The sequence below is a fragment of the Salinimonas profundi genome, assembly GCF_014750655.1.
In the GTDB taxonomy this organism is placed as follows: Bacteria; Pseudomonadota; Gammaproteobacteria; order Enterobacterales; family Alteromonadaceae; genus Alteromonas; species Alteromonas profundi_A.
Genome location: NZ_JABBXD010000009.1, coordinates 1 through 57671 on the forward strand (window position 1 = coordinate 1; position 57671 = coordinate 57671).

At 46.7% G+C, this 57671-nt stretch carries 45 protein-coding genes and 1 pseudogene (1 of these 46 running past the window's edge); 20 read left to right on the forward strand and 26 right to left on the reverse strand.

What is annotated here, in order from left to right:
* Positions 1–407: 407 nt before the first annotated feature.
* Positions 408–872 carry an RNA recognition motif domain-containing protein gene (locus tag HHX48_RS14130; RefSeq protein ID WP_191026086.1) on the forward strand — a complete coding sequence of 155 codons (465 nt, stop codon included), beginning with the start codon at positions 408–410 and terminating at the stop codon, positions 870–872.
* Positions 873–1048: 176 nt separating this feature from the next.
* Complete coding sequence (gene trmA / locus HHX48_RS14135; protein ID WP_191026087.1) at positions 1049–2152, forward strand: tRNA (uridine(54)-C5)-methyltransferase TrmA; 1104 nt, start codon at positions 1049–1051, stop codon at positions 2150–2152.
* Positions 2153–2164: 12 nt separating this feature from the next.
* Here trmA and fabR read toward each other — a convergent pair whose 3' ends face one another.
* On the reverse strand, positions 2165–2764 hold the full coding sequence (gene fabR / locus HHX48_RS14140) for an HTH-type transcriptional repressor FabR (RefSeq protein WP_191026088.1): 600 nt from the start codon (positions 2762–2764) through the stop codon (positions 2165–2167).
* 207 nt (positions 2765–2971) lie between these two features.
* Here fabR and HHX48_RS14145 point away from each other — a divergent pair, with 207 nt between their 5' ends.
* The 5 genes from HHX48_RS14145 (at position 2972) to sthA (ending at position 9946) form a co-directional block, all read left to right on the forward strand.
* Positions 2972–4099: an acyl-CoA desaturase gene (locus tag HHX48_RS14145; RefSeq protein ID WP_191026089.1), complete on the forward strand. Its 1128-nt coding sequence runs from the start codon at positions 2972–2974 to the stop codon at positions 4097–4099.
* A gap of 229 nt (positions 4100–4328) precedes the next feature.
* Positions 4329–4802 carry a hypothetical protein gene (locus HHX48_RS14150; protein WP_191026090.1) on the forward strand — a complete coding sequence of 158 codons (474 nt, stop codon included), beginning with the start codon at positions 4329–4331 and terminating at the stop codon, positions 4800–4802.
* On the forward strand, positions 4700–6580 hold the full coding sequence (locus tag HHX48_RS14155) for an EAL domain-containing protein (RefSeq protein WP_191026091.1): 1881 nt from the start codon (positions 4700–4702) through the stop codon (positions 6578–6580). The genes HHX48_RS14150 and HHX48_RS14155 overlap by 103 nt, the downstream gene beginning before the upstream one ends.
* Positions 6581–6589: 9 nt before the next feature.
* A complete protein-coding gene (locus tag HHX48_RS14160; protein ID WP_191026092.1) occupies positions 6590–8458 on the forward strand; it encodes a sensor histidine kinase in 1869 nt (622 codons plus the stop codon).
* A gap of 57 nt (positions 8459–8515) precedes the next feature.
* The gene (gene sthA / locus HHX48_RS14165) at positions 8516–9946 is read left to right on the forward strand and encodes a Si-specific NAD(P)(+) transhydrogenase (RefSeq protein ID WP_191026093.1); all 1431 of its coding nucleotides are present in this window, start codon (positions 8516–8518) and stop codon (positions 9944–9946) included.
* Positions 9947–10006: 60 nt separating this feature from the next.
* Here the strand turns inward: sthA and HHX48_RS14170 are convergent, their stop codons facing one another.
* A complete protein-coding gene (locus HHX48_RS14170; protein ID WP_191026094.1) occupies positions 10007–10318 on the reverse strand; it encodes a pyridine nucleotide transhydrogenase in 312 nt (103 codons plus the stop codon).
* Positions 10319–10430: 112 nt separating this feature from the next.
* Between HHX48_RS14170 and HHX48_RS14175 the strand changes: the two genes are divergently transcribed.
* Positions 10431–11027 (forward strand): uracil-DNA glycosylase family protein, encoded by a 597-nt coding sequence (locus tag HHX48_RS14175; protein WP_397541088.1) that lies wholly within the window; start codon positions 10431–10433, stop codon positions 11025–11027.
* Here HHX48_RS14175 and HHX48_RS14180 read toward each other — a convergent pair.
* Positions 11024–13249, reverse strand: coding sequence for a bifunctional diguanylate cyclase/phosphodiesterase (locus tag HHX48_RS14180; RefSeq protein WP_397541095.1), 2226 nt, complete (start codon positions 13247–13249; stop codon positions 11024–11026). The two genes, HHX48_RS14175 and HHX48_RS14180, sit on opposite strands and share 4 nt — an antisense overlap.
* A 160-nt stretch (positions 13250–13409) precedes the next feature.
* On the opposite strand from HHX48_RS14180, the gene HHX48_RS14185 reads away from it, so the two are divergent.
* Positions 13410–14291, forward strand: coding sequence for a TIGR03899 family protein (locus tag HHX48_RS14185; RefSeq protein ID WP_191026096.1), 882 nt, complete (start codon positions 13410–13412; stop codon positions 14289–14291).
* Between the two features lie 4 nt (positions 14292–14295).
* On the opposite strand, the gene HHX48_RS14190 is transcribed toward HHX48_RS14185, so the two are convergent.
* The 14 genes from HHX48_RS14190 to HHX48_RS14255 all read right to left on the reverse strand — a co-directional run bounded on the left by HHX48_RS14190 (position 14296) and on the right by HHX48_RS14255 (position 27061).
* Positions 14296–15042, reverse strand: a complete 747-nt coding sequence (locus tag HHX48_RS14190; protein ID WP_191026097.1) for a phosphoadenylyl-sulfate reductase — start codon at positions 15040–15042, stop codon at positions 14296–14298.
* Positions 15035–16753 (reverse strand): assimilatory sulfite reductase (NADPH) hemoprotein subunit, encoded by a 1719-nt coding sequence (gene cysI / locus HHX48_RS14195; protein WP_191026098.1) that lies wholly within the window; start codon positions 16751–16753, stop codon positions 15035–15037. The genes HHX48_RS14190 and cysI overlap by 8 nt, the downstream gene beginning before the upstream one ends.
* A complete protein-coding gene (locus tag HHX48_RS14200) occupies positions 16753–18570 on the reverse strand; it encodes an assimilatory sulfite reductase (NADPH) flavoprotein subunit (protein ID WP_191026099.1) in 1818 nt (605 codons plus the stop codon). Before HHX48_RS14200 ends, cysI begins: the two co-directional genes overlap by 1 nt.
* Positions 18571–18681: 111 nt before the next feature.
* Complete coding sequence (locus tag HHX48_RS14205) at positions 18682–19437, reverse strand: TIGR04219 family outer membrane beta-barrel protein (protein ID WP_191026100.1); 756 nt, start codon at positions 19435–19437, stop codon at positions 18682–18684.
* Positions 19438–19440: 3 nt separating this feature from the next.
* Positions 19441–20433: a DUF2333 family protein gene (locus tag HHX48_RS14210; RefSeq protein WP_191026206.1), complete on the reverse strand. Its 993-nt coding sequence runs from the start codon at positions 20431–20433 to the stop codon at positions 19441–19443.
* Positions 20434–20522: 89 nt separating this feature from the next.
* Entirely contained in the window at positions 20523–20885 is a 363-nt protein-coding gene (locus tag HHX48_RS14215; RefSeq protein WP_191026101.1) for a hypothetical protein, read from the reverse strand.
* Positions 20882–21091, reverse strand: coding sequence for a PspC domain-containing protein (locus tag HHX48_RS14220; protein ID WP_223858412.1), 210 nt, complete (start codon positions 21089–21091; stop codon positions 20882–20884). The genes HHX48_RS14215 and HHX48_RS14220 overlap by 4 nt, the downstream gene beginning before the upstream one ends.
* Before the next feature lie 27 nt (positions 21092–21118).
* Positions 21119–21781 (reverse strand): PspA/IM30 family protein, encoded by a 663-nt coding sequence (locus HHX48_RS14225; RefSeq protein ID WP_191026102.1) that lies wholly within the window; start codon positions 21779–21781, stop codon positions 21119–21121.
* Positions 21782–22052: 271 nt separating this feature from the next.
* Entirely contained in the window at positions 22053–22343 is a 291-nt protein-coding gene (locus HHX48_RS14230) for a hypothetical protein (RefSeq protein ID WP_191026103.1), read from the reverse strand.
* Positions 22344–22533: 190 nt separating this feature from the next.
* Positions 22534–23553, reverse strand: a complete 1020-nt coding sequence (gene dusA / locus HHX48_RS14235; protein WP_397541089.1) for a tRNA dihydrouridine(20/20a) synthase DusA — start codon at positions 23551–23553, stop codon at positions 22534–22536.
* A 234-nt stretch (positions 23554–23787) separates the two neighbouring features.
* Positions 23788–24663: an SMP-30/gluconolactonase/LRE family protein gene (locus tag HHX48_RS14240; RefSeq protein WP_191026104.1), complete on the reverse strand. Its 876-nt coding sequence runs from the start codon at positions 24661–24663 to the stop codon at positions 23788–23790.
* Positions 24664–24692: 29 nt separating this feature from the next.
* Positions 24693–25415 (reverse strand): sulfite exporter TauE/SafE family protein, encoded by a 723-nt coding sequence (locus HHX48_RS14245; RefSeq protein ID WP_191026105.1) that lies wholly within the window; start codon positions 25413–25415, stop codon positions 24693–24695.
* A gap of 113 nt (positions 25416–25528) precedes the next feature.
* Positions 25529–26299, reverse strand: a complete 771-nt coding sequence (locus HHX48_RS14250; protein WP_191026106.1) for an SDR family NAD(P)-dependent oxidoreductase — start codon at positions 26297–26299, stop codon at positions 25529–25531.
* A 51-nt stretch (positions 26300–26350) separates the two neighbouring features.
* Complete coding sequence (locus HHX48_RS14255; RefSeq protein WP_191026107.1) at positions 26351–27061, reverse strand: FadR/GntR family transcriptional regulator; 711 nt, start codon at positions 27059–27061, stop codon at positions 26351–26353.
* Between the two features lie 218 nt (positions 27062–27279).
* On the opposite strand from HHX48_RS14255, the gene HHX48_RS14260 reads away from it, so the two are divergent.
* Positions 27280–28908: a sodium:solute symporter gene (locus tag HHX48_RS14260; protein WP_191026108.1), complete on the forward strand. Its 1629-nt coding sequence runs from the start codon at positions 27280–27282 to the stop codon at positions 28906–28908.
* 66 nt (positions 28909–28974) lie between these two features.
* Here HHX48_RS14260 and HHX48_RS14265 read toward each other — a convergent pair whose 3' ends face one another.
* Positions 28975–30012 (reverse strand): glycoside hydrolase family 43 protein, encoded by a 1038-nt coding sequence (locus HHX48_RS14265; protein WP_191026109.1) that lies wholly within the window; start codon positions 30010–30012, stop codon positions 28975–28977.
* Between the two features lie 171 nt (positions 30013–30183).
* On the opposite strand from HHX48_RS14265, the gene HHX48_RS14270 reads away from it, so the two are divergent.
* The gene (locus HHX48_RS14270; protein WP_223858424.1) at positions 30184–31167 is read left to right on the forward strand and encodes an arabinan endo-1,5-alpha-L-arabinosidase; all 984 of its coding nucleotides are present in this window, start codon (positions 30184–30186) and stop codon (positions 31165–31167) included.
* 98 nt (positions 31168–31265) lie between these two features.
* Positions 31266–31934 carry a hypothetical protein gene (locus HHX48_RS14275; RefSeq protein ID WP_191026111.1) on the forward strand — a complete coding sequence of 223 codons (669 nt, stop codon included), beginning with the start codon at positions 31266–31268 and terminating at the stop codon, positions 31932–31934.
* Between the two features lie 6 nt (positions 31935–31940).
* On the opposite strand, the gene HHX48_RS14280 is transcribed toward HHX48_RS14275, so the two are convergent.
* The 4 genes from HHX48_RS14280 to HHX48_RS14295 form a co-directional block, all read right to left on the reverse strand.
* Entirely contained in the window at positions 31941–32378 is a 438-nt protein-coding gene (locus HHX48_RS14280) for an FKBP-type peptidyl-prolyl cis-trans isomerase (protein ID WP_191026112.1), read from the reverse strand.
* A gap of 34 nt (positions 32379–32412) precedes the next feature.
* A complete protein-coding gene (locus tag HHX48_RS14285; protein WP_223858413.1) occupies positions 32413–34884 on the reverse strand; it encodes a glycoside hydrolase family 127 protein in 2472 nt (823 codons plus the stop codon).
* Positions 34884–36287, reverse strand: coding sequence for an MFS transporter (locus HHX48_RS14290; protein WP_191026113.1), 1404 nt, complete (start codon positions 36285–36287; stop codon positions 34884–34886). The genes HHX48_RS14285 and HHX48_RS14290 overlap by 1 nt, the downstream gene beginning before the upstream one ends.
* A gap of 256 nt (positions 36288–36543) precedes the next feature.
* Positions 36544–39360 (reverse strand): TonB-dependent receptor, encoded by a 2817-nt coding sequence (locus tag HHX48_RS14295; protein WP_191026114.1) that lies wholly within the window; start codon positions 39358–39360, stop codon positions 36544–36546.
* A 559-nt stretch (positions 39361–39919) separates the two neighbouring features.
* On the opposite strand from HHX48_RS14295, the gene HHX48_RS14300 reads away from it, so the two are divergent.
* From HHX48_RS14300 to HHX48_RS14335, 8 genes and pseudogenes are all read left to right on the forward strand, one after another.
* Entirely contained in the window at positions 39920–40885 is a 966-nt protein-coding gene (locus HHX48_RS14300) for a glycoside hydrolase family 43 protein (RefSeq protein WP_191026115.1), read from the forward strand.
* A gap of 1 nt (position 40886) precedes the next feature.
* Entirely contained in the window at positions 40887–42425 is a 1539-nt protein-coding gene (locus HHX48_RS14305; RefSeq protein WP_191026116.1) for an alpha-N-arabinofuranosidase, read from the forward strand.
* Positions 42426–42777: 352 nt separating this feature from the next.
* Positions 42778–45267: a PKD domain-containing protein gene (locus tag HHX48_RS14310; protein ID WP_191026117.1), complete on the forward strand. Its 2490-nt coding sequence runs from the start codon at positions 42778–42780 to the stop codon at positions 45265–45267.
* Between the two features lie 321 nt (positions 45268–45588).
* Positions 45589–46311, forward strand: a pseudogene (locus tag HHX48_RS14315) (ABC transporter ATP-binding protein).
* On the forward strand, positions 46308–47741 hold the full coding sequence (locus HHX48_RS14320; protein WP_191026118.1) for an ABC transporter permease: 1434 nt from the start codon (positions 46308–46310) through the stop codon (positions 47739–47741). The pseudogene HHX48_RS14315 and the gene HHX48_RS14320 overlap by 4 nt, the downstream one beginning before the upstream one ends.
* Positions 47738–49003 carry a DUF3526 domain-containing protein gene (locus HHX48_RS14325; RefSeq protein ID WP_191026119.1) on the forward strand — a complete coding sequence of 422 codons (1266 nt, stop codon included), beginning with the start codon at positions 47738–47740 and terminating at the stop codon, positions 49001–49003. Before HHX48_RS14320 ends, HHX48_RS14325 begins: the two co-directional genes overlap by 4 nt.
* 162 nt (positions 49004–49165) lie before the next feature.
* Positions 49166–50212, forward strand: a complete 1047-nt coding sequence (locus HHX48_RS14330; protein ID WP_223858414.1) for a succinylglutamate desuccinylase/aspartoacylase family protein — start codon at positions 49166–49168, stop codon at positions 50210–50212.
* Between the two features lie 295 nt (positions 50213–50507).
* Positions 50508–52622 (forward strand): TonB-dependent siderophore receptor, encoded by a 2115-nt coding sequence (locus HHX48_RS14335; protein WP_191026120.1) that lies wholly within the window; start codon positions 50508–50510, stop codon positions 52620–52622.
* Positions 52623–52806: 184 nt separating this feature from the next.
* On the opposite strand, the gene HHX48_RS14340 is transcribed toward HHX48_RS14335, so the two are convergent.
* The 4 genes from HHX48_RS14340 to araA form a co-directional block, all read right to left on the reverse strand.
* On the reverse strand, positions 52807–54723 hold the full coding sequence (locus HHX48_RS14340) for an RICIN domain-containing protein (RefSeq protein ID WP_191026121.1): 1917 nt from the start codon (positions 54721–54723) through the stop codon (positions 52807–52809).
* 36 nt (positions 54724–54759) lie between these two features.
* The gene (locus tag HHX48_RS14345) at positions 54760–55824 is read right to left on the reverse strand and encodes an aldose epimerase family protein (RefSeq protein WP_223858415.1); all 1065 of its coding nucleotides are present in this window, start codon (positions 55822–55824) and stop codon (positions 54760–54762) included.
* 204 nt (positions 55825–56028) lie between these two features.
* Positions 56029–56613, reverse strand: coding sequence for a beta-phosphoglucomutase family hydrolase (locus HHX48_RS14350; protein ID WP_191026211.1), 585 nt, complete (start codon positions 56611–56613; stop codon positions 56029–56031).
* A 151-nt stretch (positions 56614–56764) separates the two neighbouring features.
* Positions 56765–57671, reverse strand: the 3' portion of a protein-coding gene (gene araA / locus HHX48_RS14355; RefSeq protein ID WP_191026123.1) for an L-arabinose isomerase. 593 nt of this gene lie beyond the right edge of the window; the window shows 907 of its 1500 coding nt (coding positions 594–1500); its start codon lies off the right edge, out of view; it ends in the stop codon at positions 56765–56767.

Sequence of the window (57671 nt, forward strand, 5' to 3'; positions counted from 1 at the left end):
CTTAACGAGTGCCCACACAGATTGTCTTGTTATAAATTGTTAAAGAACATTTTGCTTCGTTTCTCCCCGAAGCGGGATGCGCATTCTACGCAATCGGCAGTTAATGTCAACACTTAATTTAATTTATTTTCAAAAAAAGTATTTAGATTTTGCCGGCTCCGATTTGGCTGCTGCCCTCTCGAAACGTGGGGCGCATTCTACATGACAAACGCATACCGTCAACCCCTTTTTTATGTTTTCAGCCTACTTCGTTGCATAAGTCGCTCAAACGGTCGTTTTCAATACAAAACCCGCTCATAAAAAAGTCTTTCGTGCATAAGTTACACATAAAGTTGTTCTAATTGTTTCAAGTGAGTAAACTATGTACAGCCTCCAAGTATTATCAATAACAATTTTAAGGAAGGTTTATGAAAGTTGGCTTTATCCATTGCGCTGTTATCAGCGTAGTATTTGCTGCAGCCGGGTATTTTGTTATCTCGTCTTCTGACATGGAAATCAGTTTACCTTTGTCTGTTGCAGCATCCTTGCTTATTAGTGGCATCGTTACGCCATGGCTGGCATCACTAATAAGCGGAACATCTTCTTCTCAAGAGGCCCCCGGGGCCGTTTCAAAAGAAACAGCAACCTTATATGTGGGAAATCTGCCTTATAAGGCAAATGAGGAAGCCGTAAAGGATTACTTTAAAAGTTTTATTAATGTGCAATCTGTCAGATTAATGAAAGATCGTCGAACCGGTAAACGTAAAGGTTACGGTTTTATTGAAGTCATTACTGATGATGTCGACTCCGCCATTGATGAGCTTAATGATAAGGTATTTCTTGAGCGAACACTGAAAGTGAGGCATGCCAAGGAAAAAGGCGACGCTGAATAGCAGTTTCAAAGACCCGGCCCAGTCCGGGTTTTTTATTGCGTACTGATCGCTGTTATCAATTCATACACCATTTTCTATACTTGCTACCTGTATAGATGCAAACTCATTGCAGTCACGAATAATCCAACTACAATGCGCGACCTTAATCCTTTACCGGCATAATGCGGAGACGTTTCATGGCGAACCAGTCACAACCATCAGCACAGATGACTTATCATCAGCAACTAAATGAAAAGACTGAGCGACTGCAATCACTGCTATCAGACTTTGACGCACCAGAGGTTCACGTGTTTGCGTCTGATGAAGTGCACTATCGCATGCGCGCGGAATTCAGGGTATGGCATGATGGAGATGACCTGTACCACATCATGTTCAATCAACAGACTAAAGAAAAGTATCGTGTTGATAATTTTCCTGCTGCCAGTGAAACCATCAATGAAGCAATGACGGTGCTCATTGAAAAGTTGAAGTGCAATGCTGTTTTGAGAAAGAAGCTTTTCCAGATTGACTATTTAAGCGGCCTGAGTGGAGAGCTGGTCATTAGCCTGCTTTACCACAAACCTATTGATGAGCAATGGCATGAAGAGGCTAAAAAGCTCAGAGATACCTTATCGGAGCACTTTACTGTCAGTTTGATTGGGCGGGCACGCAAGCAAAAAACCGTTGTTGGTGATGACTTCATTATTGAAGCGTTACCCGTTAACGGCACCACGTATTACTTTAAACATATCGAAAACAGCTTTACGCAACCCAATGCGAAGGTCAATTGCAAAATGATTGAGTGGGCACTGGAAGTGTGCGGTAACAATCAGCGTGATTTACTGGAATTGTATTGTGGCGCGGGCAATTTCTCTATTCCCATGGCTAACCAGTTTCGTCACGTCATCGGTACAGAAATCGCAAAGCCGTCGGTGGCTGCGGCGCAGTACAATATTGAGCGCAACAATCTGGACAATGTAAAAATTGTGCGCCTGTCAGCAGAAGATTTTACCAGCGCAATGCGCAAAACGCGTACTTTCAGTCGTCTGGAAGGTGTAGATTTGGATAGCTATGATTTCGGCACTGTGCTGGTAGATCCGCCCCGTGCAGGTTTGGATGACGAGTCACTTGCCATGATCCAGGATTATGACGATATCATCTATATCTCATGTAACCCTGAAACGCTGGCAGATAATTTGAAGATTCTCACGCAAACACACAAAATTACTGATGCAGCACTATTTGATCAGTTTCCTTTCACCCACCATATTGAGGCGGGAGTAAGGCTGACGCGCCGTTAAGATAGAGAAGCGCTATTTAGCCTGATAGGCGCGCGCGCCCATCTGAACAAAGCGCAATTGTGCTTTTACACGTTCGCCTATTTCTGTTCTGGCGTTGCCCTCTGCTTCAAGGGTGTCAGCGCCAGCACTGAAAACCAACCGCACCATCGCTTCTGCCTGCAGACCCGCAATATTGTGTTCCAGCTTTTGCTGGTCGGCGATGTAATCTGTTAACTCTTCAACAAAATGCTGGATTTCCCGGAGCACGGCCAGACGGTAAGCCGGTGATGTGCCCGTATGTTCACGTAACAGTAACCGGAATACGTTGCTGTTAGCGCAAATAAACTCAATAAAGGTATCAACCGATGTGTCAATGACACCACCACCTGATGCGATTCGGCTACGGGCTTGTCTCATTAGTTGGCGTAAGGCCAGACCGGCCTCGTCTACCAGCGTTAAACCTAACTCGTCCATGTCTTTGAAGTGTCGATAAAATGAGGTAGGTGCGATACCGGCTGCACGGGCGACTTCTCTTAAACTGATAGCAGACAAACTCCGGTTCTCATCCAGCAAAGAAAATGCGGCCTGAATAATACTCTGACGCGTTTTTTGTTTTTGCTCCTGGCGACTCACACTTTTCTCCTTCCTCGTGACGCCCTTGCATTCTAATCGAATACAGTCATTTCGTCGCCGTTACTTTGCCAAAATCCCATCGGTATGCAACCCACCTGCTCCAAACATTAAATCTCTTATACTTTTTACCGAAATTATGCTCACTGACTTTACTAACGCGCGCTAAGGATATAAATTAGCGTACACTTGTAAGCTGAGTTGTTGTTGATGAAAAAACCACCTTTAATTATCACAAATATTCTTGTATTCATTGTAACCGGCGCTATTGCGTTTATCGGTGTGCCTCTCTGGGCGGCCTATATCGGTTTCGATACAGCGGAAATTGTGACCGCTATTGTCTTGTTCTATTTTACCGGCATGTCTATCACGGCTGGCTACCATCGTCTGTGGTCTCATAAAACCTACGATGCGAATATTGTCGTCAGAGTAGTGCTCGCGGTTGGCGGCGCGATGGCATTACAAAACAGTATTTTGCATTGGTGTTCCGACCATCGTATTCATCATCGCCATGTTGATGATACAGAAAAAGACCCTTATTCTGCCAAGCGCGGTCTTTGGTTTGCGCACATCGGCTGGATGCTTCGTGAATACCAGTCGCACCGTTATGATGATTACCGCAATTGCAAAGACCTGAAGAAAGACCCGGTGGTGATGTGGCAGCATAAGTATTATTTGCCTATTGTATTGGCGAGTAACTTTGGCATTACCGGGTTACTTGGCTGGCTGAACGGCGACATTCTTGGCATGATCCTGATTGCAGGCGTGTTTCGACTGGTTATGGTTCATCACGTCACGTTTTTTATCAATTCCCTGGCGCACTTCTGGGGCAAACAGCCGTACACCGATGGCAATACGGCAAAAGATAACGGCATTCTGGCATTCTTCACCTTTGGCGAGGGCTACCATAATTACCATCATATTTTTGAATACGATTACAGAAATGGTATTCGCTGGTGGCAATTTGATCCTACAAAATGGTTAATTCGGGGTCTCTCATTTGTCGGCCTGACACATAATTTGCGACGTGTACCCGAGGAGCGTATTCGTAAAGCCCGCGCTGCAATGCAGTTTCAAAAAGCCAGCGCCAGAGTGTCTCAGTTGCCTAATGCTGATGAAGTATTGCAAAAAATTCAGTCCGAATACGATTTGTTGATTCAGAAAATGTCTGAATACTATGCCGCTAAAAAGCGCTTAATGCGTGTCAGACAAAAATGCCTCAAGCGCAGTGTAGAAAGACTTGAACTCGACTACACCTACAAGGAGCTGAAAGCTGCCTTTTCTCTCCAGCAAGAGAAATGGCTGCGAGTGCAGCAGCTCAACTTTTCCCTTTGTTAAATAAAAAACGCAGCCACTGGCTGCGTTTTTTTGTACCGACTTGATTTATCTTATTGCGCGTACTTAAAATTCATGGAACCGCTGCGGTTCGTTCTAATCTCTACATTAATGATTAATAATTTGATATTTTTTACTTTTCAACGAAACTTATGAATATCGGATATCACCCGAATTTGTAGTGTTTCCACTGCAAGTGAAGCACGGACGAAATTTTTAGGCAGGGTTATCAATGAGTGAAGAGCAATTATTCGAATTTGTTGATGAACAAATTGAATTATCGACAAATCAGAGTGATGCGGCCCCCTGGATTGTTTTGAGTGTAGAGGATGATCCCGGCTATCAACAGTCATTACTCAATGGCTTAACAGCACTGAGTGTCAGAGGGCGGCCCGTAAAGTGTATTACCGCCAACTCCGCAACGTCCGCTGCAGCGATTATTGCTGAGAGAAATGACATTGCTGTTATTCTGCTGGATGTAGTGATGGAGCGGGACGATGCAGGCCTCTTCCTGATTAGTACTACCCGCAATGTACTTGGCAATAATGAAGTCCGTATTATTTTGCTGACCGGACAGCCGGGAATGGCGCACGCATCGATACAATGCGTGACTTCGATGTTGATGAGTACTGGAACAAGGTTGATCTTACCGAAGACAAATTACGCACTATCGTTAGCAGCAATATCCGCACATGGCAGTCAATGACGGAACTAAATGTTGCTCGTCGTGGCCTGCAGATGATCGTTGATGCGTCAAAGGCCATTACCTCACGGCATAATATTGATGGGTTTACAAAAACGGTACTGGCAGAAATATCTCGTCTGATTGGTGTGCCTGAAAGTGGTGGCGTGGCGTGTGCCTATCGCAAAGCACAGCAGACTCCTGAAGAGAGCGTTATCCTCGCCGCCACTGGCGATTTCGTACGCCATGAGCAACGCTCAATCAAAGAATTGTTAGAACACTATCCCAGTGAAAAAAACGCCATCCATTCCTTATTTAGCGAAGCTGTTAGCACTACCGAACATAAGTTTGACGGCAGCTGGTCTGCACTGTATTTCAACACACAGGATGTCAACGACCATCACTATCTGTTTTTGGTGAAATCTCCGAAAAAGCTATTGCCCAGCCATATTTCGCTGCTTATGGTTTTTAGCGAGAATATCAGCAATGGGTTTATGAACATTGCATTGATGGACAAGCTATCCTCACTGGCTTTTTTTGATACTGAACTCAATGTCGCTAACAGGAACTGGCTGCAACGCCAGTTTCAGAACTCCTCCACGTTTGATCGAAAAGAAACCGTGATGGTGCTGGTAAAGGTAGATGATTTTTATACCTGCGAGATTTTACTCGGCGCAGACTATGCGCTGGAAATGCTAAAGCAGGCACTGGAGCAGTTAAGAAAAAGGCTTTCTCCGCATTTTGCGGTAGCCCGTTTAGAGGATGATACGTTTGCCTTTTTAATGCACCGTTCCAACCTGCCTGATACTGTACAGTTAGAAAATGCGACAGAGTTATCGCTGGAACTGGAGGAGATAACGCACAAATCAGAATGCTTCATTGCGGTGCTAGATGTGGCCGATATCGACGACCAGGAATCCGACAAAGCAATAAGGCTAGCGGAAGCAACATTACATGCGGGTCATCACGCGGGCTCTGCCCTGCAATACTATTCTCCGACTTTACGCGAAGAGTTGGGCGCACGCTATCTGTTGTTAAAAGAGCTTCACAGTGCGTTAAACGAAAAATCTGGTCTGAAACTTAAATATCAACCAAAACACGATTTAGAGACGGGCAAAATTATTGGGGCAGAAGCATTGTTACGCTGGCAGCATCCATTTCGCGGCGAACTCTCCCCTGGCATCTTCATTCCTGTTGCAGAAACGTCTGGTCTGATAAATAAAATCGACATGTTTGTTATGCAACAGGTTTTTAAAGATATCAAAACCCTAATCAACAGCGATATAGCAATTCCTGTTTCCTTTAATGTGTCCAGTCGTGATTTTGACTCACCATTGTTCATGGAAGCTTTCAGAGTTCTGCTTAGCGAAAAAACCATTGACCCTGCTTTACTTGAAATAGAAATCACTGAAACACAAGCCATTGAAAACTATAACATTGTAATGGATGTGCTTAAGGTTATTTCAGATAGCGGAGTTAAAGTAAGTATCGACGATTTTGGTACGGGATATTCTTCACTGGCTCATATTTCGAAACTTTCCGCCCATACGCTCAAGGTTGATCAAACATTCGTTCAACAACTTACCGGCACTGAACCTGACAATGCGCTGGCGGTTATTCGCATGATAAAAAAACTTAGTGACGAATTCAGTACTGATATTATTGCAGAGGGTGTTGAAAACGAGCGGCAACGTGACGTGCTGCTGGAAAACGGCTATCGCGCCGGACAGGGTTATCTATTTTCAAAACCCATGCCTCTGACTGAATTAAGGACGCAATTACAGCATCAGCAGAGTCACTAGCCACCGGGAATGAGCAAATTCAAGCAACTTCTCACATCACATCCTCAGATCTGGTGGTGGGTGGCAACGGTCTTTATTCTGGCATTTGTGGCAGGACTTTTTCAATTCGAAAGAAGAATAAGTACTGCCCTCACCTCGCTCAATAATGAGCATCTTAATTTACTTTCTCTGGGTAACAGCGAATTCAATCGTCAGTTAGGTGATATCAGAAACAGTACGCGGTTATTAGACACGCACATTCAAGACTTGCTAAATGAAAAGTCATCTATGCAAGCTCCACAGGCTTTACGCCGTGTGGGCGCTACGCTCGATAATATTTCACAGTTACGGTGGGTCGATCTCAATGGTCAGGAAAAAATTCGTATAAACTTTAACGACTTCTCTGCTCATCAGGTTAGTGAGCAAGAGCTGCAAAACAAATCTCACCGACCTTATATACAGGCAATTCAACAAACTTTGCCCGGCACCCTGTTATTATCCAGAATGACACTTAACATCGAGAACGGCAAAGTAGTAATACCCCGGGAACCGACCATCAGAGCCATGCTGCATACTGTACCGTCTCACCCGATGGGCGAAGGTTTTCTGGTGGTAAACTTTCGGCTGACCGAGCTGATGAGCTTTCTTAAAGGCTTATCTTCACCTAACTCCACCCTGCTTATGGCCGATGATACGCCGCAGTGGCTTATTCACCCCGCCCCTCAAAAGCTTTGGTCTGGTGATGTCGGCGGCCCACGAACCGATATCAAGGATACATGGGCAAGACTGGCCTCAAGCAACGCAGTGGCAACTTATATCGCCGACGACCAGCGAATTTTCAGTATCAGTAAACTTACTATACACCTTAGCGAGGACGAGCAACGCGTTCAGAAATTATTTTTTGTGGCGCAAACTCCCTCTCAGTTTTACCACAATCTGCGCCAACATGCGTTAGTCCCTGCGTTAATCATCGCCGCAATCATTTTGCTGATTGGCGCGATTGCACTATATCGTGAGCTGATAACATCTTATAGAATTCGCCAGTTGGGCAAAAAACTAACACACGAGAAGACCGAACTACAGCAAGCATTGGCACTTCAGGAGCGATTACGCGACGAGTTGGTGGAAATTGAAAAAATGGCATCACTGGGTATGTTGGTTTCCGGCGTGGCACATGAGCTCAATACACCACTGGGAGCTGCGATTATGTCAGTAAGCAGTCAGCAAAGTCGATTGCATGAACTTAAAACGAAAATTGAAGCCGGTTTAAAGAAATCCGCGCTGGATGACTTCCTTAAGCAAAGTGATGCATCAGCGCAACTGGCACTGACTAACCTGGAGCGGGCCAGTCAACTGATTAAGCGGTTTAAGCGACTCTCTGTAGATCGCAGCAGTGAGCACATCACGCACTTTCACCTGCTTCAAAATGCCAACGATATCATTAATGCTATGTCGCCACAGCTGAAACAAACCCCGGTCGAGATAAAGCTTGATATACCGAAAAGTATCTACCTGACCAGTTATCCGGGTATCGTGTCCCAGGTGTTGCAAAACCTGATAAATAACTGCCTTACCCATGCTTTTTCGCCAGGTCAGCATGGCATTGTTACTATCAGTGCGACAAAACATGATGATCACGTGGTTCTTACTGTGCAGGATAATGGTAACGGTATAGATCCCTTAGTTGCAGATACAATGTTTGAACCCTTCGTAACGTCGGGACGGCACAAAGGTAATACGGGACTGGGTCTTCATCTGATTCATCAGTGGGTCACACAGGTATTAGGTGGCCATATCAAAGTTGATGCGGCCGATGGCGGTGGCACACTTTTCACACTGATTCTTGCAACCAGGGTTAAGGAAGCAAGCGATAGCACGTCAGAGGCAGTAAATAGTTGATCTGGCGATACTGTAGTGCGTAAATCATGCAGTAACGTTAATAAAAGAGTGAGCGGTATGACAAAAAAAGCAGCCAGTACCAAAAAGAAGCCAACCAGCTTTAATTACGATGCGGTCGTTATTGGCACAGGCCCCGGTGGTGAGGGTGCCGCGATGCAACTTGCCAAGGCTGGCAAACGCGTTGCCGTAGTAGAACGCTATAAATCTGTAGGTGGTGGCTGTACACACTGGGGAACCATTCCATCTAAGGCGCTGCGTCACTCCGTCAGCCGGCTTATTGAATACAACAACACGCCACTATTTTCAGAGAATAATCTTAATCAACAGGTTAAGTTTGAAGATATTATGCGCCATGCCAGCGGGGTGATTCAAAGCCAGACCAAATTGCGCTCTTCATTCTATGACCGGAATCGCGTTGACTTGTTTTACGGTGTAGCCAGCTTTGAAGATAAAAATACTCTGAAGATTGCTAATAACGATGGTTCTGAGGAGCGCTTAACCACAGCGCAGGTGTTACTCGCCACAGGTTCACGACCTTATTGCCCCAGTGATATCGATTTTGACCATCCACGAATCTACAACTCTGACAGTATCCTTTCACTTAAGCATCAGCCACGCTCTATCATTATCTATGGTGCGGGTGTTGTCGGATCGGAGTACGCCAGTATCTTTCGTGGTATGGGTGTAAAAGTTGATTTGGTCAACATGCGTGACCGACTGTTATCATTTCTGGATGCAGAAATCTCTGATGCGCTCAGTTATCACCTGTGGAATAACGGCGTGGTTATTCGTAATAATGAAACCTATAAATCGGTGGAAGGCAAAGAAGACAGCGTTATTCTGAATCTGGAATCAGGCAAGCGAATGCGTGCTGATTGCTTATTGTTCGCAAACGGCAGAACCGGTAACACCGACTTGCTGAATCTGGACGCGGTGGGATTAAAAGCAAACAGCCGGGGGCAGCTTAACGTTAATGAGAATTATCAAACTGATGTCGATACCATCTTCGCCGTCGGTGATGTGATTGGCTACCCAAGCTTGGCATCAGCAGCTTATAATCAAGGCCGGTTTGCAGCCGAGGCTATGCTTGAGGGCAAGGCAAATACCGGCTTGGTTGAAGATATCCCTACAGGTATCTATACCATTCCCGAGATAAGCTCAGTGGGAAAGACTGAACAGGAATTGACCGAGCAGAAAGTGCCCTATGAAGTTGGCCGTGCACAGTTTAAACATCTGGCCAGAGCACAGATTGCATCAACTACTGTTGGCAGCCTTAAAATCCTTTTCCATCGGGAAACAAAAAAGATTCTGGGCATCCATTGCTTTGGTGAACGTGCTTCAGAGATAGTGCACATCGGTCAGGCTATCATGCAGCAGAAAGGTGATGGTAATACGCTGGATTATTTTGTGAATACCACATTTAACTACCCCACAATGGCCGAGGCTTATCGGGTAGCAGCGTTAAACGGACTCAACCGGATTTTTTGATTAACGTAAAAGCACAAAAAAACCGGTCACTTGGCCGGTTTTTTTGTAATGCGGAATAAATTAGTTTTTCGTTGTGACCCGGTTCATTGCCTGAAGTGCATCACGGTGCGCAACGATATCAATCTGCATTTTACGCGGATCGAATGTCATCGTAGCAATAGCATAATCACCACGAGATTCGCTCGCCATAGTCACGACTTTCTGTTCGGCCTCTTTGAAGCGAATATTGCTGGTGATCTGATTGGACATACACTCGCTATTTACTTCAAACGTCGTACGGTCCATGCAATCAAAAAGCTGATTTTCGTTGGATTCCGCATGCGCAATGCCTGTTGTTGTAAGCAGTGCTAGACCTAATAATGATTTACGCATGTTTATCTCCTGACTTCGTAATAACTATTTATTACTGTATGAAACAGCATACTCTGTTAACGACAAGAGATCAAACCAAGATCATAGTTTTATGACAACTTTGTGACAGCAGGTGAAATATTTGAAATACGATAAAGAAAGTTTTGAAGCCTTAATGCGTCGGGTAAGGGCCTGCACATTGTGTGAGGCTGATTTGCCTCAATCACCCCGCCCCGTGCTTGCTGCTTCAGAGCATAGCCGAATCGTTATTATCGGCCAGGCGCCAGGCATTCTTGCCCATGACAGCGCGACACCGTGGAATGATCGCAGTGGCGACCGTTTACGCCGCTGGATGGGTATCGACACAAATACGTTTTATAATGAAAAGCTTATCTCACTTATCCCTATGGGCTTTTGCTTTCCCGGCTATAAAAATGGTGCTGATGCGCCTCCCCGGAAGGAATGTGCACCGGCGTGGCATCATCAGCTACTTAGCCGCATCAACCCTTCCCTTACGGTACTTGTGGGTCGATACGCCCAGCAATTTTATTGCCCCAAATATAAAACGCTTACCGAGGCGGTGCAAAGCGAAGCACATGCCTCGCAAAGCATCATTATTACGCCCCACCCTTCCGGAAGGAACAACCGCTGGTTAGGTAAAAACCCGTGGTTCGAGTCATCGCTTGTTCCAGCGCTGCAACAGCGGGTGCAAGCATTGCTCGAAAACTAGCCTTGACGGCCTGATAAAAACTGCATCAGGTCGTCAAAAGGCATAGGACGGGCGTATAAATATCCCTGCGCCTCATCACACCCCAGCTCGGTCATATAGCGAGCCTGCTCCTGGGTTTCGACACCTTCAGCGATGGTCACCAAACCTAATTTGTTGCCAAGACTGACAATAGTCTCAGCAATAACCGCATTTTTACCCGGTACGATATCGTTGACAAACGAACGGTCTACTTTTAAGCGATCTAACGGCAAACGTTGTAAATAACTCATTGATGAAAAGCCCGTTCCGAAATCGTCAATTGCAATAGCCACGCCGTGGGCTTTAAGTGCAGCCAATGCATCTATGACAATTTGCGGTTCATCCATAACGACGCTTTCGGTAATTTCTAATTCCAGACTGCCTGACGGACAGTTATACCGGTCTAGTGCGGTTTTTACTTTTTCAACAAAGTATCTGTCGCGAAACTGTGGAATTGAGATGTTTACCGCAACCCTTAACTGTTCATAACCATTTTCACGCAGTTGACTAATGCGTCGACAGGCTTCTTCGAGCACCCACCTGCCAATATCAACAATAAGCCCGGAATATTCTGCAAGAGGTATGAATTCAGATGGGGGAATATATCCGCCTTTTCCGTCAGGCCAGCGTAACAATCCTTCCAGCCCGGCCACCCTTCCACTACGCAAGTCAATTTGGGGCTGAAACCATAACTGAAGCTTCGTATCAGCAAAATCGCTGCGCAATTTTCTGATCATACCAAGTTGAGTCGTGGTGCTTTCTTCAATCTCCGGGGCATAAAAAGCAAAGTTTTCTGTATGGTGTCGCTTAGCGCGATTTAATGCGATATTCGTTCGCTTTAAAACTTCCAGACCATGAAAACAATCGTCCTGAATTTCGCTCATACCAATAGTCACATTCAGCGGAATGCTATGGTCCAGCGCCTGAACAGATGACTGGAAAATACGATTGATGTTTTCTGGATTCACCTCATCGATGGGGCCCACAAGTGCGAAAACATCACCGCCAATACGGGCTTTGATGACTCTGTCGGTGGTCATGGATTCAAGTCGGTTGGCGACAGCCTGAAGCACCGCATTACCGATTTCCTGGCCTAAACCATCATTGATATCAGAAAAGTGACTGATATCAATTAAGGCTGCGCTGGACTCATGGTGCTCCGGAGGGTGTTGGTCCAATACATTGATGAGTTCATTGCGGTTGGGTAATCTGGTTAGCCAATCCCGAAATGCCGCGTTTCTAAGCTGATGAAACAAATGTACATTTTCATAACCAACTGAAATGCTGGAAAGAAACACCTCTAACAGCTGGCGATCGACCTCATTGAGCTCTTTTTCCATATTGACATAAACAGCGGCCTCAAAACCGGCTCGATGCAGATACAATACCGAAGTGCCATCTTCAAAGATATGCCGCTTGTAGCGCAAACATCGTTCGATATTTTCGCTTATCCCCGGATTATTCAATTGGCTAACCGGCTGATTAATCAATCTGGCGTAATTTCCGGCGGCACCGATGACAAAAATTTCCTCGCTGTCTTTGTCCCGCATCGAACCAGCTTTGGCACATACCAACCCTTCCTCATCCAACCCGATAAGTGAGCTGAGTTGCGTAACGACACCTTCGCAAAACGACTTTACAGAATGCTCTTCAAGTAAGTTCGAGGCAGAATCAATGATTTTTTGCAGCCCGATACGGCTTTGATTAATCGTAAGAATCTGCTGATAAGATCGTAACGACGCGATAACCGTTGTCACCAATTTACTGCGGGTGAGTTCTGTTTTCGTTTTGTAATCGTTGATGTCGTAATCTTTGATGATGGTTTCTTCAGGCGCGTAGCCAGGCTGGCCAGTGCGAAGAACAATCCGCGGCTCCTGTAAAGACAGCGACTCGCGCAAGTATTTGACGAGATTCAGACCTGCACTATCGGTCTCCATAACCACATCAAGCAAAATGATGGCTATTTGCGCGCCATATTCATTGAGCACATCTTTTGCCTGCTCTGCGGTGTAAGCATGCAAGAAATTCAGCTTGCGATCGTTAACAATTAAGTCCGCTAAAGCTAATCGGGTAACCGTGTGGATTTCCTCGTCGTCATCCACCACAAGTATGTTCCAGTACTGATAACTTTTGACCGGAATCGTATTATTTGTATCTTCGTCCAGGAAGACTAACTCGTCATTTTCGTAAGATTGCGTCATTATCGGAGAAATCCTTACTACCGCATTTTTTAATCCTACTCTTTGCTCAGTAAATTGCAAAGCCTTGTAAGCAATGCAATAGTGTTTACCGCGTCAAGTCGCATCTCACAGATATCAGGATTACTCGGCAAATCCCTTATAAACCGGATAAAATTATACGCTAATGTTTTCGAAACCCACTTCTGATAATTTATCTGATAAGACCAGTAACTTTACGAAACCTGGCGAAAAAACAGGCACTTCTGATTTTGTTAGTGCTGGCGCTGAAAAATTAGACAACTGGTTTATGCAATCTGGCATCGATATCAATGCGCACTCGCGCGACGTTAATCATGATGTGAATGCTGTGGAAAAAAGATTGCGGGCACAGGCGCTCAATCGCATAAATAATCTTAAACGCATAGGAAATATCGCAAAAAACGTAAGCATCAATGCTTCTTCACACAAAGAGCTGGACCCTGACTGGTTTTTCGCTTTTTTATCGCTTGCCGAAAACGTTTACAGTCCAGCAATGCAGGAATTGTGGGGGAAAATACTGGCAGTAGAGCTAAGTGCACCCGGCAGTTTTTCACTTCGAAGCTTAGAAACTATTCGGCTGTTAACTGAACGTGACGCGCAACTTTTTCGGCGTGCGGTCAGCATTGCCAGTTGGCCTGCACGCTCTGCAATCCCCAGGATACTGGTGGGCTACTACCGTCGCAGAGCGGTACTGGAAATCTTACGTTCGCAACCGCCCGGGCAACTAAACCTGTCTTCGTTTGGTTTGTCATACCCGGATTTGCTGGCATTGATTGATTTGAAGCTTATTTTTGCCAGTGAAATTGAAAGCTCGGAGCTTAAACCTGACGCGCCGGTGACTTGGCGTTGCGGCAGGCAGTCCTATTCTTTACAAGCAAAAAAGGCAGGAACAGCACTGGTTTATTACAAACTTACTTCGGTGGGAGCTGAGCTGTTTCGACTTTTTGAGAAAAAACAAACCGACGACTATTTAACCGCGCTTTTTCAGTTAATGTCGCCGGCTTTTCACGTTGAACATGATAACTAGAAAATCAGATACCATCGCCAAATTCGTGTAATCCGCATTCACGTTTGAGTCCGAAGAAGCGCGTATCCTGTTCACTCATGCCTTCCTGCAGCGATTGGGTAGTATGCCAGTCACCGATTGAGACATAACCTTGCTCCCATAACGGATGATAGGGCAGATCGTGCTCTTTGAGATAGTAATGCAGGTCTTTGTTGGACCAGTCTATAATCGGATAAAGCTTGAATTGGTCACCCACTTTTTGCAGCACCGGTAGCTTTTCCCGGCTGTCAGACTGACTACGACGCAACCCGGCAAACCAGGTGCCGGCGTTAAGCTCACTCAGCGCGCGCTGCATCGGTTCGACCTTATTCATCTGATTGTACTGCTCAAGGCCTTCCATGCCCTGCTCCCACAGCCTGCCATAACGCGCTTCCTGCCACGCTGCAGACATTGGTGCACTGTACACATGAAGGTTGAGGTTAAGACGTTTGGTCATATCATCAACAAACTGATACGTTTCGGGAAACAGATAGCCTGTATCGGTCAGTACCACCGGAATATCCGGCTGCTGCTGTGTGAGTAAGTGCAACATAACAGCTGACTGGGCACCGAAGCTCGACGATACTATCTGGGTAGCGGGCAAATTATCCATAGCCCAGGCTACCCGCTGTGCAGCAGTCAATGTTTCCAGATGCGCATTGATTGCATCCAGCTGTGTGCTGTCAGCATCCAATGTCAGCGGCTGTTGTAAAATGGGATCTGCGTTACTCATAAAAGTCTCTTGCTGAATCCACGACGGGTTTAATAATGCCGGCACGAATAACAAAGTCGCCGAACGACTCGTTTGCCTGACGTTCTTCAGACCACTGCGTAACCAGCGTATCGATTTCGGCAAATATTTCATCTTCGCCGATGTTTTCGCGATACATACGCGGTATGCGAGTACCTTCGCGATTACCACCCAAATGCAGGTTATATTTGCCCGGCCCTTTTCCGACCAGACCAATTTCCGCCAGCATCGCGCGACCACAGCCATTCGGGCAACCGGTAATCCGGAAAATAATACTTTCATCAGCAAGATCGTGTGCCGTAAGAATATCTTCCATCCGTCTGACAGCTTCCGGCAGATAGCGCTCAGCTTCTGCCATAGCAAGCGGGCAGGTAGGCAATGATACGCACGCCATTGAGTCCAGCATTTGCTGTGATGTATCAGCCTCAATCAGACCATGTTCACGGGCAAGCTTTTCGATGACGTCTTTCTGATCAGCTGGCACACCCGCAATGATCAAATTCTGATTGGCGGTTAAGCGGAAATCACCCTGATGAATTTTAGCAATTTCAAGACAGCCGGTTTTTAATGTTCGATTGGGAAAATCGAGAATACGACCGTTTTCAATAAATACCGTCAGGTGATATTTGCCATCAATGCCTTCTACCCAACCAAAGCGATCACCACGACTGGTGAAGGTATAAGGGCGGCTTTCCCCGAAAGCAACGCCAGCACGCTTTTCAACTTCAGCTTTAAAGTTCTCAACCCCTACCCGCTCAAGCGTGTACTTGGTTTTAGCATTTTTGCGGTTAACCCGGTTACCCCAGTCGCGCTGCGTCGTCACCACTGCTTCTGCGACCGCCAACGTATCTTTTAACGAAATAAAGCCAAAATCATCGGCTTTGCGCGGATAGGTTGAGGTGTCACCATGAGTCATGGCAAGGCCACCACCCACCAGCACATTAAAGCCGACCAGCTTGCCGTTTTCTTCAATCGCGACAAAGTTTAAGTCGTTAGCATGCACATCGACATCGTTTTGCGGCGGTATAACCACTGTCGTCTTAAATTTCCGCGGCAGGTAGTTATCGCCCAGAATCGGCTCTACTTCATCTTCAGTGCTTTCAACTTTTTCGCCATCCAGCCAGATTTCTGCGTAAGCGCGTGTTTTAGGAAGTAAGTGCTCGCTAATTTTCTTCGCCCACTCATACGCTTCCAAGTGCAGCTCTGACTCAATAGGATTAGAGGTACACAAGACATTACGATTTACATCACCTGCAGTGGCAATAGAATCGATACCGGCCTTGTTCAGTGTCTGGTGCATCAATTTTATTTCAGGTTTAAGCACACCATGAAACTGGAATGTTTGCCGGGTCGTCAGACGAATGCTGCCATATAAGGTGTGTTCTTCTGCAAACTTGTCAATGACCTGCCACTGATCCGGAGTAATGATACCGCCGGGCAACCGGGCGCGTAACATAACATTGTGCAGTGGCTCTAATTTTTGTTTAGCGCGCTCCGGACGGATATCACGGTCGTCCTGCTGATACATACCGTGAAAGCGAATCAGCTGAAAATTATCTGCGGTAAAGCCGCCGGTCAGATCGTCTTTCAGATCCTGCTCAATCGTGCCGCGTAAATGGCGGCTTTCTGCTTTTAATCGCTCGTTGTCAGACAGTTTGCCTTCAACGACAAATGGTTTTTTCTCATTGCTCATTAATAGACATCCTTCTGATAACGTTTGGCTTTACGTAAAGCCACCAGATAAGCCTTGGCATCTTGCTCGGACTTACCACCATGCTCCTGAATAATACTTATCAGCGCAGCTTCGACATCTTTGGCCATATACGTCGCATCACCACACACATAAAAATGTGCACCCTGCTCCAGCCATTCAAAAACCTGCGCGCCATGTTCGAGCAAGCGATGCTGAACATAGACTTTTTCTTTCTGATCCCGAGAGAAGGCCAGCGTAATTTTATCCAGTAAGCCACTTTTGACGTAACCCTGCCACTCAACCTGGTACAGGAAATCCTGGGTGAAATGCGGATTGCCGAAAAATAACCAGTTTTTACCCTGCGCGTCCTGTGCATCCCGCTCTTGCATAAACGCTCTGAAAGGCGCTATGCCGGTACCCGGGCCCACCATGATTACTGGCGTATCTGGTGATTCAGGCAATCTGAAATTATCGTTCTTTTCAACAAATACGTTAACTTCACCGCCTTCAGCCAATCGATCACATAAGTAACCGGATGCGCCACCCTGGTGACGGACACCAAACGCCTCATAATCGACATGAGCTACCGTCAGGTGTACTTCATCTTCAACTTCGCTCTGACTAGACGCGATAGAATAAAGTCGTGGCGTGAGCGTACGTAATGCCTCAACCAATGTTTGCGCGTCAATGTCGCCGGGATGATCACGAACGATATCCACAATCTGACGATCAGCCATATAGGTACGTAACGTCGCTTTATCTTCCATCAGTTCGGCCAGCGAGTCTGATTTCGTTGCCTGCTGATAGGCTTTGATGAAATTAGGGTAACTCAGCGTTAACTCAAGTTTATTGATCAACGCCTCCCGCAAAATCATCTGCGTATCAGCAACAGAAACCTCTTCGGTCCCTTCCAGCTTGGTCAGTGACAGCAACTCATCAACCAATGCTTCGCTATTGGCAAACCAAACGCCTAATGCATCACCGGGCTGATACGTTATGCCAGACTCTTCCAGGCTGATTTCTATATGCTGGATATCTTTAACAGAGTCGCGGCCAGTAATCTTTTGCGCTTCCAGCAAGGTGGCTGCAAAAGGTGCCTTCTTCGTGTAGGTCGGCTTGTCGGGCTGCGCTGCCATGCCGGTCTGTGCAGCAACTGCTTGCGCCGGCGCAGCTGCAACCAGCTCATCTTTTAGCGAAGCCACCAGCTTATCTGCAAAGCTTTCCGCCTGCGCATCATAATCGACGTCGCAATCTTCTCTGGGAATGATTGCAGTGCCACCCAGTGCCGACAAGCGACTGTCAAAGTCTTTGCCTGTCTGACAGAAAAATTCGTAGCTGCTATCCCCTAAGCCCAGCACCGCATATTTAAGATTAGGTAATTTTGGCGCTTTTTTGCCACCTAAAAATTCATGCAGTTCAATGGCATCGTCTGGCGCATCGCCTTCTCCATGCGTACTGACAAATACGACAACATGCGTTTCGCTTTTCAGCTGACGAGGCTTGTAATCTGCCATACTGACCAGCTTACTGTTAAAGCCGGCTTCTTCTGCTTTACCCTGAAAACTTTCGGCCAGCCCTTTTGCATTTCCGGTCTGTGAGCCAAAAAGAATCGTTAACGTGGGCGCTTCGCTCTGACCCGCCGGTACCGATGGCGCACTTGCCACCCCTGCGGGTGCACCCGCTATTCCGGCAATATAGCCACTAAGCCAGGTCAACTGGTCTCGGTTCAGCCCTTGCAGAGCCTGCGTAATTGCATTTACCTGTTGCTCGTTTAAAACGGCAGGGGGCGCAAAATTTTGATTGGAATCGTTTGACATAACTCGTTAGCCTTAATTTGATATGCTAAGGCTAACGAGGTTTTCGATGAAGAGAAAAGAATTATTCTTACTTTTTTATTACTGAATGTGCTTAAAACGTTACATTTTAATCTAGAAGTGCAATTCTAACCCGAAAAATGCACCGTCGTAAGACATATCCATATACACATCATCAAGATCTTCGATGTCCAGTTCAACATTGCGATACCCTAGTTGTACCGTCATATCTACCGCCAGGCTTTCGATAAATGAGTAGGTCAGAGCCAGTTGATAATCACTGAACGTGTGATCATCAAAGGACAAATAGCTGCCTTCTGCATAAGCACCTAATCCGGAGAACGGTAAGCCAAACTGAACCCTTGAGTAAGCCATAGGGATAAGGCCAGAGAAATCTGCACTGCCCTGGGTACTGCTGGCGGCATCATCTACCAGTAGCGAACCATCTACATATTTACCGTTTACACCCAGATCGAAACTGACGATGTCATTGTCGAACAATTCGTAATAAAGAATAAAATCGGTGGAGGTTAAATCAACACTGGTAAACACATTGCTATCAGCGGTGTACAAGTCACCATCAAACGTGTAGTTGGCGTCTAACTGTGTATTGCCATCGGTATCCAGTGTAGAGTGAATGACCTTTACATTGGGTACAAACGGAACCGGATGCTCAACCGCAATATATGCAGTGCCCTGCATGTCATCATCAAAATTAAAGTTGGCTGTATTCTGCGAGTCAGCAAAGCCGCCTTCCGGCTCTGCCTGCCATCCCTGGGCCCCGATATAAACGCCGGCTATCGTGTCAGCATACACCGGCGTTACTGCAAATACGCCTAAAACTGCTAAGGCTGAAATGCACTTTTTCATTGATTATCCTTGATTCATTAATTCTGTAAGTTCGATAAGCGCAGCATTAGCGCGCGAGATATAGTTTGCCATGACCAGTGAGTGATTAGCCAGCATTCCAAAGCCATCACCATTTAAAATCATCGGACTCCAGACAATTTGCTGCGTCGCTTCAAGTTCTCTGATAATCTGACGCAGGCTTACCAACGCATTTTTATCCTCCAGTACGTCGGCAAATTCAATCTCAACAGCACGCAAGTAGTGTAACAGTGCCCATGTTGCGCCTTTTGATTCATAAAAGACATCATCCAGTTTCCACCAGCTCGTGCGGATATGCTTTTCCTGCATATTCGGCGATGACTGACGTGCGCCGCGCTGCCCTGCAAGATCGGTATTCACTCTTGATGAACCAACACTGGCACTTAGCCGCTGCGAATAACTCCCCAGGCGCTTTTCAACCAGCTTTAACCATTCTCTGAGATTATCTGCACGGGTGTAGAACTGACTTTCTCCGCGCGAAGTATTCACAAGTTCAGCGCGGTACTTATAAAGCAAGTCAATGCCCTTTTGATAGCTGGATTCAGCAGCAGGGAACATCCAGGCTTCATTATCCATATTCAACTGGGGAACGGCCTTGGCGATGTAGCGGTTTTCGATGGACTGAGACTGAGAGCGGGAAAAGTCTTTGCGCATTGCCAGAGCAAGGTCACGGGTCATTTCCAGCACGCCAAACTCCCAGCTTGGCATATTATCCAGAAACACACCCGGCGGCATCATATCGTTGGACAGGTAGCCTCCCGGTTTATCGAGCAGCGTTTCGGTGACCATTATCAGACTGGTGGTCATGGTATAGCCGGGTATCTCAACGTGTGCCGCTTTTTCCGCCTGTGCGGTCACCCTTTTTTTAACATTAAAGGTGTCAGGCGACAGGCTCCAGTACCACCCCACCAGCCAAAATAATACAAACAGCAATACCGCTGCTGCCCCAATCCACTTTGCGTTAAGATACTGTTTGATAGCCAATGTTATATTCCTTATATATCAGTGATGCCCGTAGCAATAACGTCAATTCAACGTTGTTGTTACGGGCATTGCGACTGTATTGATTACTCCTGCATATATGGTGAATTGCCATAAGCGCGGACTGAAGCGCGTTTTTGATAATGTCGCCATACGCCAATAGCGGCTAACACGACCAATACCGGCCAGAAAACACTTAGCCCAAGGGTAAACAATGCAGCAGCGGCTGCCACTAACCCGATGACAATTGCACCGAACATACTGATTGCAATAATAAAGCCTACTATAACAAAGAGTACCGCCAGTGCTAAAAACAATATCAGGTTGTCAAAGGGTGACAGCAGCTCGTCACTGAAGTAGATATTAATATCCATCCACTCCCAGATCGCAGCACCCAGCCCACTGGCTAGCAATAAAGCAATGGCGACCGCAAGAAAGAAATTTTTCATACTGACCACCGGGGTAAAAGAATAACCGCCGCCAGGTAGGCCAGCACAGTAATACCGGGTAGCAAAAACACGCTAAGCACTGCTGCGGCTCTAACCCATACCGCATCAACACTCAGCCAGCGCGCAAGGCCGGCGCATACGCCGCTAATTACCGACTCATGCATTATGCGATAAATTCGTTTGTGTGAATTAACAGTCTTCATCATCTGACTCCTGATTACTAAGGATACTATTTACGCGGCTCTGGATTTTTTCATGCGAGCCAGCTCTTCCTCGATGCTCTCATCTTGCTCAAGCTGAGCAAACTGCGCCTCCAGTGATGCAGAGCCTGAGCCTAAATCATAGGCCTCCACCTGCGCTTCTAACTGGTCAACCTTCTGCTGATAGACTTCAAATTTATTCATTGCGCGCTGAACACTTTCCTGCTGCGCCTGATTACGTAATTTAAGCTGTGTTGCTACCGTATGCTCACGTTGAGATAGCATGCGTGCTTTTTGACGGGCTTCACCTAACTTGTGACCCAACTGCTCAATATCGCTTGTGAGCTTTTCCAGCTGAATATCAATCTGCGCAATTTCTTCTTCCAGTATTTCCAGCTGGCGGGTCTGGGTCTGTTTCTCTTTGAGGGCAGCCCTTGCCAGCGTGTCATTATCTTTTTCAATCGCGCGCTGTGCTTTTTCCTGCCAGCGTTGTGCGCTGCGTTTGAACGCATCGGCGTTGCGATTGAGCTGCTTTTTTTGTGCAATGTATTGTGCAGAGACACAGCGAGCGTGTGCTAATGCTTCTTCCATCTCCTGTACCATGAGACGAATAAGCTTTTGAGGATCTTCCGCCTTATCCAGCATCGCATTGATATTGGCGTGAACGATATCAGTCATTCTTGAAAACATGCCCATGGCAATCTCCTTTTAAAATAATCGGTATACAATTCAGTGCTTCTTAAAAAGAATTGCAGTTACACAAAAGATAGTTCAATTGCCATACCAACTATATAAATATGTGTTTTATAAGGAATTTACGAATTTCTCATACTGAAGACATGTTCACCATGACAACTTTTATTAAATAAGTAGTTAAATTGACCATCGCAGTAGCGTTTTCGACCACACCTTTTCCTCAGACACAAAAAAAGCAGCGATTCGCTGCTTTTTCTCTAACCTCGACGGATTACTGTATCTGGGTGTCCTGCTCGTCGTCACGGTCAGCTTTTTTGGATGCTGTCAGTTCTGTCACGTTTACTGCACCTTTGCGTGTACCAGAGTTTTCAGGTTCAAACATGTAAACTGCATTGGCTACTGCCTCAGTGACTTCCAGTTTTAGCTCGTAAGCGGTATTGGCAACCAGCTTATCTACCATGTGACTAACAGCGCGCTCGATGGGCATAGTGTTGGCAGAAGCAGGCGTACTGACAAGTGCTGCGGTCATAAGGGTTGATACTACAATTGCTGGGGCTTTCATAACGATTTCCTTGCTATTACTTTAAAGGTTAAGTGCAAATGTGCGAACACTTTAAAGATAGCGAAAGCTGTGCCAGACCAGTATTTTATTTAAAAATCAATAGGTTAAAATTTAACGGTGCTAAAACTCTGCGAGCGGACTAATGGCACTGGTCACCAAATAGTCAAATTGACTAATACCAATAGTCTATTTAACCAACCTTACTTTCATTGAATACTGCTACATTGGCCTGCGCTGTTTCTACACTGTCCAGCGCATTGAGTAACAATGCAGGATCCGGTGATTTACCGGTGCCATTTTGGCTCAGATAACGTCGCCAGATACGTCCGCCAGCTTCACCGGCAAACAGACCTAACATGTGTCGTGCAACATGCCACGGCTTGAAGCCTGGCTCATCGATAGTTTCGATGTACTGCTGCATCTTCAGCACAATCTCCCTGCGCGGCAACGGTGTGCTATTCTGGCCGAATATTTCTTTATCTACTGACGCCATCAAATACGGATTCGCGTAGACTTCACGGCCCATCATAACGCCATCCACATGCATTAACTGCTCTTTTACCGCATCCAGGGTTTTTACTCCCCCATTAATGCTGATATTAAGCTGGGGCCAGTCAGCCTTGAGCTGGTGAACACGCGGATAATTTAAGGGCGGCACCTCGCGGTTTTCTTTCGGACTCAACCCCTGCAACCACGCCTTTCTCGCATGGACAATAAAGGTGTCACAGCCAGCATTTGCTACTGTTTCAACAAACTTTGCAAATCCACGGTATTCATCCATATCATCAATACCGATACGGCACTTTACCGTTACTGGAATATCAACCGCTGCCTGCATGGCCTTCACTGATGCCGCGACCACGTCAGGCTGTGCCATCAGACAGGCACCGAAGCTGCCATTTTTCACACGATCTGAGGGACACCCGACATTGATATTAACCTCATCATAGCCACGCTCCTGCGCCATTACTGCGCAACGCGCCATATCACTGGCATCTGATCCACCAAGCTGCAAAGCAACGGGGTGCTCCTGTTCGTTAAAGGCCAGGTAATCACCTTTACCGTAAATTAGCGCACCAGTGGTCACCATCTCGGTATACAGCAGCGCATTGTCAGACAACAAACGCAAAAAATACCGGCAGTGACGGTCAGTCCAATCCAGCATAGGAGCGACAGAAAATTTACGGTGTTGTGCGAGTGACTGCATCATATCGGGTGCCTGTTAACATATTGGATAAAGCGAGGTAATGGATCAGGATAGCTATCGCCTGGCAAACTTTTAGTATATTGCCTATTACAGCATTCTAAGCCTGAGCGTTAGTTTATCACAGCAGCAGGCCAGAAAACCAAGATCTTAGCCCCCCCTGAACAGTGAAAAACAGGTCGCGCCCACATTTACAGGGTACCAGCGACACGGCCAGGATATGTTGAACCGGATCCGGATTTACAGATTTACCCTTTTATCCGGTATCCCTCTTGCACCGGTTTTAAACACAAAGGTATTGCCACTGTCAGGCGCATTGCGGCATGCCTTTTCATCCAGTCCGGTGCGGGCTGAGGTCACGAAAATATGGTCAAGGTCCGGGCCGGCAAAGGTAACACTGGTAACGCGAGGTACCGGCAGTCGGATAGTTTGTATCAGGTCACCGTCAGGATTGAATCGTAATACTGCATGACCATCCCAGGCGCAGACCCACAGACAGCCGTTTGTATCTACGGTAATGCCATCCGGATGCCCCTGCGAGGGACGAAGTTGAATGTGTATTCGTTTACTGGTTACCGTTTGCGCCTGGTCAACGTTAATGGCGTATATGATGCGTTCTTTGGAAGATACTGAATAAATGATACTTCCGGCAGGATTAAAAGCCGGTCCGTTGCTCACCACATAACCAGCGTCTACTATTTGTGCTGACTGTGTACCACACAGGCGGTAGAGGTTGCCTGAATTACGCTGTTCGAGCCTGTCCATCGTACCGAAATAGAGATTCCCGTGCCGGTCGACTTTTGCATCGTTTAGCCGGTTGTGTTTTTCTGATTGTGGTAATTGCCACAGCAGCGATTGTGGTTGCAGGTACTTATCCAACGTATAAATACCCGAAGCAAAGCCTGCAATAAGCAACCCGCTATCCGTTTCCTTTATCCAGCAAACCGGCTCAGGAACAGCAGTGACTTTTATCTGTTGAGACTGCCAATCCAAGGCGTAAATCTTACAGCCGTAGATATCTACCCAGAACACGCATTGCAACAACTGGCTGTAGTATGCTCCCTCACCCAGCTCACACTGACTGTTAAATACTGTGACTAAATCTACGTTTACCATAATGCTATGCTAGCATGGTTGCCCTGCGCCTATCCGTTAACATTGCTTACAGCAGCCATAATCAATACTAAGGCGGAACCACTGGCAACCAGCAAAATCAACTGCCTGATGCGATCTTCGTTAATATTTTTACTGATAAAATAGGACAATGCCCACCCAATCAAAATGGCAGGAATACATTTAAGAAAAAGCATGAAATCATTTTGGGTGGCGCGGCCCGTCCACCACAACACAAAAATACCAAAAAGATTGATATAAACAAAAAAAACACTCAGATTTGCTTTTATTTTGCTCTGCTCTGCTGACTGGTAAAGCAATCCCATCGGGGCCCCACCGGCTGAGGTCGTCGTGCCTAAAAAGCCAGAAAGCGAGGAGGCGATGATATTGGTCAGCGCGGACACTCTTGGTGTCATACCCAACACTGACAGTCCCACAGCAATCAAAATGGAGACCCCGAACAGAAGCTGATATTGCGCCGCATCTAGGTAATACATAACGGTACCAGCCACCAGCACACCAATCGTGCCGCCAAACACAGAAAAGCCAGTATGGCGGATATCTATTTCAGCGCGATATTTTACAGAGAGCAGTGACGTCAGAAGAAGGGCATTGAGGATCATTGGCGCAGGAACAAGCTCAGGCATCAGAAAATAGACCAGGGGCGCCGATAACAAGCCCAGTCCGAAACCTATCACACCCTGTAAACATGCCCCTGTGATCAGGATGAGGTAAATACAAAAAAAACTCAGCAAGCAGTCTATATCCTCTGCGGTAGATTTAACGTCAACGACTTCAATTTAACTATTATATTACATATATAGTTTTCTATCGTTAACGAAATTTACCAATACGTCAATAGAGGAGATTAAGTCCAGCCCGCATCAATGGTGAGTGTTTGCGCTGTCATCATACTGCTGTCATCAGCGGCTAAGAATAAAGCAGCATTGACGATATGTGACGGTTCAAGCGTTTGATGTATACACTGTTGTTGCTTCACAGTTTCTACGACGTCCGGATCGAGCCAGTGACTCATTTGCCGCTGCGTCATCACCCAGCCTGGCACCAATGTGTTCACCCGAATATTATGCTGGCCATAGGCACTGGCCAGTGAACGCGACATCCCCTCAATGGCTGCTTTGGCTGAGGTATAAGCCGGCATACAACTTTGCTTGATTCGCCAACTGGCAGAGCCCATATTAATGATCGAGCCACCATTGATTTCTTTCATCTGCTGACTGACTGCCTGAGCGGCGAAAAAACTGGGGCGCAAGTTGACGGCCAAACGATCATCCCAGTACTCAACAGTGACCTCATCAATGTTATGCCGGGTGTCATCGGCAGCATTGTTAATCAATACTCCTATCGGGCCACGCTCACGACCGGTTTTCTCAATAATCTGCTGTAAATGCGCAATGTCACGTAAATCACATTGCTCAAACCGAATATCGTACCTGGATAACTCGCCAACAAGCTCAACGCTGGGTGTTTTTGCCATATCTACAAACGTAACCAGTGCGCCCTGCATGGCAAACCTACGTACCATTTCGGCGCCAATGCCAGTACCGCCCCCTGTGATAAAAACGGTTTTACCAACTAGACTGGGATAATGTGTAGTTTGCTGACAATGCTCAGTCATTACTTACCTCGTGCCTGACCTGACGACAGTTACTTATATTGCGGCGATTGATTACGCTTCAGCGATTTCTCGTTCGATGACCGTCATCGCTTCGTCGATAAGGTAGGTCATCATATTTTTTGCCCGCTCTGCTTGCCCCTGGGCAATCGCATTGTAGACCTTTTCGTGTTCTTCAACGATGGCACTGTTATTACTCTTGGCCGGCGTTGTATGTTGAATACTGACATTCAGGGCTGTGGTAATAAATTCGCGCAGTTGATAAAAAAAGCGGTTGCCGGAAGCTTGCAAAATGGCAGTGTGAAATTGTAAATCGGCATCGTGCATGCTGCCTTCGCCATACTCAACCGCACGTCGCATTTTCTCAAGGGCAATGCTGATATTCTCAATTGCCTCGCTGTTCTGCGCGTTTGCAGCCAATGCTGCTGCCTGCGGCTCGATAGCCAGACGCATTTGCAAAAACTCTTTTAAGACCAATAATGATGGACTGCTTTCCAGCATCCAACTTAACACATTGGTATCGTATAGATTCCAGCGATCGGGCGATTCCACGCGAATTCCCTGTCGCGGACGCGATGAAATCAGACCTTTTGCGGCAAGCATTTTGACGGCTTCGCGTACTGCAGTCCGACTGATACCATATTCATCACATAATTTTGCTTCTGTAGGAAATCCGGTATCCGGACTATATACACCTTTTACAATCGCCTTTCCCAATTCATTGGTCATACGTTGTGAAAGGTTCATGTTTTCAATTCGAGCCATATTTTTCCCCTAACGCCTCTTCGCTCACTATACTACGATAATAAGATTGCGTCATTGATTCAGTGAATGCTCAACGCTGGCCTAAAGCGCATGATTTTACACTACTTTTCCATTACCGTTTAACTATCTGTTAACACCCCCTTTTCTTTGACACTTTTGTAATATAATATTTCAATAACAATTCACCGCTGCTAAGCCAAACTTATAGTTGAAAAGAAATGGTTGATTTAAGCATACTGGACTGGCTCGTTTTAGCCGGTTTTTTCCTTCTTTTGCTGGGCGTTGTCGTCATGTCTATGCGACAAAAAGAAGAAGACACCGCCGATTACTTTCTTGCCGGTCGAAATGCAAGCTGGGTCGTTATCGGCGCCTCAATATTTGCCTCTAACATTGGCTCTGAACACCTTGTCGGATTGTCAGGATCCGGCGCACAGTCGGGCATGGCACTGGCGCACTGGGAGTTGCAATCCTGGATAATATTGCTTTTGGGTTGGGTGTTTGTGCCTTTCTATTGGAGCAGTAAAGTCTATACGATGCCCGAGTTTCTTGAGCGTCGCTATAATTCTTCTTCACGCACATTTTTATCGGTTATTTCGCTGGTCAGTTATGTATTAACCAAAGTCGCCGTGACGGTTTATGCCGGCGGAGTGGCGTTTAAAACCATTCTGGGTATTGAAAGTATCTGGGGCATCGACTTTTTCTGGATATCTGCACTGGGTCTGGTCATTATTACTGGTATCTACACCGTGATCGGTGGGATGAAAGCGATTATGTGGACCTCTGTATTACAAACGCCAGTGCTTATTATTGGCTCACTTGTCATTCTGGTAGTGGGCTTAGATAAAGTAGGTGGTTGGTCTGAGGTAGAACGGCTCAATGCCGAACAAATGCATCTGATCCGTTCGGCATCTGATTCAGAATTCCCCTGGCCGGGTATTATCTTCGGCTCGTTTATTATCGGTTTCTGGTATTGGTGTACCGATCAGTACATTGTACAGCGGGTGTTATCAGCCAAAGGCATTAAAGAGGCCCGCCGCGGGACGATGTTTGCCGGCTACCTGAAGCTGCTGCCGGTCTTTATCTTTCTGGTACCTGGCATGATCGCCTACGCGCTTAACGCAAAAGGCATTGTTACCTATGATAGCCCTGACCAGGCATTTCCTATGCTGGTCTCAGAGTTACTACCATCTGGGGTAAAAGGCATTGTGATAGGCGGTTTGGTTGCGGCTTTAATGAGCTCCCTTGCATCACTGTTCAATTCATCGGCCACACTTTTTACCATCGACTTTTATAAGAAATTCAAGCCTGAGTCCAGTGAGAAACATCTGCTTCGGGTTGGCCGAATTGCCACTATCGTGATTGTAGTACTGGGCATATTGTGGATCCCGGTGATGAGTCTTATTGCCGATGTGCTTTATGAATACCTGCAAAGTGTTCAGTCACTCATCGCACCTGGAATCGCCGCGGTATTTTTACTGGGGCTGGTCAGTACTCGTATTACACCAACAGCTGGATTTGTTGGCCTGGTATCAGGCTTTGTCATGGGCATGTTTCGTCTGGCGCTACTGCCGTTTAAAGACAATATTGCGGGTACCCCACTGGAATGGGTGGTGACGATGAACTGGTTGTACTACTGTATTCTGCTGTTTGTTCTGGTAGTCATTATCATGATTGGCACCAGCATGGTGACCAAAGCGCATTCACGTGAGCGTCTTGACGGCCTGACATTTTCAACTCTGAGCAATAACACCTTTAAAGAGGTGGTTGCAGGATTGGATAAATGGGATTACATCCATACGGTTGGCATTTTAGGCATTACCGCTTTTATCTACATCCGTTTTTGGTAAACCGGTTAATGAAAACGAAAAAGCCGCCTTCTGGCGGCTTTTTATTTGTTCATTCTTTCCCATTGATTAATCTTGAAGCGAGGATTTGAACACGGGGAAGCTGTTGTTGTCCCAATGCAGAACACGGACGCGTGCATGCCGGTTGGGATCGGTAAGTGGTGTGCCCTTCAGGGCTTTGTAATCCCGACTATGATAGACCATCAGATCTGTGTTGCCATCCGGCCCTTTAACAAAGCTGTTATGCCCCGGCCCATAGCGCCCTAAAGTTGCATCCGTTTCAAATACCGGCTGCGCCTTTTTGTGCCACTGGCTGGCGTCAAGCAAGTCCGCATCAGCGTCGGCCCATAATAACCCCATGGCATAGCGATGATCAGTCGCGCTGGCAGAGTACGTTAAAAACACTTTGTCTTTGTGTTTAATAAAGGCTGCGCCTTCATTTACCTTGTATCCCTGCATCTCCCAGTCAAGGGTTGGCTCTGAAAGGAGCGTTGCCGGCAAAACCAATTCAGTTGGCGAGCGCATTTGCGCAATCCATAAAGCGGAGTTATAGGATTTATCTTTATCCTGCTGTGCCCAGACATAATAACGTTTACCGTTATGTTCAAACGTTGTGCCATCCAGCGCAAACGAATCCCATCCGCTTTCTATCTGACCGACTTCTTCCCATTTCCCCTCCATGGGGTTGTCACTGTCATTTTTAAGCGCATACATGCGAATACTGAACGGCGTGCTGACCTCTCCGGCGGCAAAATAGATATACCAGGCTCCGTCGACCCGATGCAGTTCAGGCGCCCAGATATTTGCACTCATTGGCCCGGTTTCACGCTTTTCCCAAATCGTTTTGGGTTCGACAAGTTTAAGATCATTGATATTGCATGCCTGACGCAGTTCAATGCTATCAAACTGCGGAGACGTGCCGATGAAGGTGTAACATCCGGTTTGTGGGTGACGCACCAGCATCGGGTCCGCGCGCTGCAACACGATGGGGTTATCGATGGGTGCGAAGCTTTGTGTCATAGTGGTCTGATTCGCTAAGGCCTGTCCACCCGATACCGCACAAAACCACGATGCTGCCAGTGTCGAAAATACCGCCTTTTTGTTCATTTGCTCCCTCCTGCTGTCTGCTTATACTAGGTTGGTCAATGCCGACGCAATTGTTAATATTGTATTACATATTTAACACAATCCCTGTTAAACTGTGAATTGAAATTGAATAAAAAAGAGTAAATGGCGATGCTGAAGAGTTTTAAAAAACAGGTTCTGACATCTTTATTTATGGCTGCTGCTGCGTCTTCAGCGTGGGCCAAGCAGGTAGAAGTACATGATCCGGTGATGACGAAAGAAGGCGATACGTTTTACGTTTTCAGCACCGGACCAGGTATTACCTATTATGAGTCAAAAAACCTGACCGACTGGACACTCACCGGGCGTGTGTTTCCGGATGAACCAAGCTGGGCGCGTCGCGTCGCCCCTGGCTTCGGGGGGCATCTCTGGGCGCCTGATGTTTATGAAAAGGACGGCAAGTTCTATCTTTATTATTCAGTGTCGGCCTTTGGTAAAAACACGTCAGGTATCGGCGTAACAGTGAATGAGACGCTTGATCCGGATGCCGAGAATTACCGCTGGATTGACCAGGGCATCGTATTGCAATCTGTCCCGGAACGGGATTTCTGGAATGCCATCGACCCCGCCATTGTAGAAGACGATGAAGGCACCCCGTGGATGAGCTTTGGCTCCTTCTGGGGCGGGCTTAAGCTGGTCAAACTGGATGATGATATGACGCGCCTGGCAGAGCCACAGGAGTGGCACACCATTGCCAAACGTCCCGGCAGGAAGACCAACGACGATGCCGACCCTGGCGAGGGCGCTATAGAAGCTCCTTATATCTTTAAAAAGAATGGCTATTACTATCTTTTCGTTTCGTTTGATAAATGCTGCCGCGGGATGGACAGTACCTACAATATTCGCGTAGGACGAAGCAAAAAGGTTGAGGGACCATATACTGATCGTAATGGGAAATCGCTGAATGAAGGTGGCGGCACCCTTGTGCTTGAAGGCAATGACAACTGGGTCGCTCTTGGCCACAATGCAGCATACACCTTTGATGGCAAAGATTATCTGGTATTCCATGCCTACGAAACGGCGGATAATGCAATACAGAAACTGCGTATTTTGCCCATGAGTTGGGACGATAACTGGCCACAGGTTAATCCCGATGATCTCGACAGGCTTACCACAAACTTAAAAAAGCAGAAATAAGCATGTTCGGCCCGGCGACATAACGCCGGGCTTTCCAATCATAGTCATTCATCATAAACTGCTGTAAATACTAACCTTTTCTGCGCTTATTGATACTGATGCCTGATGCCCATCCTTTCTTTGCACTGCCGTCTTCTGCACAACATATATTCATTGGTAAATTAGTCGCAGTCAGTGGGGTAATTGTAGTTGCCGCTGGCACGCTGTTTTATTGGGCCGGTGTCCTGCCGCTATTGCTTCCTTTACTTGCCATATTGTTATCTATCATCGCCCCGTTTTTCGACGTTCCCTCGCTGGTGAAGAATAAAAAGCTGACCTACGTGTCAAACTTTTTGCTCATTGAGCACACAAGAGGCACGGTTTTAACGTTACATACCGCTACATTGTTTGATTACTATTTCTTGTTCACAGCAGATATGAACGCGCGAGAGAGAAAAAAGCGCGCCCTAACCGGTATTCTCGACGGTCTTATCACACTCTGTAACGACCAGATTTTATCAGCGACCCCAGAACAAACTGTGCGACTTACCACCTTTGTGCTCAACGAGCGCACCGCTAATAAGCTCGGAATGCGTGAAGTGTCTAAAGATTATTTGCAGACATTCATTCTTTATTACAACTACATAAACCTGACAATGTGTCAGTCACTACTGAATAAACGGTTGAGCCTGCCGTCTGTTAAAAATATAAAAACCTATGAGGGAAGCACCCGTTTGCTTGCAGAGAACAAAGCGTATTTGATGCAGTTGAAAACGAGAATAGCCTGATTAGCGTTAAGGTGTGCCTGTGTCAATTAATCGCACATCGACGATCATCACAGCATGGGGACCAATCTTACTACCATTACCTTTTTTCCCCCAGGCCAGTTCCGGGGGAATAACAAACTCATAGCGCGCGCCCACCGGCATCAAAAGCAATGCTTCACGAAGGCCTTCAATAGCTTCATTGAGCATAAAGCTCTCCGGCGGGCCTTTTTTGTAAGTATCATCAACCACACTGCCATCAGCCAGTAAAATCCGTTGATGGACTTTTACAATATGATCGCTGGCTGGCCGTTCGCCCTGCGCATCATCGATTACCCGATACATAAGACCAGAGGCCGTTATTCTGACATCGTCCTGCCTGAGATACCGGGCTATAAAATCCGCCGTCAAATTTCGATTGTGACCTGTTGAGCCTTTCGCTTTTGTCCGCTGCTTATTTCTTGCCATATCATTGATTTACACTATCTTTCACACAGTCATATCACTCTGACAACAAACGGATACCATAGATACCGCCTGCCACTGAACCGCTGTTAGCATCAAACCGCACCCTCAGCGTTGGTTGTTTTTGCATCGCCTCTGTCAGCGCATAGTCTACGGTATAAAAATCTTGTGCGCCGGCTTTAGCAGGTAGCGTGACCGCAGCCAGTCGTTGTCCGTTTACCAGAATTGAAAATTCTCGGCCAGTATCACCGCTGAAGTAGGTTAGCCTGAGTGTTTTGGCGCGCCCGTCCTCATTATTAAGCGCATAACTAAACCAACCTGTCGCATCACGCCAGTGAGTGCCATTGTTAACGCCAGCGCGGGTGCCCTCGCCTTCAAAGTCATGCTCAACTTCCGGCTGTTGTTGACCAGGGCTAACCATATCTACCGTAATATTACGCAGCTTTTCAGCTGACGCGGCTTCTGCCTGCGCCTGCTCAACAAAAGAAGAAAAATCACTTTCGCTCAATTGCGGCCAGTATACTTCGTAGCGACTGTCATGCAGACGGAAAAAAGGAATCAGCGTCGATGTTGTAAGGTCTGGCTGATTGGCCACCGCCACGTTAGTTGATGCGACAAAGGCCAGCTTATCACCCGGTACGCGCTCAAGCCCTTCAAGAAACGATGCCGGTTCTCCTAACATAACGGGCAGCGCTTCTGGCGGACACACCGGGCCTGCCGCGATGTGCCCCATGCGGCTATCATCCGCGATAAAATTCAGCTTTTCATTTTCAAAAGCCTGAACCTTTGTCGCCAGAACGACCGGGCCGTACAGCACAGAATAATAATCCTGCCCATCAGGGAGCTGTTCTACCGCAGGCTTAGCGGGAAGCTGGAATCGAATGGTGTCGTTATCATGCCACTGTCGTTGCAAAGTGATAAAACCCGCGTCTGTTGTAGCGATTTGTGCAGGCTGCCCGTTAACGGTAATGTTCATTTTACCGGACAGCCAGTCAGGCTTTCTCAAATGCAGCGTGAATGATGAGGCTGCAGGATTTGTTTTTTTAAGCCTGACCGTTACGTCACTGCTATCGGGGAAGGCAGTTTGCGTTTCAACACGCCAGCCTTGTTTCTGCCAGTTCAGTGCCGCTGGCATATATAAGTTAACCCACAAATCACTGTTATTATGGGTATAGGCTAACTCGCCATATTTACTGTGATTCTCAATGCCTGAGCCAACACAACACCACATCGAGTCCTGTATAGATGAATACATCCGATAATGGCCTGGGCGCATCGACGTAAAATATACCAGTCCCCCATGCTCAGGGTGCTGAGAAGACAGGATGTGGTTGTACATTGCCCGTTCATAGAAAGCGAGGTAACGCGGCTCGCCGGTACGCAGATAAAGCATCTTGCTCAGCTTCATCATATTGTAAGTGTTGCAGGTTTCCGGCCCTTCTACATCTTCCACCATTGGGGTAAAGTCATCTTTTTCGTGAAAATGCTCTTTCACACTGTTACCGCCAATGGATACGCTTCGTTCCTGGGTAACAGTTTGCCAGAAAAATTCAGCGGCAGATTCCCATGCCTCGTCATCCGCCGTTTTGGCCACCTTTAAAAAACCTATGACTTTGGGGATCTGTGTATTGGCGTGAAGACCGGTTAATTTATCTTTATTTTTCGTTAATGGTGTCAGCACCGTGCGATGGGAAAACTGACGAGCAAGATTCAAATACCGCGCGTCCTGGCTAATCAGCGCCATATCGGCAAATACTTCATTCAGGCCACCGTGCTCCGAATAAAGCATTTGTTGAATTTGCTCATCACTGAGATTCTCAGTTACTGACAGCATCCACTGGCCCAAATCAAGCAACATTTCCTTTGCCTGATTGCTACCAGCAATCTGGTATGCATCCCGCAGCCCGTGAAATAACTTATCGATGTTATACAGCGGCACCCAGCGATCATTTAACGAAAACAAATCAGCGTTTATATTGCCGTTTCGTATCTCTTGCCACATGGCCTGGCCGTTCGGTATACCACCTAAGTAGCCGCCGTTGGCTTTCTGGGCCCGGGCAAGCTCATCAAGCATATAATCAAGACGCTCTTTAAGCGCAGGCTGCCCGCTTGCCGCCCATGCCAGCGATAAAGCAGACAGATAATGGCCACCAATGTGTCCGTCGAGGCCGGAACTTTCCCAGTTTCCATAGCTATCTGCCGCTGTTTTAAGGCCAGCCTCTCGTAAGTATGGTGCCAGTAAACGATCCGGCTTCATCGCCAGTAAGTAATCGATATTCGTTTGCTGTGCATGCCAGAAAGGTCCGCCGGTAAGCGAAACCTGATCTAACGAAAATGCTTGCTGCGCTTGCGAAACCGGGTTGATGGCAGCCTGCTGCTGGACCGTCGGGTCCTGATTATTGGTCGTCGTCGGTGTTGCGCTTTGCTGGCATCCGGTGAGCATTGCACTGGTTATCACGACAGATAGCAAACGACGTTTAGTAACCATTCGCAGAATCTTGTTTCTCATTACTGATGCCCTTTCGCCATGGCCGCTGAACTTTGCAAATCATCAACTACTTCCGGGTGCTCATTGATTGCATCCAGTGTCAGCGCAAGTCGCTGATATTCTTCATCGGTAATGCGATAGCGCTTCATCAGCATGCCTACTAGAAAGTGAAACAAACCCGGTATGATGGTAAGCATCAGTGCGATACCAGTTAACGTAAATTCGCTTTGCACCTGCTCCGCTTCATAGTTGAAATAGGTAAGCAACCAGCCGACCATCGCGCCTGCCAAACCCATACCGGCTTTCTGACAAAAAGAGATGCCACCAAATGATAAACCTGCTACCCGCTTGCCGGTTTTACTCTGGCCATAATCAACGGCTTCGGCAATCGCAGACCAGAAAATCGGGGCGTGTAAATCCACCACAAAGGAGATCAAAAAGTACAGAACAAAGGCCAGAAGCACATCCTGTTGACCAACGCTGAAAAACATAATGGCACTTAAAATACCCACCGCCATCTGACTGAAGCGAAACAGTTTGACCTTACACCAGCGTTTAGTAATCCAGGTGGACGCCACCATCGCCAGAATGGCTGCTACCACACCGGTCGCCATAAAGTTGGCCTGCATGTCGGGTCCGCCGCCCAGATAATATTTGGCGTAGTAAATAGCCACGGAACCGCGTACCACATACCCAATAGTTCCAAGCACACACACGCCACACAATGTCATCCACTGATCATTTTTCAACAATAGTTTCAGCTGTTCCTTAAAAGGTTTTTCGTCAACCTTGTGCTCAAGTCGCTCGGTGGTAGTGAAAAAGCAAAACAGCAGCATAAATACAGCAAGTACAGCCATAAGCCCCATCGCTGCGCGGTAGCCCTCGGCCATATTACCTTCCCAGTAATCTGCTCCCGCCAGTTTTGGCACGATAATCGTAACCAGAAAGGCAGCAACCTTGGCGAAGAATAACCGATAACCATTGGCAGACAGCTTTTCCTTCGGATCGGCTGTCATAACGCCAATCAGCGAAATGTAGGGGATTGTCACTGCTGTAAACATCAGGGTAACGAAGATATACGTGGAATATGCCCAGACCAGCTTGGCGTTGTAATCAACATCCGGGGTGCTGAAAGTAAGAAAAACAGAGATACCAAACGGCACACATAAGAATAGAAAGTATGGACGGTAGCGTCCCCAGCGTGTCGTGAACTTATCGGTAATCGTTCCCATTAATGGATCACTGACCGCATCAATGAATCGCACCAACAAAAACATGATGGCCAAATCTGAAGGCTTTAGACCAAAAATATCGGTATAGAAAAATGTGATAATCAACATCATTGATGAGATCACAACATTAACGGCCATATCGCCGGCACCAAATCCGATTTTTTCTAACTTTGATAATTTCTGTGTGGTCATACAGCCTGTTCCGATTGGTGAACCACCTGCTTACGCATCATGGTTCATAGAAAATGAGGAGTTACCTCTTCATGCAGGTAACGACGGATTACAACAAATTGCAAACCAAATGTTAATTTAAATATACTATTATCATACCAATGTAAACGCAATGGTTATGTCCGATTCTTTTCTTATCAAGACGCATCAGGCTTTTTAATTACTGATAATAATAAAAAACCCGGCGCGTGGCCGGGTTTTTTCGATAACAGGGATGCTACATACGGTAGCGGAAACCCAGTGCAAAGGTTCTGCTATACAATGCGCTGCCGAAATTATGTGTACTGGGGTACTCATAATAACTCTGATAGATTTCTTCTGTCAGGTTAGTGGCATCGAAGGTAACGGTCAGATCTTCGGTAGCATCATAGCTTAACTGGAAGTCCATAGACTTTTCAGGCTCTCTGTAGACGCCCAGCGGGTTAGCAAACAGACGATCTTCGTAGTTATTCAGGAAGTCATCACGCCATACATAAGAAAGACGCATGCTCAGTTCTTCATTATCGTAGATAAGTATTGCTGAGTAAGATGTATCTGACACACCAAAAATTGGGCGAGTGTCATAGCCGTCAATTCCACCCTCTTCATTAAACAGAGGAATGTCCTGTTCAGAATCAAGGATGGTATAGCTGGCCTGCACACCTAAACCATCAAGCACACCTGGTAGATTTTCCGGGAAGTATACGGTACCCAATTCCCAACCATCTAACTTGCCGTTAGACGTATTGGCCGGTTTTGAAACGATGTAAGTGCCAGGCGCGTCATCAGTCGGTCCCTGATACTGCTCAGCAACAATAGAGTCAAACACGATGCCTTCAATATCGCGTGTGAAGTACGTTGCATACACTGAACTTTCTGGCGCGAAATACCATTCCAGCGCGAAATCCCAGTTCTGCGATTCAACCGGCTCCAGATTTGGATTTCCGCCCGTACCAGTACCGTAGCCAACGTCTGTCAAATCGGGCTGATAGCTGGTGTAGGCATTCAACTGCTCAAATGCAGGACGACGAATCGTTTCTGTGTACGCCACCCGCGCCATCAAATCATCGGTCAGATGATAACGGGCAACCAGGCTTGGTAACAATGTATTATCATCGCGTTCCGCCGTGCTTTGCGGTGGCAAAGTCGGGTCAAGGGTAAAGAAGGTCATGTCGGCTTCGTTCATTTCATAACGTAAGCCAATCTCGCCATCTAATACTTTGCCAAATAGCTCGGTATTGTATTCTGCTTCGGCATAAAGCGCGATGGTGGTTTCTTCGATATCAAAATTCGTTCTTATCCGCGGCGCATCTTGCCCGAACTGATCCTGATACACACCCGTTAATCCTGACAATTCACGGTATCTGTCACGGTTAGCAAAAGCATAGTAGCCATCGGCTGCTACCCAGGATTCTGGGAATGTCGCGTTACCGTCGAAAAAGTTTTCATTACGATATTGCAGATTTTCATCATAGTCGCTTAACAGACCACCGATAACACCGCCGGTGAAGTCATAGTTGCCCTGCTCCGCGGTTCTGCGGTCTACAAAGCTACCAAACTGTACTTTTGTGAAAAATGCATTATCAACAAAATATTCGGCATCTACCGTCCATGTTATTGAGTCACCTTCTGAGGATGACCCATTCTCAAAGGTTTCACCAACATTATAAAGTGACGCATTTGTCGGATCGGAATTGTCGTACACTAATGAAGGAATATCGTTGCCATCATTCGTTTCAACATAGAGGCGAGGCTGTGATGTTGTCCCACGAACAGCGAAAAACTCCGTGGTAAACTCAGACTTTTGGTAATAAACCTCAGACTTTACATTTAAAAAGTCGTTGATTTGCCAGTCACCACCTAATGAGAGCAAATAGCTGTCAGTTTCACTCTTAGTTACATCGCCAGATGTAAAGTTGAACGCATTGTTTACATAGCGAGACTCAATGATGTTAGTGCCATCAATCAGACCGACTGGATCATTAGGATCGACATCACCCCACCAATCTACGAACTGAAAAAATAGTGAGTTGAATGACTCTTGTTCATAGCCGTTATAAAAGCCTTCGAAGGTATAAGTCGAATAGTCGTTAGGCGCCCATTGCAGTGACAAATTGACCGCGGGACGTTCACGTTCGCCTTGAAAATCTGAACCAAAAATGGCATCACGGCTTAGGTAATAGGGCTCATCAGTGCCATTGATATTCAATGTGGAGCCTGCAGCAAATGGCAAACCATTTTCCAAGCCCGGCGACCAGCATTGCGGAGAACATTGGTCTGGGAAAATACGCTCTAATGGCCCATAGCCAGAACCATCCAGTTTTTGCGCAGAAGGGTTTTCTGTCGCAAATGGCAACATAGCGCCTGCAGTGATGCTTTGGTCACGGAAATTAGTGCGCGTATATGACACGTTAAGCAGCGCGCCGAAATCACCACCATCAACTTCCCAGGTATCCGTTGCAAGAAAGCTTAACTGCGGATCCGTTTTATCTGCCTGTTCCTGATGTATAGCGCGACCAGCCAGTACAAAAGTACGATCATCAAAGTCAAAAGGACGTTGCGTCTTGACATCAATTTGACCGGCAATACCACTACCAATCTGCGACGCTGAGCGTGTTTTGTATACATTAACGGTTTTAAGCAGTGCAGCCGGGATATCTGCCAGCGCCACTGCACGACCTGAAGCGGTAAACACGTTTCGGCCGTTTATTGTGGTTGTAACGTCAGTCAAGCCGCGGACCGTTACTGTGTTTACTTCACCAGAAGCACGGTCTGTTACCTGAATACCCGTAACACGCTGAAGGGCTTCAACTACGTTATTGTCTGGAAATTCGCCGATGTCTTCTGCAACGATGGAATCAACAATCTGAACGTTCTGACGTTTGATGTTTATTGCTTTACTAAGACTGGCGCGCACGCCAGAAACTTCAATAACTTCAACGTCCGAGCCGTCCTGGGTCGGGGTTGTCTGAGCATCCTGATCTTCCTGCGCAATGGCAAATTGACAGGACATAGCAACGAGGACAGCACTGGCAAGGTGTGTTCGTTTAAACATACGTTTCTACTCCGGTTTTTATGGTCTTAGTCAACATCGTTCTTAACACCTGAGCATGGCTTCAGTAGTGAACTGACTTTTCATTACTTTGAGGCGAATCGCCCCTACTGTTAATTATTTGTTATCCTGTCTTGATATTATTGTATTACATTTGGACTGTCAATAATAAAACGTTAACGAATTTGTTAATTTCGTAACGTATTAATTTGCATTGCTTATGTGCGTTTCAATGCTAGACGAACCCCAAATCGATTCTGTCAGTGTGCCACATGTCAGTTTACTTGCGGATGACTACCCATATAGGTTGCAGGATTAAAAAAAGCCTGCCGCATTAGGTTTATATACCCAGCGACATAACTGTTTTCGACGTGTGCTGTGTTGCAGTTCGGATAATTGCGCTTAATGAATGGAAGTCGCCACCTGCCAATTATTAATACAATAGTATATAAAAGAGTTTACAGTGGAATAGTTAGTACAATACTATTAAAGATAAATTTACATTTGACTGATAAAAGTGAGATCGCTCTGGTCTTGCCTTTAAGACAGCGGGGAAAAAGAGATGAAGAAGCAATGGTTATGTGCAGCGGGAATATTGCTGAGCAGTCAGGCGCTGGCGGACAATCCAATCGTTACAGAGGTATTTACCGCTGATCCCGCTGCGTTGGTCCATGATGATACGGTTTATCTGTACACCGGTCACGACGAGGCGCCCAACAATGATGTCTTTTTCGAAATGCACGACTGGCTCGCTTTTTCATCCAAAGACATGGTGAGCTGGACAGCGCACGGTCCGATCATGAAAGCGACTGATTTCAAATGGGCGAAAGGTGATGCCTGGGCGTCCCATATGATTGAAAAAGATGGCAAATTTTACTTTTTCACTACGGTGAGACATAACGAAGAAAAACCCGGTTTTGCCATTGGTGTTGCAGTATCAGACTCCCCCACCGGTCCATTTAAAGATGCCATCGGCCATGCGCTTGTCACTAATGATATGACCACACAGACACCCAACGACTGGGATGATATTGACCCGGCTATCTTTACCGAGGATAACGGCGATACCTACATGTTTTTTGGCAATCTGGTCCCTAAATACGTCAAGCTAACAGACAGTCTGACTGAGCTTGATGGTGAGATTAAAGTCATTGATGTCCCTAATTTTACAGAAGCAGCATGGGTACACAAAAAAGGTGAGAATTATTACTTATCTTACGCCTGTGAATTTCCTGAGAAAATTTGCTACGCCATGAGCAAAAGCATTCATGGACCATGGGAATACAAAGGTATTTTAAATGAAGTAGCTGGCAACTCAGAAACAAATCACCAATCAATTATTGATTATAAAGGTAAGGATTATTTCATTTACCACACCGGCGCCCTGCCACCTAAGGGCGATCAACCAAGTGGTGGTCGCTTTCGCCGCTCGGTGGCCGTAGACCCGCTTATTTATAACGACGATGGCACGCTCAAACGCGTTGTCATGAGTACGGAAGGTATTACAGAACCCGCACAGGAGAAATAACATGCGCTTTTCATTAATAAAAGCTTCGTTACTGAGCGTGGCGTTGTCGACGGGGGCTGCTGGTGCAGCTACTCATCAGGTCACCGTTTCAGCTGATTTAAGCCAGCAAGGCCCGGTTATAAACAAAGACATTTACGGCCAGTTTGCCGAGCACCTGGGCCGTGGTATTTACGAAGGATTATGGGTCGGCCCGGATTCTTCCATTCCCAATACCAAAGGCTTTCGTAACGATGTCATTGAAGCATTAAAAGCGATGGAAGTGCCGCTCGTGCGCTGGCCTGGCGGCTGTTTTGCCGACGAATATCACTGGCGCGATGGCATTGGCCCTAAAGATGAAAGACCTGTCAAAGTGAATACGCACTGGGGCGGTGTTGAGGAAACCAATGCAGTCGGCACCCATGAATTTTTTGATTTGGCCGAGTTACTTGGCGCCGAGGTTTATATCAACGGCAACCTGGGCAGTGGGACCGTCAGAGAAATGGCTGAGTGGATGGAGTACATGACCTCAGACAAAAACTCTACACTGGCCAATCAGCGACGTGCCAATGGTCGCGAAAAGCCCTGGGATATTAAATATTTTGGTATTGGTAATGAGTCCTGGGGCTGTGGCGGTCACATGGAGCCTGACTACTATACGGACCTATATCGTCAGTATGCGACCTTTCTAAAAACACCACCGGGCAAAAAACCCTTGTTAGTGGGCAGTGGTGGGCATACTGAAGATACGCAATGGACGGACGTGCTGAGTAAAAATATTGAACGCGACATGGATGGTATCAGTTACCACTTTTACACGTTGCCCAACGATGAATGGGAAACCAAAGGTCACGCCACCAAGTTTGATGAGAAAATGTGGTTTGCCACCCTTGAGCGCACTTACAGAATGGATGAATACCTGAAAAATAATATCGCCATCCTGGATAAAAATGACCCCGAGGGCGAATTGGGCTTTTACGTGGATGAATGGGGTACCTGGTATGATGCTGAAGAAGGCCGTGAACCCGGCTTTTTATATCAGCAGAACACGCTTCGCGACGCGGTTGTGGCAGCAGTAAACCTGAATTTATTTCATGCGTATGCCAAACGTGTGCACATGACCAACATTGCACAGATGGTTAACGTTCTGCAGGCCATGATCCTGACCGACGGTCCGGAGATGCTCAAAACACCGACCTATCATATTTATGATATGTACAGCGTGTTTCAGGATGCCACCTCGATTCCTTTAACGTTAGAGGCACCTGACTATGCCATGGGTGATAAAGCAGTCCCTGCTGTCACCGGCTCGCTGGCAAAAGGTAAAGATGGCCGCACCTATCTGGCGCTGGTAAATCTCGACCCGAACAACAGTGCAAGTATCAAGCTGGACGTTTCAGGTGGTTTAGATAAAACACTTAAAGGTGAGATTCTGACCGCTGAGAAAATGACGGCTAAAAATACCTTCGACGATAAGGATGCTGTAACGCCGAAGGCATTTAAGACCACTGCAGATGACTTTACGCTACCGGCCAAATCGATTGTAGTCGTAGCGCTGAACTGATTTCCCGCCAAGGCTGGAATGGTTTTCATGTGACCATTTCAGCCTTTTATTTGCTTAGAAATAATAGATACTTTAACCCGCTCTGCGTTTTTTACACCGCAAAAATCAGTAATTGTAAATCATGGACGCACTCCCCCCTGCACCTAGAAGCCGGTGTATTTTTTCGCTGTCCATGCTAAATATCTTCATTACTTTTCTTCACGTTAATGACCAAACTCAATTGTTTATGTCGGCAGTTACAGAAGCGTAAATTTAATTTTATATTTATTGCACAATAAACAGACATCACATATTTTTATGCCCGCATGAAGCCGAACGGGTCGGCGCAGTATCATTAAAACAGGGAACAGGGATGCAATTTAATAACATTCGTATCTGCCTTTTAAGCTTTCTTACACTTCCGGCACTTCTCACCGCGTGCGGTGGTGGCGGTGACAGTTCTTCATCATCACCAGAGCCAGTAGTGACACCACCGGCCAATACGCCGCCATCTATCGTCGCTTCTCAAAGCAAAACGTTGGTTAATCCAGAACAAACCGTAACGATTGATGCGTCCGGGTCGAGCGATAAAGATGGCAGCATTAGTAGCTATAACTGGGTACAGGTTTCTGGACCGGAGGTTACGTTGTCAGGTGTTGATTCTGACACCGTGCAGTTCAGTGCGCCGAATGCAGAGGGCGCTCAGCTTGAAATAGAGCTTACAGTCACTGACGACGACGGGGATACCAGTAGCAAGACGTTTACGCTTTCAGTTAATAGTGCGCCGCAGCTTGTAATGTCGACACCGATTGCTGACTCACGCTTTTATGATGAAAAAATTCACATTGCCGGCACGGTAACTGATGATGGTGCCCTTGAGCAAACCACAGTATTGGTAACCGTGGGGAGTGATGAGTATGACGTTGAGGTTTCTGCAGACGGCAGCTGGATCACAGAAGCGCCGCTCGCACTGGAATCGGGTGAGCTGCAGATTACAGCTATTGCTACAGATAGCCTTGGCGCACAGTCCGTATCGCAGTCCGTTTCTCTTGAATATCGAAGTACGTATAGTGATACAAAATTAATCGTCGATCCTCTCAAAAATAATATTGCGTATATCATTGAGCAAAAAGGTGTCACGTGGCAGCCATTAATTTTCGAGCATAATTTAGATACAGGGTATCAAAAGCTTTTAGTAGACACGACAAAGCTGGAAAACGTATCAATTTCTTTCCCCGAACATGTCATCTTTGATCGCGCAAACAATCGCATTATATTCTCAACTGGCAATGACAAGTTGCTGACAGCCTTCAATCTCAATGATTACACATTCTCTGTTTTTGATATCGACAGAAACCTGTTTTCATTTCCAGGTGCATTTGCATTGTCTAACGATGGTACCCGCGCTTATCTTTTAGATATAGTAGATAAAACAATTTCAGAGTTAAATTTGACGACAGCTGAGAGTCATATTATCTCCGGTCCAGCTAAAGGCAGTGGAAGTGCATTTCGTTTTGCCGGCTACAGCAATGTTTTTGTCAACGATGATGGTCAAATCTTTGTTTACGACGATGGCAATAATGCTGTTTTTTCTGTTGATGTAGCAACCGGTGATCGTAATGTTATCTCTGGTTCTCTCTATGGTAAGGGTAGCGGTGAGGCGTTAGACTACACACTTTCAAGTATCAATCTGGCCAACGAAAAGTTAGGTGGAATCAATCAACAGAATCAACTGGTGGAAGTTGATCTGATAAGTGGTGATCGCACAGTGTTGGCGGACTTGATCGACTTCGGTGCTGTTAGTTATGCCTCTGATATTCAATGGAGTCCATCTACACAAGAATATGTGGTTAACCTGCTTTCGCCTTATAACTCTGACCTGCCTCCTAAAATGATAAGCGTTAAGTCTGACGGTGTGGCTACTACACTTTTATCAGACACCGTAGGCGGAGGCGAATCGCTAAAAACAGGCTATTCGCTGACAACAGATATAGCCAACAATCGTCTATTTACTATCGCGCAGCAAGTAACGGGCCCAACACAACGCTCTTATATTGCTGAAATAGATACGAACTCCCATGAAATACGTGCCATCACTGCTGAAAACGAGGCACTTTCAAACGTTGGTGGTTTAGTTTATAACGCTGAAAATGGTTTGCTTTACTTCTTTACCTATCAGGAAAGGGCCATTTATTCTGCTGACCCGGAATCAGGAAACATCACCAGGATTGCTGATATAGTGACCGATAAACATGGTGCGTTGTTACCGCGTGATATGGCTGTGCATCCTTCGGGAAGCGCATTGTTTCTGGTAACCAATGATTCTTATGGACCTACATATGAAGAGCCTACTGTTTTAAAACTTGCTTTAGAAACGAATCAGATAAGCATTGTTACCGATAACAGTACCGGACTTAACAGTATGCTTATCTCGCCGGAGACCATCGTCAGTGCTGATGATAGTTTGTATATTGGAGATGAGGGCAACGGCGGCACCACATCTATCACCCTGCAAAAAATAGATATCGCCACTGGGGATACAACAGTATTCTCTGATAATAATGATAGTGGTGAATATTACTTTAATAGTGCGTACGACTTATGGCTGGATACTACTAACGAGCAACTGATGCTAGTGCATGATAGCAATATTTCACAGTTTGATATTAAAACCGGAGAACGAAAATTGCTGTCAGCTGCGAACCTCTATAGCGGTGAGCAAGTAGGAAATGGCGAGGGTACTTTCACCCGGCTAACACAGGCTTCTCACAAAGGGTATGTATATGCACTTGATACTAATTTGAAAGGCCTCTTCCTGATAAACACACAGACCGGCGACCGGTTCCTGGTGCAGCGACAGTAAACTTTCTTTAAAAAAGCACCTTCGGGTGCTTTTTTTAGCCGTATTATGTTAACCCTGCCCCCCCGAGTAATGAAGTATCAGGTTACGCTGAACCCTTACTCCCCCTATACTTACTGCTACTATTGATGCGCACGCCACCAAATAAGAAAACTGCCTGTCAAATTCTCATCGACGCCTGAGGGCGTTAACTGCTGCTCATCCTATGTCTTTGTAGACTCGCCATTTTTTTGCCCGTTACGCCTATACACACACTTTAATCATACAATTAAAAGTTATAATATAACATTTCATTTCAATTAAAGGTGGTCGTAGGTCAAGAATATGTGTGATGTGGTTATTAAAGCTTGCAACCTGAACGTTGAGGTTCAGTCAAAAAAAATACTAAAAGACGTTTCTTTTTCTGCCAGAAAAGGCGAGGTAATGGCACTTCTTGGGGGAAATGGTGCAGGAAAGTCGACCACGCTCAAAACATTTCTTGGGTTAATGAAAGCGACCTCAGGTCAGGCAATTTTAATGGGGCAGGATGTACACAGTTCACCTGAAATTGTTCGTCAGAAAGTGGCCTACCTCCCCGAATCAGTCATGCTCTACGGGCACCTGAGCGCATTTGAGAACCTCCGCTATTTTCTCTCTCTGTCCGGAAATCCCAAAAGTGATGATGTGATCGCCTCATCACTTGAGCGGGTAGCCTTACAAGAAGCCGCCTGGCACGCATAATTTGTTGGTTACTCTAAAGGAATGCGTCAGAAAACAGCCATAGCACTGGCGCTCTTACGTGACGCGCCAATTTTATTGCTGGATGAACCAACGTCGGGTCTTGATCCGGTCGCCATTGATGAATTCAACCGCCTGATAGGTCAGCTCTCTGCACAAGGCTCTACAATCCTCATGGTCACTCATGATGTTTATGGCGCATGCCATGTCGCAAATAAAATAGGCCTTCTGCGCGATGGGCAGATTGTTGGTAAATTTGATGCACCGCCCAATGGTTATATCGACTCAGAGACTGTTCACAACGCATTTGTGCGGGATGCCGGATTATGAGCAAGACGATTCTGATTATTGCACGTGATGAATGGCGCTATTGGCAGCGATCCCGGTTATCTTTGGCGGTACTTATTATTGCGCTTTCATTGGTTGCTGCCTCTGTTTGGGTAACCAAAGTATCGAATACGGATAACGCTCATCAGCGCGCTCATATGCAGTCTCAGGCTGAGCATAGTTTTAAAGATCAGCCCGACCGTCACCCTCACAGAATGGTCCACTATGGTCACTATGTATTTCGAAGCTTGCCACCATTGGGAGCCCTGGATCCTGGAATCGATGCGCTGACCGGCAACGCAATATTTTTAGAAGGCCATCGGCAAAACTCGGCAACATTAGCGGATAAAAAGCAAAGTAGCGGTTTAACCTGGATAAGCTCCCTCACTCCGGCCTTTGTTATGCAAATTATAGCGCCGCTGTTATTAATCATTCTCGGCTTCAGTATGGTAACCAGAGAGCGGGAAGCGGGGACACTGGATTTTCTTAAAGTTCAGGGAGTATCGCTCCTTGCTCTGCTTGCCGGTAAAGGTCTTGCACTTGTAACCGCTGCCGTATTGATAAGCACCCCGCTGATAATAGGCGTAATGATCAGTGTGATTAATGGCGCAGGGTTACTTTCTGCGACTGCATTTATCGCCAGCTACTGGCTTTACCTGATTATCTGGTCTGCGATAGTACTCTTGATATCGACCCTTGTGCGCACCAACGCGTCGAGCTTTAGTGGATTGATTGCGATATGGATCCTCACATGCCTGATTATTCCGAGGGTTGCTAGCAACACTGCCGGAGTAATTGTGCACGCACCGGGCAAGCTAGAAACCGACTTGGCTATTTTGAGACAATTACGCGAAATCGGTGATGGTCATAACATGAGCAGTCGAGCAAATAGTGCCATGCGGGACAGCTTACTGGCTAAATACAATGTAAAGTCTGTTGATGCGCTGCCGGTAAATTTTAAAGGTATTGTTGCCCAACAGTCAGAGGCAGATCTGACAAAAGTGCTTAACAAGTTTGCCCGACAACAAATGCATCAGCAAACCGGCCAGGCTGAGATTTTCCGCTATTTTGGCTGGCTCTCTCCCATGATCGCTATTCAGAATGCTTCAATGAAACTGGCTGCAACAGATCTTGAAAATTATCACGAATTTCTGCAACAGGCCGAAACCGCACGATATGATTTTGTGCAGTCGCTGAACAGACTCCACGCTGAAAATATGACGCTGGAACAGGACTCGAATAAATACCGGAATGATGTCGCTAAAAAAGCCGCAACCGTAAGCGCTGATAATTGGCAAATCCTCTCTGATTTTTCATTTTCCCCTCTTTCCGAAAAACAGCGAATTACGAACAGCCTTTTCGCCATATCTCAATTGCTTTTGATGTTAGGCGCATTACTGGCAACGCTTTCATTTGCAGGTAAACGACTATGAACTGGATAGATATTCGCCGCGAAGCGCTATTTTTAATTAGTAAAAAAAGCATCGTTGCTTTATTAATTATCGCGACGCTATTGTCCATATTTTCAGTATGGACAGGAAGTGTTGAAATTGCCCAGCAGCGGGCGACCATTCAAAGGCTGATTGACGCTGACGAACTGGACAGAAAAGCCGTTACCGAGCAATACCATGATTACGGTTATATTGCTTATTACACATTCCACCTAACCTATGCACCGCCCTCCCCCCTTGCATTTGCCGCGTTGGGCGTCAGAGATGTGTATCCGTGGAAGCATCGGATCAGAATGCTTGCTCTGGAGGGTCAGATTCACGAGTCTGATACACAGAATCCGGAGTTGGCACTGGCGGGAAAAATTGACTTCACGTTTGTCGTTGCCGTGTTTTCTCCTTTACTTTTGCTCTTATTACTACACGACATGCGCGCGAGCGAACGGGCAGCATCTCGCTATGATTTTTTAATGGTTACCCGTAGACATCGTTATAACTTATGGCCACTACGGGCCGGGATTACGGTGGCGCTGTTATGGTTGGCGTTGATTATACCGTTTATTGCAGGCGCTTTATTTAACGGTGTAACCGTTGGTTTAATTATCCTGGTTTCTCTGACCGTAGCGGCTTACCTGTCGGGCTGGGCGGTATTGTGCTATTGGGTTTCACGTATACATGCGTCTGCACCTGTCCTGGCATCCCTCATATTGGGTGCGTGGCTGCTGACAACATTCATTATCCCCTCCGCAGGCAATGTCATTATTGACAAGTACTATAATGGACCTCACGGCGGCGCTGTGCTGATGACGCAGCGCGAAGCAGTTAACGATGCCTGGGATTTACCCCATGAGACAACGATGGCGGCATTTTTGGAAAATCATCCTCAATGGGCAGGAAAAACTGATACCAACAGCCTGTTTGAATGGAAATGGTATTACGCGTTTCAACAAGTCGGCGATGAAAAAGTCCAGCCTCTGGCAGAGGCATACCAGCAAACCGCAAAAGATAGATATGAGACAGCGGGCTGGGTAGCATTGTTATCGCCGGCAACATTGCTTCAGCGACAGTTGACTCAATGGGCCGACACCGACGCTACGGCAGCCTGGCAATACAACGATAAAGTCAGGTCGTTTCACGCAGAATTACGCCACTTTTATTACCCACTGTTATTTAACGATAAAGACTTTGAAAAAGCAGCATTACAAAAGCGACCTGAATTCGACACCGTCAAGAAGTCGGATGAATAATCAGGATGTTGCATTTTAAATTTGTTCAGTCAGGTGTAGCCACCTGCCTGGACGTCAATCGAAAACATCAGTGTGCCCGAACATTTACGCTTTTTGTTTTACACGATCATTGCCGGCAACTGTCGCTTTGCTCTTTACCATCATAAGTAAGGTTTACTATTCATGCGAAACATCCCTTCAATCCGTATAGTGAAAAAATACGCCCTCTTCATGCTATGTACTTTGTGTTCACAGGTAGACGCTAAAGATACATTTGAACTTATGGGTGAGAAAACTGCAGTCGGCGAGAAGCACGCCTTCATGGCCAGACAGGATGATATAAAATTACCGGTAACGGTAGTAAATGGTGCAGAATCAGGCCCCACCTTATTACTGGCAGCGGGGACGCATGGCGATGAGTTCCCTTCAATATTTGCACTGCAAAGACTGGCTCAGGAACTCGATGCGCAAACGGTGAAAGGCACAGTCATTTTTTTGCATCTTGCTAATCTGGATGGCTTCCACGGACGCCGGCTAGCATTAAATCCTAAGGATGAGAAAAACCTCAACCGAGAATTTCCCGGGAGCCCCACCGGCACAGCAACCGAGCAACTGGCTAATTTGTTAACCCGAGAATTTATCAGCAAGATAGATTATTTTGTTGATATGCATTCGGGCAGCTCGAATCAGAAGTTACTCAACCATGTATATTCACCGTTTGTTGGCGATGAAAAGCTGGATGCACTGACGTTTGAGTTTGCTAAAGCTACAGGTATGCAGCATATCGTGATGTATGGTGACAGACCGAGAGATCCTGCCAATTCGGTGTCGTTTCCCAATACCGCTATGACCCGTGGCATCCCCGGACTGACTACTGAAGTCGGGCACCTTGCTGAGCGCGATGAAAAATCCATCGAATTTGCTTTTGATATAGCTAAAAACACAATGATATTTCTGGATATGCTTCCCGGAGAACACGCTGTTCATCCAAATCCGGTCATTTATGAGAACGTAAAATATTTAAACAGTGCGCACGATGGTTTTTTCACACCACTGACAATAATTGGTCAGAAGGTGAAAGCCGGGGCCAGACTGGGAACGATCTCAGATTATTTTGGCAAAGTTCAGCAAACGATTACTGCCCCTACCGACGGCACCATTTTAATGATTAACGAGACCCCTCCCATCCAAAGTGGCGAATCGCCAGTTGCCATCGGCATCGTCCGGTAATCACTTTTATCGTCGCCGGATATCCTGTTCAGGTGATATCCGGCCATTCTTTACCTTTAGCCTTCACGGGCAAATATCAATGTTGTTTCTCACGATGGTGAAAAAGCGATATCACCACGAGTATAAGCAATTGGTCCGCGTCGTTACTTAATTGTTTTGGCTATCCATGTCACACATACCGAACTGCCTTGAGATGAAACCTATAATCTGAGAGATAGTAGTGAATACCAAATAATTGCTGAATGAAATGTTATATTATATCATTTTTAAATTACTCCTAATATTTTAAGTAGTTATGAAAGCTTTCATTCTCTATCCACTTCTTTTCGTCAGCCCTCTTGCCAGCGCCCAAAATGAAAGCGCTGTAAATAGTGAGACTGATAAAGACATCGAGCACATTGAAGTCCGGCAGCATTGGCAACCATTTCGCGGCAATGTTCCTTTATTTGAAACGCCGCAGGCGGTAGATCGCATAAACGCTGAAACCCTGGATAATGAGGGAATTACCCAATTTATTGATGCGCTGAACTTTTCACCCAGTATTGTCAGGCAAAACAATTCCGGCGGAATGTTCGACAGCTTCGCAATTCGAGGGTTTTCGGGCGATGAAAATAACCCGACAGGCTATCTAATCAATGGTTTTAATGTGCGCGGGTACAGTGGTAACAGAGGCACGGTAAATATTGAAACCGTTGAAGTTATGAAGGGACCAGGCTCTGCGCTTTATGGCCAGGGAGAGCCGGGCGGAACAATCAATATTATTACCAAGAAACCACGCTTTGATGAGCAGGGATATATTCAGGGAACCGTTGGTAACTTCGATAAAAAGATTCTCGAATTCGATTATACCAACGGACTGAACAGACAGAGCGCTTATCGCCTTACCGGCTCCTATGAGGATTCAGACACCTATCGTGACCATGTTTATTTTAAGAACCTGACGCTGAATCCCTCTTTTTTGTGGAATATCTCTGATTCGACGAATGTGTCCTACGAAATGGAGGTTCTGGAACAGGAAAAACCATTAGACCGTGGCGTATTTATTCTTAATGACAACTTTGATGATGTAGCGCCAGAAAGCTTTTACGGCGATGTTCGCGATGGTGCGCATGAGGTTAAAGCCTGGGGCCATCAGTTAGTTGCCAATCATGCGCTTAACCGTGACTGGCACCTGTTGGCAGGGCTTTCCTACCGCGACTCATCGTTTGAAGGGCAATCATCAGACACTGAGCTTTCTGATGGTCGGCAGTTATTGTATACCGACCCAACCGTGCTTTCCCGTCAAAGGCGAACCCGCGATTATCAGGCGCGCGATTTGTCTGTGCGTTTTGAACTTAGCGGCGAAGTTACCTTAGGCTCCATTGTCAATAATGTACTAATGGGCGTAGATTATTACAATTATCACCTGGATACCGATTACAGAAGGTGGCGTACCGACTGGGGGTCACAAGACACCACATACAGCATCGACCCTCAACGCCCCGATTACACAATTGCACGACCCGACGTAACGCCAACAACGTTGACGGCAGAAAAGCAAACCGGACAGGGCTTTTACGCCCAGGATCTGGCCGAGCTAACTGACAATACAAAATTTCTTATCGGCTTTCGTGTAGATAAGTTCGAGCAGGAAATTCTTAACAAGCTGAGTGGTTTGCCACAAGAACAGGATCAAACACAGTTTTCTCCTCGGTTAGGCCTTGTTTACGACATCAACGATAACCTCAATATCTATTCCAGTTATGCACAAGGATTCAGACCTAACCCAGGATTGGATGCAGACAGAAATGCCTTTGATCCTGAAGAAACTGTTTCCTACGAAGTAGGTGCAAAATGGCAAAATATCGGCGGGCGTTTTTCAGGAAGCATTGCTGTGTTTAGTGCAGAAAAAGAAAATATGCTTACCGCCGAGCCAAATACCGGCTTTTCAGCAACCTTGGGCGAAGTTGAAAGTCAGGGGCTTGAGCTGCAACTCACTGCCGATGTGACTGACAACACCCGGCTTGAGCTTGGCTACGCGTACACCGATGCAAAAACTGCCAATCAAGCGATAGATTCTGATTTTGGTGTAACCATCCCAAAAGGTGCAAGGCTGATCAATGTGGCCAAAAATGCAGGATATGTATCCTTGCGGCATTACGCGACTATCATGTCTAAAGAAGTATATCTGGGTGCTATGGCTCATTATGTGGGCGACCGGCTGGGCGAGACCACCGACCCTGACTATATTCTTCCTTCCTATTCGCTGGTCAATATCTCAGCCTCTATGGCTATGACAACAAACCTGAGTTTGAACGTAGATGTGAACAATCTTTTTGATGAAACATACTTCGAGAACTCGTACCACAAGTTGTGGACAATGCCAGGCTCGCCACTTAATTACACCGCCAGTGTTAAATATCAGTTCTAATCGTTTGATAATTTAATCCAGTCTGCTTTCAGCGCGCTGGATTAAATCATGTCTGCACTAAGTCAGATGTCATCCTCAAATTATGGTGCGCTTAGCGAGCAAAATTCCGGTACCGAAAACTATAGCCGGTTAAGGATGCGCATAAAAAAACCGCCGGGAGGCGGTTTTTTTGTTCTATCAGATATTATTGTGGAGACCTGAAATGAAACACCTGACATTTCGTTTTCATATCGGGTTGCTGGGCGATGTTTGTACCATCAGCCAGGCCACAGTCAGACACGCCCATAGCCTGATTGTTATAGCGGTTGATTAACATCACTCCCCCACCCTCAGAAGGACGAATTTTCCACTGCGCAGTGGCCGACTCGCACTGGGTCATTGCCAGGTTGGCACCCGGTACAACCGCATTATCTTCTGTCGCGATACACAGGTTACTATCTGCATCCGTCTTTAAACTGACATAGCCGGTGTCTGTTGGTACGATCGACCAGTGCTGATTCTCCTCATAATCAAAAGCCCGTTGCTCTACGTTATTACCATCCTGCGCCACGCTTACGGCTTTACCACTTTGCTGACTCAAGATGACCACGTCGCCCACAGGGCGAAGTTGCCACTGCGTACAGGCGCTGTCTTTGTTTTGTTGTAACACAGCCTGATTGGCCGCTGCCGAGCAGCCAGCAATAGCGAGAGGCTTTTCTGAATAGCGGTTGGTAATAGTAATATTGCCATCGGTGCCGCTTTCCAGCTTCCATTGCTGGCAAAAATTATTGCGCCACGCTGCGGTCTGAACACGCGCATTATCGGCAGTGGCACAGTCCGCCACACCCAGGAATTTACTGTCTTCGCGATTTGCCAGTCTGACAAAACCATCGGTAGTAGGATCCAACACCCACTGGCCATTGGTCGCTGAACACTGGCGCTGTATTGCGCGGTTGTCCTGTGGATCAGGCGAAATATCAAGACACAGTTCACTGGTTGCATTAACCAGGTGATAGCGCTGACCCTGTACGCGTGTTACCAATGGGCCGTTCTCACCGGAAGGCGGTGGTACTTCAACACCCGGCGTTAACGGCTTCCCAAAGTCAGGCGTCCCATCATCGTTCCAGCCAAATTTTTGCGCCCGCAGCGAACGCGTTGCTGAACAGCCGTGTTCAACGGAATCATTGCCATGATAGACCAACCAGTCTTCACTGCCATCCGGGGAGGTGAAAAAGCCGTTGTGGCCAGGCCCGAAAACCTCTTCCGTGCGCTCGAATACGGGTTCGTCGAATTTTTTCCAGGCGCTGGCTTTCATAGGATCATCCCCCACCAGCTCCAGCAGACCAAGCTTGTAGTCAGGCGTGTTACAAAAACTCGCCGAATACGTCATAAAGGTGCGACCGTTATGCTGCAGAATTTCAGCGCCTTCTGTGACCTTGCGACCACTGATCTCCCAGTCCAACTCCGGACGGGTGATGACGGTATGGTCCTGATCTTTTTTCAGTGTCCAGGGATTCTCCATCTCAGCAATAATGTTTAGCTGTTGGTCGCCCTGCCACTGGGAGTAAATGACATACAATTTCCCATCATGCTCAAGATAGTTACCGTCGATATTCCACACATCCGGCATCAAAGCACCTTTGTACTGATAAGGTCCCATAGGATCGTCGCCGGCACTTTCCAGAACATTAAGGTGCTGATTGTCCAGCGTGCCGTCCTTTCCGGCGGTATACATCATGTACCAGCGATAACCATCAGGCCCTTTGAGACGATGAAATTCAAACGCCCAGAAGTTACAACAACGCTCGGGATCGGTGGATGACCATACATTAACGGGTGTCGCATCCGCCAGTCCTGCCAGCGTGGGTGCTTTGCGCATCACCAGCTCTGACGTCCAGGTGGTGGTGGTCAGGTAGTAATTACCGTCCCAGTACTCCAGCCAGGGATCGGCGCCGTTGGGAAATAAGGGATTGGTAAACGTACCGCTTTTGCGAATATCCGGCTTCATCGCGCTCTGGTCAGTATCGACGTTGGTTGCCTTGCCGTCTGACGCAGACTGGCACGCACTAAGGCCAGATACCAACAGCAGCGCCGCGATTGCCTGAAAAAAATAGGTTTTCATGAGTCTTTTTCTGCCTTTACAAGCTTATTCGTACCATTAGCGCGTGCCAAAGGCATAAACAATGCGGGTTGAATAAACCTCCCCAGGATTCAGCGTTGTGCTGGCAAAATCTGGCTGATTGGGCGAATCAGGATTGTGCTGCGGCTCTAAGCAAAATGCACTACGCTTGTTATGTACCATCCCCCTTTGCTTTGTGCTGCCATCCAGAAAGTTGCCTGAATAAAACTGTACTGCCGGCTCTTCCGTCAACACGGTGAGTGTGCGGCCGGAGTCCGGCTCATACACATTGGCAGCTTCTACTAACTCCCCATCCGGCGAGTCCTTGAGCACAAAATTATGATCATACCCTTTGCCGCGAGACAATTGTGTATTGTCAGCGTCAATCTCTTTGCCCATTGCTTTTGGCTGCGTAAAATCAAAGGGCGTGCCTTTCACCGACGCAATTTCACCAGTGGGGATTAAGCCTTCATCGACCGGTGTATAGGTATCGCCGTTAATTTGCAGCACGTGATCCAAGATGCTTCCTTCGCCCTGCAGATTAAAGTAGGTATGCTGTGTGAGGTTCACGATCGTCGGTTTATCCGTGGTCGCCACAAAAGCCATATCCAGCTTATTATCATTGGTCAGCGTATAGGTGACCTGGGTGTTTAGTGTACCCGGATATCCCTGGTCGCCATCCGGGCTAATCAGTGTAAGGGTAACACCGGCCGACGTTTTGGTAACAAATGGCTCCATCTGCCAGACTTTTTTATCAAAGCCTTGTATACCGCCGTGCAGGTGGTTGTCTCCATCATTGGTGGCAAGCTGGTATTCCGTGCCATTTAACCGGAATTTTCCGTTGGCGATACGATTTCCGTAACGACCAATAATGGCGCCAAAATAAGGGTTGGCATCAACATAATCCTGCAGGTTGTCCATACCCAGAACGATATTGCCGGCTTTGCCGTCTGCATCAGGCGTGACCAGACGGCTAATGATGCCGCCATAGCTGATGACATCAGCTTCGATACCCCGGCCATTTTTTAACGTTACTTTATAAACCGGCGTGCTGTCGGGCATATCACCGTAATGTGTCATCTGTGCAGATGGTTGATTATTCATTGATTCGGCTCCGTGAGCATAACTCTGGCTGGAAAAAAATGTCAGTGTCAGTGTTGCAGCAACGAGGCTGCCGGTTAGACAACGTGATAATAAAGACTGGGGCCGTTGTGGCGCGAGTGCAGATAACACCATGACTTACAATTCCCTAAAAAAATTTATACTTTTATATTACAAAATAAAGGTACATTGCAAGTGCAGTCAGACTTAACGCTTAACTTTTCCGTCCACAACAAGAAAATATGCCATGCCGGCACGCTCAGCCGCTTGCTTACCAATATCGGTATCCTCAAATACCACACATTCTTCAGGCTTAACATTCATGAGCCGGGCTGCTGTTAAGAAAGTTTCAGGATGCGGTTTACCGTGAGTGACATCAGAGGCGGTAACCATCGCATCAAGTTTGTTCAACAAATCGTGATGATTCAACAAATGTTCCGCATGGGCCCGTTCCGATCCGGTGCCAATCGCTACCTGCATTTTGGGGCGGTAATGATGAAAAATCTCAGTGGTTTCAGCAATGAGCGAAGGTATGAAATCCATTGTTTCCCAGACTTCTCTTTTACGACGCGCAACTTCATCAGGACTGTGGCTACTGCCGTGTTTTTCGTTAAGAATTTCTACTGTTTTGCGGGTAGGTACCCCGCCTAAACCGTACATATAATCCCGATCAAAGGGTATTTTGAAGCTTTCACAGGTCTGTTTCCAGGCTTCCATGTGCGCGCCCATCGAATCAATCAGGGTGCCATCCATATCAAAGATAATGGCCTTGTAAGCGCTCAGGTCTATCAAAGTTGTTGTCATCGTTACCCACCTTCGGTCCGGCAGGCGGTACGTGCCGGAAATTGTATTGAATCAGAAACAACAAAACTGACCACCAGGGCCAGCTTTGTTAGATAAAACAAGTCAGTAACAACATCAGGTATTGATGCGTCAGTGTGACTTATACGCCTTGTCTGAGCATATAATATGCTGCGTTGTTGCGCAGTTCTGATTTTAACCCACGGATTGTTGTATCCTGGTCTATCACGACTGTTTCAACGCCAGCCATCTCTGCATAGTCCACAATCATATCAGTGGTAACCGCCTGACTGTACGCAGTGTGGTGCGCACCGCCGGCATGAATCCACGCTGCAGCTGCAACAGACAGATTCGGTTTTGGCTCCCACAGTGCAGACGCTACCGGTAAGTGTGGCAACTCAGCAGGCGGTGCAACCGTTTCCACTTCGTTAATCAAAATCCGGAAACGATTGCCCATATCAATAGGTGATACGTTGATTGCCGGACCTGGTGTTGCAGTGAAAAGCAGTCGACCCACATCACACTTTACACCGATTGTATGGTGATGGACTTCAAGTCTGGGTTTGGCTGACGAAATACTGGGACAAATTTCCAGCATGTGCGCGCCCAATACCTGATCCGGATCGCCCAGATTATAGGTGTAATCTTCCATGAAAGAACAACCACCCTGACGCCCTTCGCCCATGGCTTTCATAATGCGAACCATAGCAGCGGTTTTCCAGTCACCCTCGCCGCCATAGCCGTAACCTTTCGACATCAGACGCTGGGTAGCCAGTCCCGGCAGACCTGACAGCCCCGCCAGATTTTCAAAGCAATTAGTAAATGCCTTGAAGTTGCCATCATCTAAAAAGCGCTGCATGCCCAGTTCCAGGCGAGCTTCGTTCTCAATCATCGCTTTATGATGGCTGTCTTTCCATGTGTCATTACTGATGATGTAATCATTATGATATTCATCTAACTGCGCAGACACATCTGCATCGGATACGGCATCAACGCGTTCAGCAAGTTCAGCCGTACCAAAGGCATGAACCTCGTAGCCGAACTGGATT

What these genes read in the sequence shown, in the direction of transcription:
- HHX48_RS14130 (WP_191026086.1), top strand. Translation starts at nt 408, where the DNA reads ATGAAAGTTGGCTTTATCCATTGCGCTGTTATCAGCGTAGTATTTGCT.
- trmA (WP_191026087.1), top strand. Translation starts at nt 1,049, where the DNA reads ATGGCGAACCAGTCACAACCATCAGCACAGATGACTTATCATCAGCAA.
- HHX48_RS14145 (WP_191026089.1), top strand. Translation starts at nt 2,972, where the DNA reads ATGAAAAAACCACCTTTAATTATCACAAATATTCTTGTATTCATTGTA.
- HHX48_RS14150 (WP_191026090.1), top strand. Translation starts at nt 4,329, where the DNA reads ATGAGTGAAGAGCAATTATTCGAATTTGTTGATGAACAAATTGAATTA.
- HHX48_RS14155 (WP_191026091.1), top strand. Translation starts at nt 4,700, where the DNA reads ATGCGTGACTTCGATGTTGATGAGTACTGGAACAAGGTTGATCTTACC.
- HHX48_RS14160 (WP_191026092.1), top strand. Translation starts at nt 6,590, where the DNA reads ATGAGCAAATTCAAGCAACTTCTCACATCACATCCTCAGATCTGGTGG.
- sthA (WP_191026093.1), top strand. Translation starts at nt 8,516, where the DNA reads ATGACAAAAAAAGCAGCCAGTACCAAAAAGAAGCCAACCAGCTTTAAT.
- HHX48_RS14170 (WP_191026094.1), bottom strand. Translation starts at nt 10,318, where the DNA reads ATGCGTAAATCATTATTAGGTCTAGCACTGCTTACAACAACAGGCATT.
- HHX48_RS14185 (WP_191026096.1), top strand. Translation starts at nt 13,410, where the DNA reads ATGTTTTCGAAACCCACTTCTGATAATTTATCTGATAAGACCAGTAAC.
- HHX48_RS14190 (WP_191026097.1), bottom strand. Translation starts at nt 15,042, where the DNA reads ATGAGTAACGCAGATCCCATTTTACAACAGCCGCTGACATTGGATGCT.
- cysI (WP_191026098.1), bottom strand. Translation starts at nt 16,753, where the DNA reads ATGAGCAATGAGAAAAAACCATTTGTCGTTGAAGGCAAACTGTCTGAC.
- HHX48_RS14200 (WP_191026099.1), bottom strand. Translation starts at nt 18,570, where the DNA reads ATGTCAAACGATTCCAATCAAAATTTTGCGCCCCCTGCCGTTTTAAAC.
- HHX48_RS14205 (WP_191026100.1), bottom strand. Translation starts at nt 19,437, where the DNA reads ATGAAAAAGTGCATTTCAGCCTTAGCAGTTTTAGGCGTATTTGCAGTA.
- HHX48_RS14215 (WP_191026101.1), bottom strand. Translation starts at nt 20,885, where the DNA reads ATGAAAAATTTCTTTCTTGCGGTCGCCATTGCTTTATTGCTAGCCAGT.
- HHX48_RS14220 (WP_223858412.1), bottom strand. Translation starts at nt 21,091, where the DNA reads ATGATGAAGACTGTTAATTCACACAAACGAATTTATCGCATAATGCAT.
- HHX48_RS14225 (WP_191026102.1), bottom strand. Translation starts at nt 21,781, where the DNA reads ATGGGCATGTTTTCAAGAATGACTGATATCGTTCACGCCAATATCAAT.
- HHX48_RS14230 (WP_191026103.1), bottom strand. Translation starts at nt 22,343, where the DNA reads ATGAAAGCCCCAGCAATTGTAGTATCAACCCTTATGACCGCAGCACTT.
- dusA (WP_397541089.1), bottom strand. Translation starts at nt 23,553, where the DNA reads ATGATGCAGTCACTCGCACAACACCGTAAATTTTCTGTCGCTCCTATG.
- HHX48_RS14240 (WP_191026104.1), bottom strand. Translation starts at nt 24,663, where the DNA reads ATGGTAAACGTAGATTTAGTCACAGTATTTAACAGTCAGTGTGAGCTG.
- HHX48_RS14250 (WP_191026106.1), bottom strand. Translation starts at nt 26,299, where the DNA reads ATGACTGAGCATTGTCAGCAAACTACACATTATCCCAGTCTAGTTGGT.
- HHX48_RS14255 (WP_191026107.1), bottom strand. Translation starts at nt 27,061, where the DNA reads ATGGCTCGAATTGAAAACATGAACCTTTCACAACGTATGACCAATGAA.
- HHX48_RS14260 (WP_191026108.1), top strand. Translation starts at nt 27,280, where the DNA reads ATGGTTGATTTAAGCATACTGGACTGGCTCGTTTTAGCCGGTTTTTTC.
- HHX48_RS14265 (WP_191026109.1), bottom strand. Translation starts at nt 30,012, where the DNA reads ATGAACAAAAAGGCGGTATTTTCGACACTGGCAGCATCGTGGTTTTGT.
- HHX48_RS14270 (WP_223858424.1), top strand. Translation starts at nt 30,184, where the DNA reads ATGGCTGCTGCTGCGTCTTCAGCGTGGGCCAAGCAGGTAGAAGTACAT.
- HHX48_RS14275 (WP_191026111.1), top strand. Translation starts at nt 31,266, where the DNA reads ATGCCTGATGCCCATCCTTTCTTTGCACTGCCGTCTTCTGCACAACAT.
- HHX48_RS14280 (WP_191026112.1), bottom strand. Translation starts at nt 32,378, where the DNA reads ATGGCAAGAAATAAGCAGCGGACAAAAGCGAAAGGCTCAACAGGTCAC.
- HHX48_RS14285 (WP_223858413.1), bottom strand. Translation starts at nt 34,884, where the DNA reads ATGAGAAACAAGATTCTGCGAATGGTTACTAAACGTCGTTTGCTATCT.
- HHX48_RS14290 (WP_191026113.1), bottom strand. Translation starts at nt 36,287, where the DNA reads ATGACCACACAGAAATTATCAAAGTTAGAAAAAATCGGATTTGGTGCC.
- HHX48_RS14295 (WP_191026114.1), bottom strand. Translation starts at nt 39,360, where the DNA reads ATGTTTAAACGAACACACCTTGCCAGTGCTGTCCTCGTTGCTATGTCC.
- HHX48_RS14300 (WP_191026115.1), top strand. Translation starts at nt 39,920, where the DNA reads ATGAAGAAGCAATGGTTATGTGCAGCGGGAATATTGCTGAGCAGTCAG.
- HHX48_RS14305 (WP_191026116.1), top strand. Translation starts at nt 40,887, where the DNA reads ATGCGCTTTTCATTAATAAAAGCTTCGTTACTGAGCGTGGCGTTGTCG.
- HHX48_RS14310 (WP_191026117.1), top strand. Translation starts at nt 42,778, where the DNA reads ATGCAATTTAATAACATTCGTATCTGCCTTTTAAGCTTTCTTACACTT.
- HHX48_RS14320 (WP_191026118.1), top strand. Translation starts at nt 46,308, where the DNA reads ATGAGCAAGACGATTCTGATTATTGCACGTGATGAATGGCGCTATTGG.
- HHX48_RS14325 (WP_191026119.1), top strand. Translation starts at nt 47,738, where the DNA reads ATGAACTGGATAGATATTCGCCGCGAAGCGCTATTTTTAATTAGTAAA.
- HHX48_RS14330 (WP_223858414.1), top strand. Translation starts at nt 49,166, where the DNA reads ATGCGAAACATCCCTTCAATCCGTATAGTGAAAAAATACGCCCTCTTC.
- HHX48_RS14335 (WP_191026120.1), top strand. Translation starts at nt 50,508, where the DNA reads ATGAAAGCTTTCATTCTCTATCCACTTCTTTTCGTCAGCCCTCTTGCC.
- HHX48_RS14340 (WP_191026121.1), bottom strand. Translation starts at nt 54,723, where the DNA reads ATGAAAACCTATTTTTTTCAGGCAATCGCGGCGCTGCTGTTGGTATCT.
- HHX48_RS14345 (WP_223858415.1), bottom strand. Translation starts at nt 55,824, where the DNA reads ATGAATAATCAACCATCTGCACAGATGACACATTACGGTGATATGCCC.